Source organism: Rheinheimera muenzenbergensis (assembly GCF_036984005.1).
Lineage (GTDB): Bacteria > Pseudomonadota > Gammaproteobacteria > Enterobacterales > Alteromonadaceae > Alishewanella > Alishewanella muenzenbergensis.
Window position 1 is genome coordinate 346,029 of sequence record NZ_JALAAR010000001.1, and the last position, 57,101, is coordinate 403,129.

A 57,101-nucleotide genomic window follows, 5' to 3' on the forward strand; every position below is an offset into this window, starting at 1 on the left:
GCAACCGCTGCGACAGGCTGCGATCGACACTTGAGCGTGCGGTTTCAACCAGGCAGCCGCCCTGCGCGACGGTGGCATCGGCCTGTAACTGCCAGCCACGTTCAGCCAGCTGTGCTGTCGGGTAAAATTGCCCGATCACGGCCACATCATTCGGGTGTAACCTAATCCGGATCTGGGCGGCATCCAGCGGCAAGGCCGAGGTGGCCTCTGTTACTGCCTGCAATATAACTTTGGGGTTAGTTTGTACTTCTACCGCAATAACAGCCTGCGCCATTGCCAGGCTCAGTTGCAGCAATTGTTGTTCTACTTTGCGATCGACACTGGCCAGCGGCTTTTGCATTTGTTCAATCAGGCCGGTTAACTGCGCCAAACGCTCGGTCAGCTCTTGTTCGCCCTGGGCCAGTCCCTGCTTTTTGCCTTCAGCCTGCCCCTGTAATAACCCATCCTGCGTGCCTTGCTCACGGCCTTCGCTATAGCCTTTGCTAAAGCCTTCTTCTTTGCCTAGTGCAAAGCCTTCGTCGTAAGCGGCCTGGCGTATTTGTTCAATATCCTCAGCTGTCAAAGGTTTGACAACGACTTCCTCTTCCAGCTCTTGCCTGACTTTACGTGCTTGCGGCAACGTCAGGTTAAGCGCATTAGTACGGCCGGTGTCGGGGCGGCTTTCATTGGTCAGATCCGGCGTATGCCAGTGCTCTAGCTGCTGCTCAGTGGCATCATCCGGTGAAAACGGCCGCTTATACTTAAAGCCATCTGTTGTCATGGCTACCTCAGTCTAACTTACAGGAAGTCATCGCCACCGCCACTACCAAGCATAATCTCGCCGGCATCAGACAGACGGCGGGCAATCGACAGAATTTCTTTCTGCGCGGCCTCAACGTCGCTAACCCGCACCGGTCCCATCGCTTCCAGATCATCTGTTAATAGTTCAGCTGCCCGTTTCGACATGTTTCTCAGGATTTTCTCTTTCAGATTTTCGTCCGTGCCTTTCAGAGCTTTCATCAGCACATCCTGCTGAATTTCACGCAACAAGGTTTGAATACCGCGATCGTCCACATCGACCAGATTTTCGAATACGAACATCAGATCCTGAATTTGTTGTGCCATTTCTTCGTCATGCTCACGGATCGAATCCATCAGCTGGCCTTCAATATTGGTATCCATATAGTTGAGAATATCGGCCGCCGCTTTTAAGCCGCCCATTTTCGCGGTCTGGGTACCAGCCTGACCAGCAAACTGTTTCTCCATAATTTCGTTTAACTCCTGCAATGCGGCTGGCTGCACTTCTTCCAGATTGGCGATACGCATGGTTAAATCCAGCCGTACCTTTTCCGGGAATTGCGATAAAATCTCTGCCGATTGCTCCGGCTCCAGATAAGACAATACGATGGTCTGGATCTGCGGGTGCTCGTTGCGGATAATATTGGCAACCTGCTTAGAGTCCATCCATTTTAACGAGTCCAGACCTTTGGCCCCGCCACCCAGCACTATCTGGTCAATCAGATTTGCTGCTTTTTCTTCACCCAGCGCAGCGGTCAGTGCCCGTTTAATAAACTCTTCACTCTGGAAGCCGATGGTGCTGAAATTCTGGATCTGCTCTATAAACAAGCGATGCACAGCAGAGATTTTCGCCTGGTTCAGATCGGTCATCTGCGCCATTGCCAAACCAACTTTTTGCACCTGCTTTGGTTCTAAGTGCTTTAAAATCTGCGCAGCATCTTCTTCTGACAAACTTAGCAATAAGATCGCGGCCTTTTCAACACCGTCCAGTTTGCCTACATCAAACGCAGGCTTTGTTGCTTCTATGCTACTCATCTTCAGCCAACCAGTTTTTCACTACCAGGGAAGACAGTTCCGGCTCGTTCGCAACCAGAGCCCGCACTGCGCGTAATAAATCATCATCACCATGTAAATCCGGTAACATCAGTGTACCATCTGCAGCAAAACCTACGGCATTTTCATCAAAGCTGGAGCTAAGCATATCGATGGTATCGTCGCCTAAATCCAAGCCGCTGCTTAGGGCATTATCATCATAAGTATCTTTGGTATCTTCTGGGTAAATCAGTTTTTTCAGCATTGGCTTAATCACTGCCAGGATCAGCACTATGATTATCAGGCCGCCAATCGCCAGGCGCACAACCCGTAAAAACCATTCTTCTTCATAGAAATTAGGCGCTGGTGGCTCTACCACTTCGTCGCGCATAAAGGGGACTGAAATCACTTCAATCATGTCTCCACGCTGGGCATCAAAACCGACGCCACCTTGCAGCAAGCGGCGAATATTGGCCAGCTCGGCCTGGGTGCGGGCTTCTGGTTCGCCATTGGCATTGGCTTTGTAGTCGATTGCTACAGATACGCTTAAACGACGGATCACCCCGCTTTGCTGCGAAATATGGCTGATAGTGGTGTCCAGCTCGTAATTGCGGGTGGCTTCTTTGCTGTTGCGACCTGGTATTACCGGCTGCGCACCGGTGCCGGTGGCCTGCTCCGGAATAGTAGAATTTAACGGCGGCTGGTTAGACAGCGCTCCGGGAATGCCGCCACTTAAACCGCCCACGGTGTTTTCTTCAATGGTCATTTCACTGCGCACGGCTGGCAAATCCGGGTTAAAACGTTTTTGCGTCTGCTCTGTGGCGGTAAAATCCATATGTAAGTCGACTTGCGCGGTATAGTTTCCGTAACCGAGCACCGGCATTAAAATAGAATCCACTTTTTGCCGGTATTCTTCTTCACGGGTGCGCTGTAATTCGTACTCTTTGCGCGAACGTGCCGAGCTGGCATCTTGCGAGCCGCTGTTTAGCAGCCGGCCATTCTGATCGGTTACCGTTACCCGTGAAGGCGACAATCCCTGCACCGCAGAGGCAACGATATCAACTATGGCGTCGACTTCGCTGTCGCGGATCACAGTACCACCTCGCGCGGTCACCAGCACGGTAGCGCTGGGTAGCTTTTCTGCCCGGGCAAATACGTTTTCTTTAGGGATTGCCAGTAACACACGGGCGCGGGACACGCTTTGCAGCTCTTCAATGGTACGCGCCAGTTGCTGTTCGCGGCTGTGCTTTAAACGCTCCATTTCCAGGCGCTGGCTGACACCAAAGCCGCTATCCTGCAGCAAAAACTCGGTACCACTGGATGGTTCCTGGGTTAAACCGGCACGCGATAACGACAAGCGCACGGTCTGAAATTGGTCTTCAGCAATATAAATAACATTGCCTTCTAATGAATAGGGGATCTTTTGTGCATCCAGATGGTCCAGCGTTTGAATCAGTTCCTGCGTCTGAAAGGTACCCAGCGGACGCATTTCTGGCTGGCGTGCCCACATAATAATCAGTATCGCTATTGCCAGACAGATAGTCAGCGCGACGATCATGGTAATTTGCCGTACCAGATCTGTACCGCCTAAAGACCCGATAAAGCCGGATTTTTGCTCCTGCTGCTCGCTGCTGTTGCCGCTGTTAAAGTTGTCGCCGCTTAGCGTCAGCTCGGTGGATTGATTGTCAGCCACTGCTTAATCCTCCGTTATACCGGCATCGACATAATGTCTTTGTAGGCTTCTACCAGCTTGTTGCGTACCTGTACGGTCGCTTCAAATGCCAGTGATGATTTTTGGCTGGCTATCATTACCTGCGCCAGCGACATATTCGGATCACCCATTTCAAAGGCGGTGCGCATTTTGCCGGTTTGCTGCTGCAAGCCATTGACATGGCTTAGTGCGTCTTTAAACATGCTGCCAAAATCAGACTGACTAGGGTTAACTTCAGCATTGTTTTGCAGTTTCAGCTCATTACCCACGGCTCTGGCCTGGCCGGCCAGCGACTGCATTTCGGCGTAAAGAGCCTGACCTTTAATATTCATAGCGTCACCTGTCAAAATTTTGCTGTAGCAAATAGTAAACAGGATAAAGCAGGAGTTATGCCACTTTTAAAGTGATGATTTTAAATGAAAAAGCCCTTACTTTAACAAACTAAGGGCTTTTAATTGGCTGAAGTTGGCATCAGGCGGGAATATCGATACCCGATTCACGCATTCGTGCCAGTTTATACCGCAAAGTGCGATCACTAATACCAAGCTTACGTGCCACGTCGGCACGCCGGTACGCACATTCGCGCAGCGTTGCCAGAATAATGCGATGCTCTTGCTGGTGTACGCTTTGTTTAAAGCTGGCCTGATCGCACTCCTCTGTCTCAGGTTCCGCTACCGGCTCTGCTGTCTGCAGTGCCACCGCCTGCGGCACAGCGGCTACCTGACTTGCAACACTGCCCAGATCCAGTTGCTGCAACATGATATCGGCAGCACTGATGTCGTCGCTGCTGGCAATGATCAGCGCCCGCTGCATTACGTTGTCCAGCTCCCTTACATTGCCCGGCCAGTGATATTGCGCCAGACATTGCCCGGCTTCAGCCGTCAGGCGGGCACCGGGCCGGCCAGATGCTGCAGCATGACGCGCCAGTAAATGCCAGGCCAGCGGAATAATGTCTTCTGGCCGTTCACTCAGTGCCGGCCACGCCAGCGGAAATACATTCAGCCGGTAAAACAGATCCTCGCGAAAGCGGCCCTGGGCTACGGCCTGGCGTAGGTCCCGGTTGCTGGTTGCCAGAATGCGTACGTCCAGTTTAATGGTTTTGCGACCGCCTAAACGTTCAACTTCCCGCTCCTGCAATACCCGCAGCAATTTGGCTTGCAGGTTCAAATCCATTTCGGTAATTTCATCCAGCAGCAAAGTGCCCTGCTGGGCTTGCTCAAACTTACCCGGGCAGGCGTTTATAGCACCGGTAAAGGCGCCTTTTTCATAGCCAAACAAGGTAGACTCCAGCATATTTTCTGGTATCGCGGCGCAGTTAATGGCAACAAAAGGGCCACTGCTGCGGCCTGATAGCTGATGAATATAACGCGCCAGTACTTCTTTGCCTGAGCCACTGGGCCCGCTAATCATGACACTGGCATCGGTTTTCGCGACTCTGGCGCACAGGGCAAGCAACTGCTTGCTGGCCGGTGCGGCAACTACAGGTTCAACATTAGAGGCGGTATTTGCTACAACATAACGGCCCACCGTGCTTACCAGCACTTCAGGTGAAAATGGCTTGGCCAGATAGTCAACAGCCCCAAGCCGGATAGCTTCTACTGCCGCCTGCACTGTGGCATAAGCCGTCATCATTAATACCGGTAGATTGGGATAGTGCTCACGCAGGGTTTTCAGCAGCGTTAAACCCGATACACCGGCCATCTGCACATCACTGACAACCAACTGCACTTTATGCTGTTTAAGTAGCAACAATGCCTCTTCCGCACTGCAGGCACTTAACACCTGATATTGCGCCAGCTGCAGCGTATCCTGTAATGCTTCGCGTAAACCGGCATCGTCTTCAACCAACAGTATCTGCTGTGTCATAGCACGTCCCCCTGCGTCTGCTTTAACTGATGCTGCGGCAGTGTGAGCTGAAAACAGGCTCCACCGTCAGCAGCGGCACTATAACGCACCGAGCCCTGATGTGACGTTGCCACAGCCTGCACTACCGCCAGGCCAAGGCCATTGCCATCGGCGCGCCCGGTAACAAAGGGCTCGAACAAATCAGCTTGTAGCTGTGCAGGTACGCCCGGGCCATTGTCACTGACACTGATGCTGAGATAACCGGCTTTATCGCTATCTGCTGCCATACCCAATGCAATCTGCGCGGCTGCGCCTGCAGCCTGTAAGCTATTCTGGATCAGGTTCATCAACGCACCGCACAGCGCATTCTGGTTTCCCAAAATGTACAGAGGCTGCTCTGGCAGTTGTACCGTTAGCCGTGCCCCAGCAGCACTAATGCAGGCTTCTGCAGCCGCCTGCACCGCAGCCGCCAGCTCGGTTGTACTAACAACACTAACAGCCTGAGCACTGTCAGGCCGGGCAAACAGCAACATATCATTTAATTGCTGTTCTAAATCCTGTAAGCGGGATTGCAGCTTATGCTGGAACTGCTGCTGTTGTTGCAGTGTTATACGCGGGTTAGCCAGGTTTTGCGCATATAGCAAGGCAGCAGACAGCGGTGTACGAATTTGATGAGCCAGCGACGCCATCATCTTGCCCAGCGCAGACAACCGCTGCATATGGCTAAGCCGGCTTTGCAGTTGCCGGGTTTGGGTAAGATCCGTCAACATAATGAGCTGCCCCGGCTGGGTATAGGCCGTTTTACTTAGTAAAGCGCTGATTTCCAGCTTTACCCTGCGGCCATCTTGTAGTGACACTTCCAGGCCATCATCACTGCGCGGGCGAAAACAGCGTTTAATCAGATTGAACCACAATTGGCCCACTAGAGGTTCACCCAGCATGCTAAGTGCCGCCGGATTGGCCTGATACACCATACCACGCTGATCCAGCAGGATCACCGCCGCCGGCAGTGCATTAAGTACCGGATCTTGCAGTTCACTGTGAATTAAATGCAGTGTGCCGGCAGCGTCAGCCTGTATTGTCGTATAGTGTCGCTGACGGCTCTGGCCAGCTGGCGACAGCTCGTAAGCATTGGCCGTTGTCATACATACCCCCGGGGAAAACATCCTGGACGTACAATGCAGACTTTATGCCATTAAAAAGTTGTTTTATTTCAAACCATTAGATGTGTCAAATCACTGACAGAGGCAATTACTCTTCTTTACCCAGGTTATACTTACGCATTTTTTCCACCAGGGTTGTGCGGCGCAATCCCAATACTTCAGCAGCGCGGGCGACGACAAACTCGTGCCGTTCCAATGCCTGCGAAATAAAACGAATTTCAAGTTCAGCCAGATACTCTTTTAAATCCAGTCCCTGCTCCGGTAAGTGTTGTATACCAGCGTCGTCGCTATAGTCTGTGCTATAGCTAGCGTCGTCGGCATCATCATCCGCGCCCTGAAACATTTCATTGAGTAAATCGCGCTCTTGCAAACTTTCCGGGTACTGCGGCACATAGCTGTCGACATCCAGATGACGGTATTTTTGTGGCAACTCAGCCACATCTACCACCTGATCCGGATACATTATTACCATCCGTTCCAGCAAATTCGCCAGCTCGCGCACATTACCCGGCCAGCTGTGCAGTTGCATACTTTGCATTGCATGTTCGGTAAACTTCACCTGGGCTTCGTGGCTGCTGTTAAGCCGGCGCATCAGTTCATGCACCAGCAGCGGCAAGTCTTCCGGCCGCTGAGCCAGGGCCGGCGTATCGATTGGAAACACATTTAACCGGTAGTACAAATCTTCGCGAAAACTGTCCGCGGCTATCATTTGCTCTAAGTCACGGTGGGTGGCCGCTACTATGCGAACATCGGCCTTTATAGCACTGGTACCGCCAACACGTTCATAAGTCCGTTCCTGCAGTACCCTAAGCAACTTCACCTGCATGTTAAGCGGCATATCGCCTATTTCGTCCAAAAACAGGGTACCGCCCTGCGCCAGTTCAAACCGGCCTTTGCGGGTTGAAATAGCACCGGTAAAGGCGCCTTTTTCATGACCAAACAGCTCGCTTTCCAGCAGCTCTGCCGGTATGGCACCACAATTAATGGGTACAAACGGTCCGTTAGCACGATGCGATAATAAATGAATATTGCGGGCAACCACTTCTTTACCGGTACCGGAAGGCCCCAGCACTAATACGTTGGCATCGGTTTTTGCCACCTGAGTGATTAAAAAGCGCACTTGTTGCATGGCATCGGAATTACCCACCATGCCGTCAAATTTTGTGTTGTGGTCCTGGCGTTGCAATGGCAACAAACGATGGTACTGCTGGCTATCGCGCAACAACTGTGTCAAAGACGTATATGCAAAGGGTTCGGCCAGCAAACCAACGGCGTTAGCATATTGCAACAGTGGTTTTTGTGTTTCACCCAGCAGTAAAAACGCCGTGGCAGGATAAGCCTGGATCAAACTGTCAGCCTGATGCTGCGACAAAGCGCCCAACATGACCACCGCAGGTTCAGCTGCGGCTAAACGCTGCTGCAGCTGCGCAGCACTGATGCATTGGTGCGGCTCATTAATAAAGCCCAGTACCGTGCTTAAGCGGCTGCTGCGTTCTGACAGTTCATCAACAATATACAGTAACGGTGTTTGCGCCATGCCAATGCTTTTTATTATGTTTTACCAGCATTGTACTAACCGGGCGCGCTGTTGCAAGGAAAAACGCTATTTTTTTGACACTGCGTCAAAAAAATAGCGTACAACCCGCGCTAAGCCAGCAACTGCAGCGTCTGCTCCTGACTGATCCGTGCCTGGGCGCGCACAGCGATGGATGCATTTGCCAGCACATCGGCCGAGGCTTTTTTAGCGCTGGCATCAGCAAAATCGGCATCTTCTATGCGGCTTCTGGCCTGCGCCTGATTAATCTGCTGATTATTCAGATTGCGGGCCTGCGCCGCAAAGCTGTTAATGCTGGCACCGGCATCAGCTTGCAAGCCGCTGACATACTCTGTGGCCTGTGTCAGCGTTGTATTCGCGGCGGCAGCGCCGGCCTGCGTGGTGAGATCAATGCTAAACACATTTTGCGATGTCAGCGCTGCGCCAACATCTTCAACCTTCAGGTTTAGATTGCTCTGGCCGCTGTTAAAGGCAATATCTTTATCGTTAAACAGCGACACACCGCCGAAACTGGCGGTTTGCAGCGTATTTTGCGCGTTATCAAGATACCCCTGCGCCTGCTGCTGCAATGCCTGTCGATCGGCGTCAGTGTAAATGCCATTGCCAGCAGCTACTGCCAGCGTATTTACTTCGGTTAAATCATTATTTATGTTTTGCAGGCTTTGCTCGTATACCTGCGCCAGGCCTATGCCATCATACAAATTGCGTTGCCCTTGCACCGCTTCATTTACTGTACTGGTTAGCCGGTTGGCTATTTGCAGCCCGGCAGCATCGTCTGCTGCGCTGTTAATCCGTTTGGCACTGGCCAGCTTTTCGGCTTGCTTTTGTTGGGTTTGCAGTAAGTTATTCAGCCTTTCCTGCCCCTGGGGTTGATTGCCAATTTTCATCATCTGCTCCGCTACGTGAATTAATCTGCTACACGGCGGTTGATATGGCTAGGCCAGCCATACCTAATCGCGTTTCTGTATTATAGCTGTTAGCCCCCAGCCTTTCAGCCATAGCGGCAGATTTAAAGCAGAATGTTATTTAAATGCCTGATATAGTTGATATAGCATCTGAGTAAATCAGGGCAAAACAGTTAAGTTTTTGCCCGTAGCGCCGATACAACGGCTAAGCACACCGTTTTATCGCCTCGCGGAGACCCATAGGTGACAGATATTTTAGCGCTGATAGGCCGCAGCCAGCCTTTATTTACTGACGATATTGCCAGCCACGAAGCCAGACTGAGCCAAGCTGTGTCGCACAGCCGTTTTCTGGTATTAGGTGGCGCCGGCTCCATTGGTCAGGCCGTTTGCAAAGAAATCTTCCGCCGCCAGCCGGAAAAACTGCATGTCGTGGATATTAGTGAAAATAACCTGGTTGAACTGGTGCGGGATATCCGCTCAGGCCTGGGCTATATCAACGGCGATTTTCAGACCTTCGCACTGGACATCGGCTCGGTAGAATTTGATGCCTTTTATGCGGCAGACGGTCAGTACGATTATGTGCTAAACCTGTCTGCACTAAAGCATGTGCGTAGCGAAAAAGACCCCTACACCCTGATGCGGATGATAGAGGTCAATATACTCAATACCGATAAAACCATAAGGCTGGCTAAACAACACGGCTGTAAAAAGTATTTTTGCGTGTCTACCGACAAAGCAGCGAATCCGGTTAACATGATGGGTGCCTCCAAGCGCATCATGGAGTTGTTTTTGCAGCATCACAGCACAGAATTGTGTATCTCAACAGCACGATTTGCCAATGTGGCATTTTCTGATGGCTCTTTGCTGCATGGCTTTAATCAACGTTTGGAAAAACAACAACCTATAGCCGCTCCTAACGATATAAAACGGTATTTTGTTACGCCACAAGAATCCGGTGAACTGTGCCTGATGTCATGCATTTTCGGCGATAACGGCGATATTTTCTTTCCTAAACTGAGTGAAAAACTGCACCTGATCACTTTTGCAGACATAGCACTGAAATACCTGCAGCAACGTGGCTATAGTGCCGTGGTGTGTGACAACGAACAGCAGGCGCGTGAACAGGTGCAGCCGCTAAGCAAAGCAAACAAATGGCCTTGTGTATTTGGCAGCAGCGACACCACCGGCGAAAAAGACTTTGAAGAGTTTTTCACCGCCGACGAGCGCTTAGATATGCAACGTTTTGCTCAGTTAGGTATTGTTAAAAATCTGCCGCAGGCGCAGCCTGACATTCTGCAACACTTTGTACAACGTATTGCCGCGCTAAAGCAGGCAAAGCAATGGACAAAAGCGGATTTAGTCGAGTTATTTCAGCAGATGCTGCCACAGTTTGGCCACAAAGAAACCGGCCGTTATCTGGACAGCAAAATGTAACCGTGGAGCCTGAGCTGTTAATGAACGCTAAAATTATTCACTTTGTGCGCCAGCTTTATCAAACCAATGCCGCCATTCCGCTGCATGCGCCACGTTTTATTGGTAATGAACAACGCTATCTGGCCGACACCATTGCCAGCACCTTTGTCTCCAGTGTAGGCAAATACGTGGATCAATTTGAGCAGCAAATTGAACACTTTACCGGCTGCGGTAAAGCCGTGGCAACGGTGAATGGCACTGCAGCCCTGCATAGCGCGCTTTATATGGCTGGCGTGCAAGCCGGCGATTTGGTGATAACCCAGCCACTTACCTTTGTTGCTACCTGTAATGCTTTGTACCATATGGGCGCAGAACCGGTATTTGTTGATGTCAGCGCCACTACGCTGTCGCTATGCCCACAAGCATTACTGAACTTTCTGCAGCAACAGGCCGCCACTGATGCACAAGGCTGCTACCTGAAAAGCAACGGCCAGCGTATTAAGGCCGTCATGCCAATGCATACCTTTGGCCACCCGGCAGCACTGGATGAACTGCTGCAGATCTGTCAGCAATGGCAACTGATACTGGTCGAAGACGCCGCTGAAAGTCTGGGTTCCTTTTATAAAGGGCAGCATACCGGCACTTTGGGCCACTTTGGCGCGCTTAGCTTTAACGGCAATAAAATAATTACCACCGGCGGTGGCGGTATGCTGCTGTGTGCCAGCGCGACAGATGGCAGCCGCGCTAAACACCTTACCACCACGGCCAAAGTGGCTCATCGCTGGCAGTTTTATCATGATGAACCCGGCTTCAATTACCGCTTGCCAAACTTAAACGCAGCGCTTGGTTGTGCACAAATGGAGTCACTGGAGTACTTTTTACAACAAAAACGTGAACTTGCTATGCATTACAAAGCCTTTTTTGCCGGGTCCGACTACCAGTTTATAGATGAACCGGCACAGTGCAGCTCCAACTTCTGGTTAAACGCCGTGCTTTGTCCGGATCAACAACGTCGCGACGACTTACTGCAGCACAGTAATGACGCCGGTGTAATGACCCGGCCGGTATGGCAACTAATGCACCAGCTGCCAGCGTTTAAACATGCAGTGCGCGGCCCGCTGCAATGTGCTGAAGAGCTGGCACTGCGGCTGATTAATTTACCCAGCAGTGTACCGGAGGCCCAGTAATGGCGAAAAAAGTTGCCGTATTTACCGCCACCCGGGCCGAATACGGCCTGCTGTACTGGCTGCTGCACGACATAAAAGCCGATGCCGGATTACAGCTGCAACTTATCGTATCTGGCAGCCATTTATCGCCGGAGTTTGGAAACACCTATCAGCAAATCGATAAAGATGGTTTTGACATCACTGAGAAAATTGAAATGCTGCTGTCATCTGACAGCAGCGTTGGCACGGTAAAGAGTATGGGGCTGGCATTGATTGGTCTGGCGGACAGTTTGTCACGATTAAAGCCTGATGTATTGGTGCTGCTTGGCGATCGTTTTGAAACGTTGGCAGCGGCGCAGGCCGCTATGTTAATGAAAATTCCTGTGCTGCATATACACGGCGGCGAAATTACTGAAGGCGCAACCGATGACGCTATCCGCCATGCCATTACCAAGCTCAGTTATCTACATGCGACCTCCACTGAGACATATCGCCAGCGGGTGATTCAATTGGGCGAAGCGCCCGAGCGGGTGCATAACGTCGGAGCTATAGGTTTAGACCACCTGAGCCGCAGCAAATTGCTCAGTCTGCCACAGCTAGCCGAAGCGCTGAGCTTTAAGCTGCAGCAGCCCTATTTTGTCGTTACTTATCACCCGGTTACGCTGGCAGATGAACCGCCACTGGCCAGTTTCGATGCCCTGCTAAACGCGCTGGACCAGTTTAAAGATCACCAGATCATCCTGACCTACCCAAATGCCGATGAAGGAGGCAGGCAAATTATTCAGCGTCTGCAACATTATGCCGCCGCGCAGCCAACACGGGTGCTGGCGATAAAGTCACTGGGGCAACAACGCTACCTGAGTGCAGTGAAACACGCCGCTGCCGTTATTGGCAATTCGTCCAGCGGAATTATTGAAGTACCGGCGTTTAATGTGCCCACGGTAAACATTGGCAGCCGGCAACAAGGCCGGCTGGCGGCGGCGTCTGTGCTGCATTGCCGGGCTGATACTGAGGCTATTCAGCACGGTATTGCAACGGCTCTTAACAGCACTGCTGACAGTGCTACTAATCCGTATGGCCAGGGCAATACCAGCGGCAAAATTATACAGCTGATTAAACAACTGCAGTTTGATCCGGTAAAACCCTTTTATGATCTGCCCGGAGCCGCCTTATGACATTGATTATTGCCGAAGCCGGCGTTAACCATAATGGTGACGAAAAGCTGGCGTTTGCCTTAGTAGATGCGGCGGTAGCTGCCGGGGCCGACATTGTTAAGTTTCAAACCTTTAACGCTAATGCGTTAGCCACTGCCGGCGCACAGCAAGCCAGCTATCAGCGCAAAAATACCGGCCAGGCCGAGTCGCAATTGCAAATGTTGCGCCGGCTGGAGCTAAGTCACGATGCTCATATACGGCTGCAGGCATATTGCGCCAGCCGCGGTATCGGCTTTTTATCTACCGCCTTTGATGAGCAAAGCCTGCAGTTTTTACTCGGGCCACTTAAACTAAACCGGCTGAAACTGCCCTCAGGTGAAATTACCAACGCGCCTTTTGTGCTGCAACATGCCAAAGCCGGCTTGCCACTGATAGTATCAACCGGTATGGCTAATCTGGCAGAAATTGAAACAGCACTGGGTGTTATTGCGTTTGGTCTGACGGCAGCTGCCGATATCAAACCATCACAATTGGCTTTTAATCAGGCATACGCCAGCGAGCAAGGCCAACGAGCTTTGCGTCAGAAAGTCACTTTACTGCACTGCACGACAGAATACCCTGCACCAGCATCCGATATTAATTTAAAAGCGATGGATACAATGGCTGCAGCTTTTGGTCTGCCGGTAGGTTATTCAGATCATAGCGCGGGGATACATATTGCCATAGCCGCTGCTGCCCGCGGCGCTACAGTACTAGAAAAACATTTTACGCTGGATAAAACTCTGCCCGGCCCTGATCACAAGGCCTCACTGGAGCCTGAAGAGCTAACGGCTATGGTGAGTGCCATACGTGAGGTGAATATAGCATTGGGTGATGGCATTAAACGCCCGGCACCGTCAGAGCTTGCCAATAAAGCCGTTGCCCGCAAGAGCCTGGTGGCGGCTTGTGCCATCCGCGCAGGTGAAACCCTGACTACCACTCATATTGCCTGTAAAAGACCTGGCAGTGGAATCAGCCCACAGCGCTACTGGGAGCTGTTAGGCACTGTTGCCAAAAGTGACTTTAATGAAGGAGACTTGCTTGCAGACTAAGCATCTGATCCTGCTTGGCGCCGGAGGTCATGCCAAAGTGCTGCTGTCCATTCTTGTTAAGCAGCAAACTGTGCTCTCGGGTGTCTGTGCCTTGCAGCCACCACAATCTGCTATCTTTGCTTCTATCCCCTTTCTCGGCGATGACAGTGCGGTATTGCAGTATCCACCAGAGCAAACGCTGCTGATAAATGGTGTAGGCGCTTTGCCGGGCAACAGTGCCCGCAATGAAATATTTAACCGTTTCTCTGCCCTGGGTTACCGCTTTGCTTCGGTTATCTCCAGTGATGCGCTGATAGATCCTCATTGCACGCTGGGTCAGGGCGTACAAATTATGCCTGGCGTTATTATTAATGCTGACGCCAACATTGCCGATAACGTTATTATCAACACCGGTGCCCTGGTTGAACATGACTGTGTACTGGAGCGTCATACTATTGTCAGCCCCGGCGCTATCTTGTGTGGTGGCGTTTGTTGTGGTGAAAACAGTTACATTGGCGCCGGGGCTACCGTGATACAAGGGCTTAAACTTGGTAACAATACCACTGTTGCTGCAGGCAGTACCGTGGTACGTAACTTGCTAGATAATCAGAAAATTTATGGCGCTAAGTCGGTCATTAAAATTGAATGAGGCTGCATGATGAGTACCAGCTGGAAAAACACTGCCATTGCTCCTGACAGTAGCATCCGCGATGCGCTGTTATTGCTGGATAAAGAAGCGCTGCGTATCGCGTTGGTGGTAGACACCACTGACACCTTACTCGGTGTTCTTACCGACGGTGATATCCGCCGCGGCTTATTACGTAACTGTACTTTGCAAAGCACAGTAAGCGAAGTGATGAACCCCTCGCCGCTGACGGCTGAGTATGGTACGCCCCGTCGTGAGTTGGTAAAGCTGATGACGCGGAAAAAACTGCTGTCAATTCCGCTGATTAAAGCCGGTAAAGTCGTTGGTCTGGAGACACTGCAAACCGCTGAAGATGCTGTCTTGTATGACAACCCGGTATTTTTAATGGCGGGAGGTTTTGGCAGCCGGTTAAAACCCCTTACCGATGCCTGCCCTAAACCCATGCTAAAAGTAGGCGATAAACCGATCCTCGAGATCGCTTTAAACAGCTTTATCCGTGCCGGCTTTCACAATTTCTATATCTCTTTACACTATATGCCAGAGCAAATTCAGGCGTATTTTGGTGATGGTTCACGTTGGAATGTCAGCATTACCTACATTTACGAGCAGGAACCGCTCGGCACCGGTGGTGCTTTGGGGCTACTACCGGATTCAGTACCGGATTTACCGCTGATCCTGATGAATGGTGATTTGCTCACCACGATAGACTTTGAGCAATTGCTGCAGTTTCACAATAAACAGCAGGCCGATGCCACCATGTGTGTGCGCGATTACGAATACCAAATCCCCTTCGGTGTCATCAACGGTGAAGGCAACAAGGTTACCGGCATGGTGGAAAAACCGATACAACGGTTGTTTGTTAATGCCGGTATCTATGTTGTATCACCAGCCGTACGCAAACAGGTGAAAGCCAATCAGCGTATTGATATGCCTACTTTACTTGAGCAAAATATCGGCAACGATAAGAATGTGCTGATGTTCCCTATTCACGAATACTGGCTGGATATCGGCCGGATGGACGATTACCAGCGGGCACAAATTGATGTGATCAATCTGGGGCTGCATTAATGCAACTTGGGGTAATTGGTTTAGGCAACATTGGCCTGCGCCATCTGGCAAACCTGCATCTGTTGTTTCCAGATGCCGCTTTGCTGGCTGTTAGTGCCAGCGCTGCAGCCAATGCAACCGCCAGTAACACGTTGCCTGATTATGTCACTGCCTGCAGTATGCTGCAGTTATTAAGTGCACAGCCTGAGTTTGTAATAGTTGCATCACCGGCCAGTCTGCATCAACAGCATACCGAGCAGCTGTTAGCGGCCGGCATCGCCGTCTTGGTTGAAAAGCCGCTCACGGCTACAGCAGAGCAAACCCAACAGTTGCTTGCCATAGCACAAAACTTCCCTGACAGTATTATTGAAGTTGGTTACTGCCTGCGTTATTTACCGGCTGCACAGCAGCTTAAAACCATACTGGAAAACGGCCACCTTGGCAGGATATTTAGTGTCATCGCTCAGGTTGGCCAGTACCTGCCACACTGGCGCCCGGGTAAAGATTACCGTCAATCAGTGTCTGCCAGGCAAGCGCTAGGTGGCGGAGCCCTGCTGGAGCTAAGCCATGAGCTGGATTACCTGCAATGGTTATTTGGCTCTCTTACGCTTCGTTCTGCCCGCAACCGTAAAAGTGGTTTACTTGAGCTCGATGTTGAAGATATCAGCGAACTGTTCTTAACTACGGCCGACAATGTCAGCGCATTTGTCCATCTGGATTTTTTGCAGCAACATGCATTTCGCCGTTGCAGTATTATTGCCCAGCACGGCCGCTTAGAGTGGGATCTTGTCTCTAACACGGTGCACTTATATCAACACGACAAACAGCAAGTCTTGTATCAGGACGACAGTTACGACAAAAACAGCATGTACCTCGATATGCTTAGAGCCTTTTGGCAAAAAGTGCAGCAAAAAAATCGCTGCAAAGCGGCCCTGAATAGCGCCGCATCGCTGATTAAGCTTATTGAGCAGGTAAAAACCATCGCACCAGTGGAGACACTATGACCTGTGTTGCCTTTATCTTTGCCAGGGGTGGTTCAAAAGGTTTACCCGGCAAAAATATAAAACCGCTACTTGGCAAACCGCTACTGCACTACTCCATTGACGTAGCAAAGCAGGTTGCTGACATTACGCGGATTTTTGTCTCAACGGATTGTGATGAAATTGCTAATAGCGCTTTAGCGGCCGGTGCCACAGTAATAGCGCGCCCGGCGGAGCTTGCCAGCGACACGGCCCCCGAGTGGGCAGCCTGGCAGCATGCAATTACTTATGTGCAGCAACACTATGGCAATTTTGATAGCTTTGTCAGCCTGCCGGCAACCAGCCCGCTTAGAAGCGCTGAGGATGTTAGCAACGCTATTTACCAACTGCGGCAAAGCAATGCAGATTTATGCCTGGCGGTAACACCGGCCAACCGCAACCCCTATTTTAATATGGTGACACGCACCGATGATGGCATGGTGCAACTGGTCAGCCAGCTACCCAATGGCGTACACCGCCGGCAGGATGCGCCGGCTGTTTACGATATAACCACAGTGGTTTACGCCGCCAGGCCAGACTTTATTCTGCAGCACAATGCGCTGTTTAGCGGCCGCATCACCAGTATTGAGGTGCCAAAGCAGCGCGCGGTAGACATAGACGATATTTACGATTTTATGCTGGCAGAGGCCATTCTGAAGGTTGAACAAGATGCTGAATAATAAAACGGTGCTAATAGCCGGAGCTGGCGGGCTGATTGGCCGCTCAGTAGTAAAAACCTGCCTGGCACAGGGTGCCGCAGTAATAGCCAGTGATTTAGACACTGCAAACCTGCAAAAGCGCCTGCAAGATGATGGCGTTGTGACTGATATCCCAAAGCTCACGCTGGCAACACTGAATATACAAGACGCCGATGCCATTCAGGCATTACTGCTGAAATATCAGCCGGATGGCGCAGTCAATTGCAGCTATCCGCGTAACAAAAGCTACGGCAAGCACTTTTTCGATGTCAGCCTGCAAAGCTTTAATGACAATTTATCGCTTAACCTTGGCAGTGCCTTTTTGTTTATGCAGCAATGTGCCGCTTACTTTAGACAACAGCCGCGTGAGTTTTCACTGGTGAATCTGGCATCGGTATATGGTGTCGTTGCGCCAAGATTTGACGTCTATGCCAACACCAGCATGACAATGCCGGTTGAATATGCGGCAATTAAATCGGCGCTAATCCACTTGAGCAAATACGCAGCGGCCTATGTTGCCGACAGCCGCTTTCGCGTTAATCTGGTCAGCCCCGGCGGTATATTGGATAGTCAGCCCGAGCCGTTTTTGCAAAAGTATCAAGCCAAAACACTGGGTAAAGGCATGCTAGATGCAGCAGATGTAACCGGCGCTATAGCTTTCTTACTGTCAGATCATGCCCGTTTTACCAACGGGCAAAATATTGTGGTGGATGATGGTTTTACGCTGTGTGGCTAAAAGTCATTCAATAGTCACCATGACAAAACTAGCACGGCATTAACCATTAGAACTTAAAGGTAAAAGATGAAAACGATTTATAATATTGCTTTCGCCGAAACATTAAATTAAACATCAACGCAAAAGAGCAAATAAAAAACAAAAATATAGAATTAGGTTCAGAAACGGAAGCCGGAGCAAACTCTACATCTAAAATTAAAAAACTCGAACTATCAAAAGCACTATCAAAATTCAAGTTAATGAAATCATCACCAAAATCAAGATCAAACAATGAAACATTGAAAATATCAGACACTTTTACATTTTTTATTGTTTCACTAAAACCAGTAAATCTATACCCATCAAAAACATTTACGCTACCTAGAAAATAACTGCTACTTATCCATTGAATAGTGACGCTAGTGTCTTCAGGATCAATCAGCTCGTGTAAAAAAGCGTTGATTGCATCCGAGTTTCCTGCAGCCACGGTAGTTTCAACCGAAGGTTGATAATGCGAGTTTAAATTTGGGTAGAGCCTGTCAATAGTCAAAGTATCACCGATCATGCCAGCTTTCACATAAAAACTACAGCAAGTCACCAATAACATAAATAAGCTTTGGAAAAACAGGACTAACTTATTCATACAAAACCCTCCATTAACTAATAATAAAATACTCATCAAAAAGAAACGATATAATATTAGAACGGAATTTAAAAAATGCTAGTGAAATAACAAAATAAATTAAATAAAATTTAAAACCAAGCCTCAACCACTCTTATCTAAAATATTTTAAGTATCAATGAATACTCATTGAAAACCAACTTAAATCGATTCATTGTAATTTATTTTTATTAGCAAAGACGATATCCATACCCCAGTCACATTTTTTGTTCCAGCTTTGCCGGTAGTCCACTTTCATTGCGCTGACATAGTCTTTCCACAACGCCAACAAAGCAGTGAAGCAATCTAATGACACCTGCTCATCCTCATACTGGTATAACAGTGTCAGCATAGGGCAATGGTAATACAGTAAAGAGCCTTTTAGCATATGGAACAAATGAGCAAAACGGGTATTTCGGAACGCATAAACATAGCGCGCCTGCCGCTTTAATATGTCAGAGGCTTGTTGCCTGTTACTAAATGACTCACTGGCAATATCATTCAGATGATCACAAATCTCATCAAATAAATCGAAAGCCAGACGTGTATCATCTACTTTAAAATCAAGCTTTTTAAAGAAACGGCTTTTAATTGATTCTACAACTTCCGCTTTGGGCCCCCGTGCTGTGCGAACAAACACATCTTCCTCAATTAGCGGTATTGCCCCTTCGATATAGGCACCTTCGCCAACGTTATAAACGGAAATCTTTTTATCTGTTTTAACCAAGCCTTCCATAAATTTATGCGCTAACATCAACAAATTGGTCGCCATGACATCCTGGGTTAGATTACCCTTCAGCTTAATACGCGCGCCTTTATCTACAATTTTTTTGTAGTTTTCGTTATTAGCATAAATACTGTTGGCGGAGTGTGTCTTACCATCCAGGTAACCGTTATCAACACCAACCAGATAAACTTCACCAAAGCCCAACGTAAAAGCGTAGGATAATCCGGTGTTGGCTACTAAAGGGCCGGGAAAGGCTAAAGAAGGAAGTAACGTTTTATGGTCTTCCAGTGTTATTATCTGGCTAAAGACTGTCGCGGCTTCAGGACCTTTTAATCCCAGCCCAGCCCATTTGTATAACTCCACCGCATCAGGATAAATAACATCAACGGCTAACAAATTTAAATCGGCATAGAAAGAGGGATCAAAACTGTGTAACAGGGCGTCATAAGTGGTTCTTGGCCGCTCAACTAACACATGAAAGTCAGCCTTAATGCCCATCCGTGCCAAGGACCCCAGAGCCGTACCACACGCAAAGATAATGACGTTATCCTGGATCTGCTTTAACACTTCAGCAGCACTATCCAGTGAAGGGCCGTTGCCTACCACTACAGCCGGCATATCAAGATATTTACGCGGCACGACCGGCACATAAAAATGGGATTTATTTTTATAGTTCATCAAACAATGTGCTAAGCCGGTAATAGCATCATTGTAAAATCCGTAGCCAGATTGAATTTCGTAGTAGCCATTAAAAAAAGCAGATATTTGTTTGTTTACTTCAGCAGATGGATAATGTTGATAACAAAATGCACGGATAATTGAATAAGCGCCGATATCAGAGGCAATCTTTTTTACAGAATCGAAAAACTGTTCAACGCTTAAACCAATCTGTAAAAATAAGGTACCACCTTCGGCGTCTACACTTTCAATAATCGACGCCCAATCAGTACAAAACAAACTGGCGTAAAATATCTCAAGATCAGGCTCACTGATATAAATATAATCAAAACTGTGTTTGTTTAACAATTCAGTGACGATAAAACCCAAACCAACGCCAAATAAGATAGCAGTAGGAAAATGCTCCGGTAAGGCGGTTAGATTCGCCGGATTCGATTCTCGAAAAGACTTAATAGTATTACTCAGCTTTGCCATAAAGCGACTATGAATTCGCTGATCATTATCTGCGATATCAAAGCCGTACTGCGTTAAACTGTAGTAGCCTTTTTGCTCATTTTTTTCAAGCTGATCACGGGTTTGCTGTATCGGATCATCAGAGTAAATCGGCACCGGAACAGACGCCGGAATAAAATTACCAACGCCGGTTGAGGTAACAATAATGCTAAAATCTTCCCGTGGCTGATATTCTTTTATTGTCTTAGCAATATTAGGGAAGTATTTTTCAAGAGCCTGAATGTTACGTTCAAAGCGCTTTTGCGACTCTTTGGCAAATCGCTGCTCCCGCTCGTTCTGCTGCATCAATGCCGACAGGGCATGTTCCGCCTGTTGCAATAACTGCTCTAACTCAGTCATAACTTAGCCAATCTGGTAGGTTTTTTTTATCTTATTGGCAGACTTTACCGCAGCAATCTGGCCTAAGCTATCTTTTATTTGCTGCTGTTGCGCAGACAATAACGATAGTTGCGCATCGATCTGCTCAGACAGCAGTTGCAACCTGGCAGCCTGTGCAGCATCAAGCTGATCTGAGTTAACGAATATTTGCTGAAGGGAGGTCATCAGATTGGCGAGTTGCTCAGTTGCCTGCTCATAATCTGCTTTATCTACAGCAGCAGAAACAACAATAAGCTGTTGTTCTGCCGCGTTAATTTTATCCGACGTTTGCATGCGCCACCGTACGCTGTGCTTCGGCATCTTGTTGCGCACTTAGCGGTATTTCATCCCAGGCTGACTTTATTTCACGAAATAAATTGGACACTTCATCAATAGCGGTGGTAGTGTCCTTTTCAACACTGGCGTCAATCAAGCGTTCGATCATGTAGCTGTACAAGGCGTACAAGTTAGCTGCTAACTCAGGTGCTACCGTTTCGTCAAGGCAAGAGCGTAGCGATTCCAAAATTGCAGAAGCTTTAGATAAACATATAGCTTTTTGCTCATAATCTTTACGCTGCAATGCACCTTTGGCTAAAGCCAGATTATCCATCACTCCTGCCATCAGCATCTTGATTATCTGATAGGGAGACGCATCAGCCAAGCGAGTTTTGGTAGCCTCTTTTTGATAAAACTTAAGTTTTGCACCGCTCATGCGCTTGCTCTCCTATTTATTTTTTAGAACTGGTAAAACCAGGTAAACTAGCTAATTGTTGGGTAATATAACTGCCTGAACTTTTCATCGATGCAATTAACACATCTAAACTGGCGTATTTTGCCCGCAAACCAGCCTCAAGTTGCGTCATTCTGTAGTCATGTGAAGCTTTATCGTCTTCAATTTGCCGCAAAGATTTGTTTAGCGATTCTTCACGAAATTTAAAGCTACCTTCGGTTTCGAGGTGACTTTCTAAAAAGCTTTCAAAGGTTTTTGCCAAGCCTGTTTCGCCGGAAAACAACTTACCGACATCAGCATAGTCAGACGTTAGCGCTTCATTAACACTGCGCACCAAAGTAGACTTTTCCAACTTACCTGCTTTGGTTAAACCAATACCAACATCAAACAGTGTTTCAAAACCACCGGCACCTGAGACAGAGGTTGATAAGGTATTGATCAATTGGTTTTTCAGACCACGCATCGCCGAGTCACCATATAAAGCGGCACCGGCTTTGGTGTGGTATTCGATAGTACCAACCGCATTGTTAAAAGCGGCGATAAATTCATCAATAAGTTTTTCAACACCGGTTTTATCATAATCAACCGTCAGTTTGGCAGTTTCAGTACCTTCGCTGACTTTTTTCGCGGTGATAGTTAAATCCTGTACTGCGTCTTTAAATATATTGGTTTCGCTACTGACTGCTATACCGTCGACTTCAATAATGGCATCCCGGGCCTGATCGGCAACAGCAATGGTTAAGCCACCTGCTCCGCCACCAAAAGCCGTGGTAGAAATATTATCCAGCTCTGCATTGTCGTTAGTGATGGTTAAATCGTTACCTGTACCACTCACATTTGAGCTGATAACTAGCTTAGCTTCTGGTGTGGCACCGCCGGTATTAATGATATTGACCGACACACCAAAGTTGTCTGCTGAATCATTAATCGCGGCCCTAACTTCTTCCAGGGTTGCACCTGCTGCAACATCCACCTCAAAGCTTTTAGTACCGGCCGCTATGGTCAGTTTGCCACCAGCGGCGCTAACCACATCGGTAGGTGCGGTAAAAGCGGCATTAGTCGTTGCCCGGCTTCCTTGGGCAAGCTGGTTTACTTTAATATTGAAATTACCAGGTGTGGCGCTGCTGTTAGAGGCCACGGAGATTAAATCACCGGAAGCTGGTTGCGTAATGGTATTACTGCGTTTGCTGAAGTTTGCCGGATCAGCCAGCTTTTTGATGATGTCCTGAAATGCAGACAACGTTGATTTTACTGCCCCTAAACCAGATAGCTGCACGGAAAAACGGGTTTTGCTCTCTTCAAACCGTTTCATCCGCGGCAAATCTTCAGCATTAACCGTTGCCTGAATGATGCTTTCCAGATCTAAACCTGAACCTACACCAGCTGAAGTGATAGTTGCCATAACAGCATGCTCCTGAGTTTCGTGTCAGGCCTGAAAATTAATCAATGCGCCTGCCTTAGTTAAGTTATCGGCCATTTCACTGAAAGCTTTAGCCACTTTGACTAAATCTTGCGATGGTATTTCGCGGATCAGCTCATTGCTGGTTTTATCTATCACTTTAATGACTGGCGGGTCGCCTAGTTCATCAAATTCAAACACCAGCCTGGTGTTAGCTATCGGTATAACTTTGTTAATTTGCTCCAGCGTTTGCCGGATCTGATTATTATCGAATGATACCGCAGGTTCCGGTTGATTTTCTTGACCTTCTTGTCTTGTTTGTTCAACTTTTACTAGCGCCGCTTTTTCAGCTTGCGCAGCAAGTGTTAATTTATCAGCAAGAATAGCGTCCTGTTGCTGCAGTGCCGGCTCAGATTGCACAGTTTTCGCTGTGGCTGTTCTTTCTACCATGTCTGCAATGCGGCTGTCTTTGGCAAATAATGACTCCACAGACATAAAAACCTCCAAAGTAAAGCTGTTGGCCAGCAAGATACTGGCCAACTAACTATAGCTTATCCTAACAGCGACAGAGCAACCTGCGGACGCTGGTTGGCCTGTGACAGGATAGTGGTACTGGCCTGTTGCAAGATCTGGTTACGTGTTAATGCCGCTGTTTCAGCAGCAAAATCCGCATCCTGGATCCGGCTACGGGCGCCAGACAGGTTTTCAGCAATATTCGACTGGTTACGAATAGTTGACTGGAACCGGTTTTGTACCGCACCCAGCTCAGCACGCTTTTTATCTACTACGGCAATCAGCGAGTCCATACTAGCCATAACCAGCTGAGCATTTACCTGCGTTGATACTGAGATGGCTGATGCATTAAGGTTGGCAGCACTGAACGCCGCTCCCGCTAACGCAAAAGCAGTATCCATAGCTGATAAGCCAGACAAGCCAGCCGCACCTAATACATCGGTCAGAGCCTTGCCGGTTACTTCTGATGCAATAGCCGCCATACCTGACAGTGTAAAACCACCGTTTGCTGTCAAACTATGATCGCTGTCGCCAGCCGTACCACCAACTTGCTTCATTGAGAAGCTGATAGTTTGTACTGCATCCGCACCCACCTGGAAACTGGCTGAGTAACTGCCGTCCAGCAGATTTTGACCACCAAAGGTCGTATCTTTTGCAACGCGGTTAACTTCGCCCATTAATGAACGGATTTCTTCCTGAATTGCCAGGCGGTCTTCGTCAGTGTTAGAACCGTTTGATGCCTGTTGCGCCAGAGTACGTACACGCTGGAACATCGCGGTCACTTCTTCCATCGCACCTTCTGCAGTTTGCGCTAAAGAAATACCGTCGTTGGCGTTACGGATACCCTGGTTCAGACCATTGATCTGGCCGGATAAACGGTTGCTGATTTGTAAACCTGCAGAGTCATCTGCGGCACTGTTAATCCGTAAACCGGATGATAAGCGTTTAAACGATGTATCCAGCGCAGTACCGCTGTTCATCAGCTGACGCTGGCCGTTTAACGAGCTTACGTTAGTATTGACATATAAAGCCATATGTAGCCTCCAAATTTAACAGAACTGCTTTGACTGCAGTGGTTACCCCACCCCTGCGGTTAAACAGCATACGTATCGTGATTTTAACCATCCGGTCCCCACCATCCGGTTAAAACAAGGTCACTAATACAGTTCCCCTGTAACCTGTATCGGCGTGACTAACTAAAGCTTTAGGATTTTTTTTAATTTTTTTGCAGTTTATTTTAAGAGGGAAATTATTTGTTTTGAATCAACTAGTTGGGCAAGATGGAAGAGGTGAGATTTATCGTTGCATTTTTGAAAGGCCGGCAGCATTACCCCATGCTGCCGACACTTTTTTACTTTCAAACTATTGGGCTCCGCGCATTACGCTCTGCCTATTAACCCTGCAGTAAGCTCAGCGCTGCCTGTGGCCGCTGGTTAGCCTGCGACAGTATGGTCGTTGTTGCCTGTTGCAATATCTGGTTACGGGTCAGCATCGCGGTTTCTGCTGCAAAGTCGGCATCTTTTATCCGTGATTTTGCACCTGATAAATTCTCGCCGATATTGGTCTGGTTGCGGATAGTCGCCTGAAACCGGTTTTGTACCGCACCCAGCTCTGCCCGTTTCTTATCTACTACGGCAATCATCGCATCCATACTGGCTAACACTAACTGCGCATTAACCTGAGTGGATACTGAAATACCTGACGCATTTAAATTCGCTGCACTAAACGCCGCACCTGCAAGTGCAAAAGTGGTGTCTAACGCCGACAACCCGGATAAACCCGCAGCGCCCAGTACATCTGACATTGGTTTACCCGTTACAGCAGATGCAATTGCAGCTATGCCCGATAACGTAAAACCACCATTTGCTGTTAAGCTGTTAGCTCCATTTGCGGTTGAACCTACCGTTTTCATGCTAAAGCCGATGGTCTGTACTGCATCAGCACCGACCTGAAAGCTCGCAGCATAGGTGCCATCCAGCAAGTTCTGACCACCAAAGGTGGTATCTTTCGCTACCCGGTTTACTTCGCTCATTAACGAGCGGATTTCTTCCTGAATCGCCAGACGGTCAGTATCTGTGTTCGAGCCGTTTGCGGCTTGTTGTGCCAGGGTACGTACACGCTGGAACATCGCCGTCACTTCTTCCATCGCACCTTCTGCTGTCTGCGCTAAAGAAATGCCGTCGTTGGCGTTACGGTTACCCTGGTTTAAGCCCTGAATTTGTGATTCTAACCGGTCGGAAATCTGCAAACCCGCCGCATCGTCAGCAGCACTGTTGATACGTAAACCAGAAGATAAACGTTTGAATGAGGTGTCCAGGGCATTACCGCTGTTCATTAACTGACGCTGAGCATTTAATGCGCTGATGTTACTGTTGACGTATAAAGCCATGGTGTTTCTCCCGATTACCTTATCTGATTTCGAATCACGCTGATGCTGTTTTCGCGTTGTGATTCGTCTGATACTTAGTTATCGGAGTTTGGCTAGGAAACTTTAGTGAAAACTGTAAAAAGAATATTTTTCTGTTTAGTGCTGCGAGAATAAAATACTGACGCCAAAAAACTGACGTAAATTATTGGCACAAAATATGAATGCATAAATGCAGCTGGTGGCAACGCCGGCTAACAGATAAATGTATGTAGCCTCCGCGCATTGCGTTTATCAAATCCGCGCCCGGGCATTACCCCATCGCCCGGGCGCATTGCAACAAAAAGCCGGCAGCATTACCCCATGCTGCCGGCACCTTATTTTTTCCCATTCAAACTCATGGGCTCCGCGCATTGCGCATTAGCTTATTAACCTTGCAGTAAGCTCAGCGCTGCCTGTGGCCGCTGGTTAGCCTGCGACAGTATGGTCGTCGTCGCTTGCTGTAAAATCTGGTTACGGGTCAGCATCGCAGTTTCTGCTGCAAAGTCGGCATCTTTTATCCGTGATTTTGCACCTGATAAATTCTCGCCGATATTGGTCTGGTTGCGGATAGTCGCCTGAAACCGGTTTTGTACCGCACCCAGCTCTGCCCGTTTCTTATCTACTACGGCAATCATCGCATCCATACTGGCTAACACTAACTGCGCATTAACCTGAGTGGATACTGAAATACCTGACGCATTTAAATTCGCTGCACTAAACGCCGCACCTGCAAGTGCAAAAGTGGTGTCTAACGCCGACAACCCGGATAAACCCGCAGCGCCCAGTACATCTGACATTGGTTTACCCGTTACAGCAGATGCAATTGCAGCTATGCCCGATAACGTAAAACCACCATTTGCTGTTAAGCTGTTAGCTCCATTTGCGGTTGAACCTACCGTTTTCATGCTAAAGCCGATGGTCTGTACTGCATCAGCACCGACCTGAAAGCTCGCAGCATAGGTGCCATCCAGCAAGTTCTGACCACCAAAGGTGGTATCTTTCGCTACCCGGTTTACTTCGCTCATTAACGAGCGGATTTCTTCCTGAATCGCCAGACGGTCAGTATCTGTGTTCGAGCCGTTTGCGGCTTGTTGTGCCAGGGTACGTACACGCTGGAACATCGCCGTCACTTCTTCCATCGCACCTTCTGCTGTCTGCGCTAAAGAAATGCCGTCGTTGGCGTTACGGTTACCCTGGTTTAAGCCCTGAATTTGTGATTCTAACCGGTCGGAAATCTGCAAACCCGCCGCATCGTCAGCAGCACTGTTGATACGTAAACCAGAAGATAAACGTTTGAATGAGGTGTCCAGGGCATTACCGCTGTTCATTAACTGACGCTGAGCATTTAATGCGCTGATGTTACTGTTGACGTATAAAGCCATGCTGTTTCTCCCGATTACCTTATCTGATTTCGAATCACGCTGATGCTGTTTTCGCGTTGTGATTCGCCTGATACTTAGTTATCGGATGCGCAATACTATTCTTTAGAAAATTTACTTAATTTTTTTTAATTGTCTGTTTTTAATCTGATTTATATAGAAAACTGAGGCAAACAATAGGCCGGCAATTTTTTGCCGGCTTAAAGGTTATTAGCGGATATAATCAAAAAGCGAGGTGTTAGTAACAGTATTAAAAGTAGCTTGCACTGCCTGCAGCGCAGTTTCTTCCTTGGTCAGATCAGCAATAACTTTAGAAAAATCCACTTCGGCAATATCGGCCTGATACTGGGTAGCCAGTATTTCCAGATCAGCGTTCGAGCCATTGATACTATCCAACACATTAATACGCCCGCCTATGGCTGAGCGTGCCGAGGCGACACTGGTAGAGGCATCATCAATTTCACCGACCGCTTTGGCGACACTGGCCTGAAAGGCTGCATCGACCGGTCCGGGTGTTCTAAGTGCCGTCATTAGCTCTGTCAGCGTATTTAAGATATTGGTTTTCTCCGGCGCCGGCAGGTCAAAGTCTACCCGACCAGCCCCAGCCGGGCCGTTAACCACAATTTCCAGACCATTAAAGTTTATCGGCTGGCCTGAGGTGTAGGCGCCGGTTACCGGAGGTACCAAAGCTGCACCACCGCGCAGTATCTGATAGTTACTCGGTGCTGTCAGCTCAACGCTGATAGTGTTATTAGCCGGCGTAACTTTGTCATAATTATTGATATAAAAACTGTTAAACACGTCCGGGTTAATGACATTGACCGCTGCGCTGGTGGGCCCGGGTACTGCGATGACAGGAGCGGTCGGCTGCGGTTTCACCTGAATGCTGTCGAACACCTTTTTGCCACTGTCGTTCACCGGCAACGTCACCCCTGGCGATATCTGTAAGGCTTTTTGGCCATCGTCGCCGTTAAAAACGTACTGGCCTGTCGATGCGTCTAAACTAAAAGCCTGCAAGCCATCCTGAAAGCCAGAAAATAAATAGCCCCCTTCAACATTGCGGCTATTCATCAGGTCAAACAACTGCTGCTGAATGCCTTCAAGCTCTGATGCGACGGCTTCGCGCTCAGACTCCGCATAAGAGCCGTTACCTGCAGCAATAGCCAACACCCTGGCTCGGTCCATTGCAGTGCGGACAGATGCCAACACGGTTTCTTCTACGCCGAGGTTATTTTTTACCGCTATGCCATTTTGCTCAAACTGAGATAACTGTGACAGGTTTTGACCTACACCAAGCACTTTGGCGCTGCCGGAAGGATCGTCAGCCGGTGTCAGGATTTTGGTCTTTTTAATCATCTGATCCTGGGCGCGCAACAAGCGTTTTTGCGTATTGAGTATGCCATCCAGACTCTGATTAAATTTACTGTTAAACGTAATACGCATACATTACCTCACCGCTTGTATCAAGGTGTCAAAAATGGTTTGTGACGTCGAAATAATTTTCGCCGCTGCCGCATAAGACTGCTGAAACCTTACCAGATTGGCGGCTTCTTCATCCAGGCTGACACCAGACAAGGATTCTTTTAATTGCAGTGTCTGTGAGTATAGCGCTTCGGCTGCAGCCTGGCTGTTTCTGGCCTGCGCGGTCTTGTCGCCAACAAAACTTACCATAGTGCCGTATGCTTCGTTAAAGCTGACGCTGTTATCGGCAGACGGTGTCGCTACCGCGTAACGGCGCATTGTCTCTTCGGTTTGTTGTTTGGCCAGCTCCAGACCATTGCGGTTATCATTAAAACCACCGGTATTATACTCGATCGTAAAACTGTCGCCGGTTTGCGGAATGCCGGTAATATTAAAATCAAAGCCATAAGCGCCTAAACCCGCCTCTGCCATAATGTTATTAAACTGGCCATTGGGTAGCGCTGCAGTCGTACCTAACAAGGCGTTTGTGTTATCGCGTACTTCAAACTGATTGCCACCAATATGCGTCACGGTAAAAGGCGCACCATTAATAGACGATGGTGCAACAAACTGCGATGTTGCCGGATTGGTATTTGACACTATTAACTTATCGACCTGGCCGTTGCCCAGATTATCCTGTGCGACCAGACTACGTACCGGCGAAGCCAGTGCAATATCTTCCGGGCGGGTTGTTGCCAGATTAATATTGCGAGCGGCGCTGGAGAGCGGCTTTAACGCAAACTGATCGCCGTCATTCATCGGGCCTGTCACGACAAGTGATAAACCATACATATCCGGAAAACCGGCGCCCAGCGTTTCTCTGTTAAGGGTTGCCGGAAACGCCACGCCTGGAATGGTTATCGCCGAGCCCGGTACCACATTGCCCGAGGTGTCAGTGGCTTCCAGCGTCAGCGTATTTGGTGCAGTAAAGGTTAACAGAAAGTCATTTGGCGGCAACTGTGAGGCCCGGCCCGGTTCAATACTTACTGCAACAGTACCGGCACCGGTATTGCCCTGAAATGCAAAGCCGTTGCTTTGTGGCAGCACAAATAAATCCCCACCCAACTCGCCGTTAGCATTCATGCCCAGCCTGTTTTGCGTGTTTAATTTATCTGACATTGCCAGTGCCAACTGGCCAAGTTGCATTTGAGTAGGAATTAACAAATCGTCACGAAATTTCAGCAAGCCGCCAAGCTGACCGCCCATTTCTTCAATGCCTAAATTACGAATAACCGAAGGTTTGGAATTAAGGCTCAGCTGTACATTACGTACATTCGGGTCCGGGTCACCGTTCAGACTTAAAATACTAAACTCGCCGTTTTCAACCACCAATGACTGGCCAGTTGCCATAAACACCAGTTTTTCACCATTGTCAGAATCGAGTACTTTAATGTCGAGCTTTTCTGACAACAGGCGCATCGCCTCATCGCGCCTGTCAAGTAAATCCAGCGGCGGCTGGTTATTATCGCCCCGGCCAAAGCCGGCAATACTGCGATTAAGCTCAGATATATTACGGATTAACGAATTGGTTTGGGTTAAGTCTAAATCCAGTTGCTGGTTAACATAGGTTGCCTGATCCAATACCAGATTCGATAAGGTAGCAAAGCGGTCGGTTAATGATTCACTGCTGCTGATAATTAATTGCCGGGTCGAGATGGCACTGGGATCGTTATTGGCCGTTTGAAATTTTTGAAACAGGTCATTCATTGCCGATGAAATGCTGTTGGCCGGATTAGAAAACAAGCCATCAATCCGGTTTGCTTCAGCCGTATACTGACTGGCAAATGCCAGCTGCGAGGTATCGCGACGAAGCTGGGCCGAGGTAAATTCGCTTACCAGCCGCTCTGTCGTGCCCTTGCCTACACCCAAACCTAACGTCTGCGCTTCAAACTCAGTGCGTTGCCTTGAATAGCCCTGCGTATTGACGTTGGCAATGTTATTACTGGTGGTGCTAAGTAAAGTGCTGTTAGATAACACAGCGGATGTACCTATGCGCAGTAAATTATCAGACATTGCTCTCTCCGGCGACACCGCTGTCGGGTGTCAGTTGACTATTAATCGGCGTTAGGTGCATTTTCTTGAGCCTCATTAAGCTCAGATCGCACCTGTTGCATGGCAGGGCTTTGATACACCGCCATAATTTTTTTTGCATAAGCCGGATCTGTGGCATATCCGGCGACCTGCAATTGTTCAAAATAAGCTTTTGGATCATCGCTGGCTGTAACTGCCTGCTGATAACGCGGGTTTTCGCGGATAAAAGCGACATAGTCAGACAGGCTGTGTTCTAACGAGCCATAAGAGCGGAATTTCGCCTGTTCTTTTTGCGCTATGCCCTGGCGGTATTCCAGGGTGTTTACTACCGCAGTATCTCCTTGCCAGCCGTTGTTTGCTTTTATACCAAATAAGTTAAAGCTGTTGCCGCCCTTGGCTGTTTTAATCATCCTCTGTCCCCAACCGGTTTCCAGCGCGGCCTGAGCAACCAGCGCCAGCGGATCTAACCCCAGCAGTTTGGCACTTTGCTGCGCCGCAGGCAGCAGTTGTTTCACAAAATCCAGCGGGCTGGCAACCTGCCAGCTGGTCTCTGCAGACAGATTATCAGCTTGCGTCTGTTCAGACTTCATCTTTGAGCCATCAGTTGGCTTAACAGCTACTTTGATAGCAGGTTGGCGATAAGCCGGCATAATTAAATCTGTATTGATTTTATTCGCTGAGGCTTTATCACTTTTGTCTGCCGCTGGGCGGCCAGATAAAGCCGGGCTTAACTGCTGCACCAGTATATCGGCTAGGCCTAAAGCGCCATTTTTGGCTAATTCTGTCGACATCTGACTGTCATGCATGTCACGGTAAAATTTGGTGGTCTGGCTATTCATCATGCCGTCCACCTCAAAAGCTTCGTTGGCTTTGCGCATGCTGCTAAGCAACATACCGAAAAAGATCGATTCAAATTGCTCGGCAGCCTGACGCAACGCCGCCTTTTCATCTTTACCGGCCTGGCTGCGAATGTTTTGCAGGCTGGTTAAGTCATGATAAGACATCTGGTTGCTGCCCGGGCCCATTTCAGATCACCACCAATTCGCCGTGAATAGCACCGGCTTCTTTTAATGCTTCCAGAATTGCCATTAAATCGCCTGGCGCAGCACCAACAGCATTAACCGTGCGCACCAAATCATCCAGTGTTACGCCAGGGTCAAATTTAAACATCCGCGACTGATCCGGACGCACATCGATAATAGTATTTTCCTCAATAGCCGTTTGCCCCTGAGCCAAAGGGTTTGGCTGCACCACGCGTGGGTTTTCCGCTATGGTTACCGTTAAGCCACCATGGGTCACCGCAGCCGGAAACAAGCGTACTTCTTTACCTATCACGATAGTACCGGTACGGGAGTTGATAATAATTTTAGCGGCGTTATCGCCTGGTTCAAACGTCAGATTTTCCAGTGTCGACAAATAAGATACGCGCTGGCTGATATCACGCGGTGCCCGTACCTGTACTGACGTCGCATCCATTGAATAGGCGGTATCAGCGCCCATAAAAGCATTTATCGCCTCTGCCAGCCGTTTTGAGGTCGTAAAATCGGATTGCTTCAGGTTAAAGGTAATAAAATCACCCTGCGCAAAAGGCGATACCACTTCGCGCTCTACCATAGCACCATTAGGAATACTGCCCACAGTTGGGGTGTTGACCAAAATACGCGAACCGTCCAGGCCTTCGGCTCCCAAACCACTAACAATTAAACTACCCTGCGCAACCGCGTAGACATTACCGTCCAGACCTTTTAAAAAGGTTTGCATTAAGGTACCGCCACGCAGTCCTTTGGCACTGCCAACCGATGAAACAGTAACGTTTAGCGTCTGGCCTGGTTTGGCAAAAGCCGGCAGTTCAGCATGCACCACTACCGCGGCCACATTTTTGGTTTGCGCTTTCAGATTCGCCGGCAAAGTGATACCAAAATTGGTCAACATAGTGCGAAAACTTTGCTCGGTAAAAGCGCCCTGCTCACCGGTACCTGGCAAGCCCACTACCAGGCCATAGCCAACCAGTTGGTTACTGCGTACGCCTTCAATATCGGCTACATCTTTAATTCTTGCTGCCTGCACCGGTAACATCATCAACGCCAGCGGCAACAATACTGCTAATATTTGCTTCATTTGCGCGCTCCTAAAATGGCCACAGTGGGCTATTAAAAAACCGGCTTAACCAGCCAGGAGACTGGCCATTGTGATGCGAGCCAGTGCCACTGTACTCGATGCGGGCATTGGCAATTTTGGTCGATTCAACCGTATTATTGACATCGACATCCTGCGAGCGGATAACGCCGGTTAAGCGGATATATTCTTTACCGGTATTTAACGTCAGCCATTTTTCACCGCGGATCACCAGATTGCCGTTTGCCAGTACCTGCAATACATTTACCGAGATATCCCCGACCAGCGAGTTACTCTGATCGGCTTTTGCATCCCCTTTATAATTTGACGCTGAATTAGCACCAAACTGCAGCACATTGCCGGCCACTGAAATATCGCGCCCACCCAGGCCCACCATGGGGTCAAATGACGCTGAACTGTCTTTCTTTGTTTCCGTTTTAGCATTTTTACTGGCCTGAGTACGCTCTTTCAGTACAACAGTAATAATATCGCCTTCATGTCGCGCTTTATTATCGGAATACAGGCTATTGGAGTACTGCTGCGCAAACAGGGAGCCATTTTGTACCAGTTGCCGGCTTGGCACTTCTGGTTGCAACGGGGCAAAATAAGGATCGTTTGCCTGTGGCTCCTGCAAAGCAGCACAGCCAGACAACGCCACCGCTAAACCAACACCAATAATAATGCGTAACATAACGCCTCCGATTACAACTGCTGAATGGCAAAGCCCAACATCTGATCGACAGATGAAATGACTTTTGAATTCATTTCATAAACCCGCTGGCTTTCAATTAAGCTAACCAGTTCTTCGGTAACATTGACGTTGGACGTTTCCAAAGCGCCCTGCACAATAATGCCAAGGCCTTCCAGCCCGGGAATACCCTGCACAGGGTCGCCACTGGCACCGGTTTCCCGAAACAGGTTTTGCCCGACAGGCTCAAGCCCGGCCGGATTGATAAAATTAGTTACCGTAAGTTGGCCCAGCACGGCTGGCTCGCCCTGCCCCGGCAGCTGCACGGAGACCTGACCATCTTGCGCAACGGTTAAGCTTTGTGCATCCGGCGGCAGCACTATATTGGGTTGCAACTGGTATCCGGCACCTGAGGTGACCAGGTTGCCCTCGTCATCAACAGTAAACTGGCCGTTGCGGGTGTAAGAGATAGTGCCGTCCGGCATCAGAATTTCAAAAAAACCGTGGCCCTGGATCATGATGTCCATACTGTTATCAGTAGTAATCATATTGCCCTGAGTGAAGTTTTTTTGCGTTGCCACGACCTTGGTACCGGCACCAATCATTAAGCCATTGGGTAGCTCCGTATTTTGTGACGACGCACCACCTGGCTGATTCACATTTTGGTACAGCAAATCTTCAAAGATGGCACGGCTTTTCTTAAAACCGACAGTACTGGCGTTAGCCAGGTTGTTGGAAATGACCGATATGTCACGCTGCTTGGCGTCTAAACCGGTTTTACTGATCCATAAAGCTGGATGCATAGCTGCCTCCCGGGCCTTAACCCGTTATCTGGTTATTAACCTACGATCCGAAGTAACTGAACTTGCTGCCGATCCATATCTTCAGCGCTCTTCATCATTTTTACCTGCAATTCAAACTGACGCTGCAAGCTGATCATGTATGTCATTTCGCCCACTGCATTAACATTACTGCCTTCAATGGCGCCATTGAGTAAATTCACATCTGGCGCCGCTTCGGCAAGTTGTCCGTCTTTGCGGCGGAATAAACCATCGTTGCCTTTTTCCATCTCGCTGTTTAGCGGCTTTACCAGCTTAATGCGGCCAACTGCTGCGATTGCGTCTGCAGGTGCACCTTGTGGTAAAGCGCTGATGGTGCCGTCATTACCAATTTCCAGCTTTGCCAGCGGAACCGGTAGTTGAATTGGGCCATCGTCTCCCATTACGGCTAACCCGGAAGATGTTTCCAGCATTCCCAGTGCATTAAGTTGCAAATTGCCACCGCGGGTATAGGCTTCAGTACCATCCGGAGCTTGCACCGCCAGCCAGCCATCGCCCTGAATGGCAACGTCCAGATCACGCTCGGTCATGATGATAGCGCCGGCGTCAAAGTTTTGACCTGGCTGCTCTGTTAGCGAAAATACCCGGCTGGGTAAGCCATCACCAAACGCCTGCATAGAGCGCGCTTGTTCAAAATCTGCTTTAAAGCCCACAGTACCGGTATTAGCAAGGTTATTTGCCCTTACTGCTAAACCATTCATATTTTCTTTAGCACCGCTCATGGCGATATATAGCAGACGGTCCATTTGGCTCTCCGTGATCTGTTGCTACGGCTTATACAGATAGTTAAAGCAAAATTGATGCCACAAAAAGGTGTAAGGGGTAAACAGAGGACAAAAAAACACCACCCGCAGGTGGTGTTTAATACAGCTGAGGTGTATTTACCGAATTTGCAGCACGGTTTGTTGTAAGGTGCTGTTTACTTCCAACGCCCTGGAGTTAGCCTGGAAATTACGCTGCGCGCTGATTAAATCAACCAGCTCAGTTGTCAGGTTAACGTTTGATTGCTCTAACGCCGACGCATTTACGGCACCAAAGGTACCTATATTGGCCTGACCGCCAATAGGCTCACCGGAAGTAATGCTTTGCTTCCAGGACGTATTACCGACCTGTTTTAAGCCTTGTACATTGGCAAAACGCACTAAGGTTACCTGCGCCAGATAAGACGAGTCGCCATTGCTGTAGCTGGCCAGTACCCGGCCAAATGAATCAATATCGACACCGGTCAAACTGCCCACTGTCGTACCATCCTGGCTCAGGTTTGACACATCAAAGTTTGAGGCATATTGGGTTGGTAACCGCACACCAGACGCATCACGGTAATTTACCGTAACATCCTGGGCGTACTGGGCACCATTGGTCAGATAATTAGCTGTAGGAGCGCTGAGTGCTTCTGCCGGCAGAGTTAAATTCGGTGTGGTTAACACCGGCACCACCGGCGGTACCGCAGGTAAAATCAGATTACCATTGGGATCAAAAAACAGTGAATCACCTATAAAGACACCGCCATTACCGTCATAAGGCAGAGCGCCGGTACCATTACCCCACTCACTCAAATCCAGGCCAGGATAACCCGGAGCCGTTGGATCCGAAACATAAGCCGGCGCAGCTGGCATGGCGGTATTATCGTCAAACACAACAAAGGTTTGCCATTCATTCCACGCTGGCGGGTTTAACGGATCGTCCGGCTCAACTTTACGGAAGTAGGTTGTTACCGTGTGCGCCTCACCCAAGCTGTCATAAACAGTTACTGAGGTTGAATGGGTGTAGGTTGAGCGGTCACCTGGGTTAAAGTTACCCGGGTTTCTCGGAAGTTCAACCGCGCGTGAATCTACGTTCATACTCAGGAAAATATTGTTGGTTGCCCTTGGCGCCCCGGCCGATGTAGGAATGGCAATTGGTTGCGTGGTGCTTAAGCTAACCGACTGGTTTTCACCGGTTACGGCATCAACAGCGAAACCCTGTAAATAATTGCCATTATTATCAACAATAAAATTGTCTTTATTCAGCTTAAAAGCGCCCGAGCGGGTATAGGTAAGATCCTGCGATTGCCTATCCGGTGTCAGGGCAAAAAAGCCTTCACCGGTAATGGCTAAATCCAGCGAGTTATTGGTAAATTGCAAAGCGCCCTGGCTAAACTGTTGCGCTACCGTTGAGGTTGTTACACCATCACCCACTTTGGTGCGGCCTGATGCAAAAATTGATGTGGCGTACACATCAGCAAACTCTGCCCGCGATTCTTTAAAACCTGTAGTATTTACGTTAGCGATATTATTCGCAGTAACATCCAAATCTTTTTGCGCCGCGGCCAGGCCGCTCAATGCAATATTAAAACTCATAATTCACCTCAGCTCGCTTAACTATATGAAACTTCTAATACATCACTTAATTTAACCTGCCCTAAACCCAGCAGGTTAAGCATAATGCTGCCACCCTGGCCATTAAGGCTGACGCTACCGACCGGGGTATAAACGTTTACCGGTAAACTGGCGTTGGTCCCATCGGCGTAACTCACATCAACTTTGACTTTATACACACCAGCTTTCACCCGGTCGGACACCTCACCATCTACTTCAGCAGCACTACCTGCGCCTGAAGGCATATAGGTACCATCCCAAATAAACTCGTTTTTACCCACTTGCGGGTTTTCCACGCTGAATGACTGCACCAGCTCGCCTTTTTCGTTTTCTATCCGCACTTTCATCAGCGTCGCGGCTTTGTCCAGTTCAATATTGCCGCGCGATAAAGTTTCGCCGGTAAACACGATTTCATCCGATTGCGTCAGCACAGTGCGCCCCACCAAAGAAGACGCCTGCAACGCCTGATTTGACGTCATGCTTTGGGCTAACCCCTTGAAGCTTTCATTGAGCGAGCCTATTCCATCTGCCATAGTGAAATTGGTCATTTGCGCAATCATTTGATCATTCTCGACCGGTTTGGTCGGATCCTGATACGCCAACTGCTGGGTTAGCAAAGCAAAAAAGTCGGCCTGGGTCAGCGCACCATTGTTTTTATCCGGTGTTTTTTTGCCGTTGTCCCAGTACATGCCATCCAGAGCAGAGTTGTTATTTACACCCGTAGTCATGTGCTACTCCTTATCCCTGTTGTCCAAGCCGCAGTGTCCGCATCACCATCTGCTTGGCAGCATCGGCAGTTTGCACATTGGTTTCGTAGGAGCGTGACGCCGAAATCATATTCGCCATCTCTTCCATAATGTTGATATTGGGCTTATAGATATAGCCATTGTCATCCGCCAGCGGATGGTTTGGCGCATACTCGACATTTAGCGGCGCGTCGGATTCGACAATGCCCAGCACTTTGACCCCGACGCTGGCATCGCCTTGCATACGTTTAGCCTGCGACAGTTCAGCGGCAAATACCGGATGTCTGCCACGATAGGTTTGCTCAACACTACTACTGACACTGTTGGCATTAGCTATGTTACTGGCGGTGGTGTTCATACGCAGTGACTGCGCCGTCATACCGCTGCCGGTAATATCAAAAATATTAAAAGCACCCATGGTTATTGTCCTCCACCGGTGATGGCTTTTTTCAGGCCGCCAATACGGGAATTAAGAAAACCTAAGCTGGCCTGATATTCCAGGCTGTTTTGCATAAAGGCATTACGTTCGCGATGAATATCAACGCTATTGCCGTCGCCGGTATCAGGCTGATCAGGGTTGCGAAATTTGGTTTCATGCCGGCTGGCTGTAGATATGTGGAAATGTTGTTCATGGGTGCGCTGCATGGCACCGGCTTGTCTGGCCTGAGCATTATTCAGTGCTTGCTGAAAATCCAGATCCTTGGCTTTATAGCCCGGAGTATCTGCATTGGCGATATTTTCTGCCAATACCTGAGCCCGCCGATCCCGCACCAGCATGGCTTCAGGGTGCATACCAAATGCTTTTTCAAAACTGATTGCCATTTTTTTGCCACCTGTCTGTTACCGATGGCAATTCAAATGCAAATCTCAGGCCAAATTTTCAGCGCGATATTATTCAGATTTTTTTGCGGTAGATAATACCCGGATTACAGCGGATCATTTCAAAATCACTGTTCAGGCTGGACAACGACTCAGACGCACCAAGAAACAAGTAGCCGCGAGAGTTAAGCGATTGGGAAAACTGATGAATTATTTTCGCTTTTACATCAGCAGAGAAATAAATCAGTACGTTGCGGCAAAATATAATGTCAAACTTACCCAGCAAGGTGTAGCTATCCAGTAAATTGAGATGACGAAAATTGACATTTTTACGTACGTTATCTTTTATACGCATCATGCCTTTGCCGCTGTCTTCAAAAAACTTAGTCCGCCGCTCGGGCGATAAACCGCGCGATAGTGCCAAACCATCATATTCAGCGCGCTGGCAATGTTCCAGCATAGTGTTTGAAATATCTGTGCCGAGTATGTTGACGCCCAGACTAAAAGCGCCGGGCCTGCTTTGCTGGTACTCCAGGGCGGTCATAGCAATAGAGTATGGTTCCTGTCCGCTTGAACTGGCAGCCGACCATATTTTGACGGTGCGGCAAGTTTTTTCCAGCTCCGGCAAAATCTGCTTTTTTAGTAGCTCATAAGGATAAGTATCGCGAAACCATAAGGTTTCATTGGTTGTCATGGCGTCAATAACTGCAGAACGTAATTGGCGCTCAAAGGGGCTTAGTGTTTTGCTTACCAATTCAGACAAAGTTGCCACACTAAAGCGCTGCATCAGCGGCGCCAGCCGGCTTTTTACCAGATATTGTTTGTTGTCACCCAATACAATACCGCATTGCTGCTCGAGAAAATCCCGGAACAACACATATTCTTTGTCTTGTAGATCTTTATTTGCCACCGTTCATCCTTAAAGGTTATTCCGCATGCAGCCACTTCTGAACAGACTCAGCCAGTTCATCCGGGTTAAACTTAGCAATAAAATCATCTGCGCCGACTTTTTGAACCATCTGCTGATTAAAGACGCCACTTAATGAGGTATGCAGAATAACATGTAATTTCTTAAGTTTAGGATCCAGCTTGGTCTCAGCCGTCAGGGTATATCCATCCATTTCCGGCATTTCAATATCCGAAATCAGTAAACCCACTTTTTCCGTTACCGATTCCTGACATTCCTCAGCAATCTGCTTTAAAAAGTGCAGCGCCTCTTTACCATTGTTCACCAGATGCATCTTTACACCCAGACTTTCCAGTGCCCGTTTCACCTGGTTACGGGCTACTACCGAGTCATCAGCGATCAGAATTAACCTGTCACCTAAATCTGCGGTAATGCTTTGTGTATCCAGTGCTCTGGTTATCGCTGTAGGTGAAGGTGAAATCTCTTCAAGGATCTTTTCTACATCGAGAATTTCTACCAGCTCTTTATCAATTTCAGTGACAGCGGTCAGATAACTTTGCTTGCCACTGGTACCTTGAGGCGGAGCCATAATGGCTTCCCAGTTGATATTTATAATCCGTTCTACCGAGTTGACTAAAAAGCCCTGCACCGAACGATTATATTCAGCAATGATAATGAAACTGTCTGTGGTATTGTCAATGGCACGGCCACCGGTTGCCAGGCTTAAATCAATCACTGAAATAGTCTGGCCACGAATATGGGCTATGCCTCTTACGTATTTATTGCGCTTAGGGATAGCGGTAAGTGGAGGGCATTGCAGAACTTCACGAACTTTAAACACGTTAATGCCATAGCGTTGGCGGCCTGCCAACTTAAACAACAACAGCTCAAGCCGATTTTGTCCGACTAACTGTGTGCGCTGATTCACCGCGTCTAAAATACCGGCCATCTGCCGCTCCTCTGCTACGTATCGGATCGATTCTTGCTAAATTGCTTAAATCCGATGTGGAATAGCAATTAGCGTCAAATTATCGCCGTATGTTATAACCACCAGCAACTAAAGCATAGCCGAAACTATATGAAAAAGTACGAAAATTTAATCAGACATAGTCTTATCTGGCTTTGCCTTTGCAGTAGTCTACCGCTTTATAGTCAACCGGAAAGTTATAGCCCTGAGCAGCTCACCACGTTGGCGCAGCAATGGCTTGATGCACAATTGGCAAGCGACACGACAACAGTGTATCAAACAGATATCAGCAGCTTAGACCCACGTATTGGTTCAAAACACTGTGAGCAGGCATTAGATTTTAGCTTATCGCAGCTACTAACACAGCGGCAAAACACTATAGTGATCCGCTGCAGCGACACCACCGCCTGGCAGTTATATGCCCCGGTCAGAATAGATGAAATTGTTGCAACTCTGGTGCTTAGACAAAACATTTCTACAGGAAGCATGATAACAGCCGATATGCTGGAAACAACAAGCCGGGCACGCCGGTTTGTTCGGGGCAATCTGGTGGCGGATGCCAATGCTGTTATTGGCGCTAAAACTAAAAGATCCTTGTCGATGGGACAAATTTTAACCTTCCAGGATCTATGCCTTGTGTGCAAAGGAGATGTTGTTACAATAGCCATCAGGGATAATGGCCTGGACGTTTCAGCGTCAGGAATTGCAATGTCTGATGGTAGCCTGGGAGATGTGATCCCGATACAAAACAGACAGTCTAAACGCACCGTAAAAGCTGAAGTCGTCGCCGTTAACCGCGTCAGTATTACTTTTTAAAAATTATGCTAAAGTTTTGCTGTCTGCTGCCGCTAACCTGAGCATAGGGAACTGTAATAAGGTAATGAGGTCATATTATGGCTATTAATGTCAACAACCTGCAAAATACAGGGCAGGTTAAAACTGACAAGGTTGAACAAAACCAGCAACGTCAGCAAACCACTGTACAGCAAAATGCGACTCAGACCGCGAATCAAAAACAGGATTCAGTGTCTATTACACCGCAAGCGCAACAATTTGCTAAGTTAACAGACAAAGCAAGCAACAGCAGCGGCGTCGATCAGGAAAAGGTCGACAAAATTAAGCAAGCTATTGCTGAAGGCAAATACAAGATCAATGTTGAGCAACTGGCACGGCGTATCGTGCAGTTTGAAAGCGAAATATTTGGCAAAAAATGACGCTAATCCCTGACAGCATTGCCTCTTTGTTACAACTGCAACAACAGCACCTGGATGTGCTGTTGTCGTTATTACGGCAAGAACTTGCCGCCCTCGCCAACCGCGATATAGACAGCCTCGAACAGCTAACAGTAGAAAAAGTGAAGCTGCTTGAGCTGATCCAGCAAACAGACAACCAACTGGCTAACACCGCCGAACTGGCGCAAAGTAAAGAGCAAGACGACTTTAAGCAACAGGTAGCGGTACTCGACGCCTTACTGGCGCAATGCAAACAACAAAATGACGTGAATCAGTTAACGATGGAACAAAGCCAGTTAAGACTGGCTCAGTTTAAACACGAATTGTTATCCAGCCGGGGTAAATCCGGTCTTACTTATACCAGCAAGGGCCAGCCCGCCGTCGATAGTAAAGGTAAAGGCATTAAAGCCTGAGTGATCAGCGCTTAGAAATAGCGAACCCGGTTAATTGTCTGTCTTGGCTGTACATTCTGATACAAATGTTGCACCTGTTTAAAATCCAACTCTAACTCTGTAATGTAAGTGCCGTTAACGGCATAAGTCTTGACCACTCTGGCACCACGTATCACGCCTTGCACCTGTACTGTCAGTTCGTCATCACGCAACAACATGGCGCCCAGTCTGTTGCTTGCGTCAATTCTTTGACCATACACCATTTCAGTAAGCTCACGATAGGCTTCAAGTTTGGATGCCTTCATCGCCTGCAGCATTTTGTGTTGCTCAGTGTCACCTGATTGCAACGCTATAGGTGCATAGCCCAACGCCCTTAGCACCGGGTAGTTATCCGGTTTAACATCAGCATATTCGACATGACGGTCATAAAACTGGCTGCAACTCACGGCTGACAAAGCCAACATAGATGCAATAAGGCTACGCAACAGGATAATTTTACGCATGGCGGTTCTCTTTTAACGGTTGTATCTTTTAATCAAAAAGCAAAAATTGCGCCACTATTCCGTCAAGCTGATAATAGGCACGTAATTTGCTTTCATAAAGAGTAATAAACAACAGCCACGTACAACAAAATAGAGCCGTTAATGTATGAAGAAATATTCACTCAGCATGATACTGCTATTAGTATTCAGCCAAACCGGCTTCGCTACCTGGTATGAGGTAAGCGGCCAGGCTGCAGTGGAGCGCGGCAATCTGGTGCAGGCCCGTGAAGCTGCCATTAACGATGCATTAAAACGCGCAGCCCTGTTTTCAGGCGCCAGTTTCAGCGCCTCACAGCAATTGGTTAATGGTATTTTACAAAATGAACAGTACCAGCTGGACAGCCATTCAGAAATACAACAAGTGCAGTTGCTGTCAGAAACTAAAAGTCAGAACATGCTGACGGTGACATTGCGAGCTGAAATCCTGCCTCTGCAACGTCACTGCCAAAGCAATAATTATCGTAAAACGTTGCTGTTAAGCCCGTTTAAGTTACTGCCCCGTCAGGATGCTATTCATGGCAATTTATTTAACCTGCCGCGCGATGCAACTCAGCAATTGGATAAGCAGCTGCGAGATTACAGCCCGGTTGCCATGGTCAGTGCAATAGCAACCCATATCAGTTTGGCGCAATTAAACCATCAGCTGACACAGCAACTGTTTAGTGAAGGCAGTCAATACTTACTTACCGCGCAAATCACTGATTTATCTATGGGCAACACTACCAATAGCTTTTGGCAAGATGCCAGTAAAGAGCGCTTTTTTGCGCTGGATGTAACCTTGTATGATTTATTTGAACAACAGATAGTATTTCAGCAGGAATATCGCACAGCAGCGCCCTGGCCTTATAAAGAGCCAAACACACCAGACAGCCACAGCCAGGCATTCTGGAATATGCCATATGGCAGTAAAATCGCCACCATATTGCATGCTGTTGCCGAAGATGTGCAACAGCACTTGCGCTGTCAGCCATTACTAAGCCAGGTTAGTCAGGTACAGCAACAGCAACTAACACTAAACATGGGGGCCGCTCAGGGTCTGAAAGTGGGTGACACTCTGGAAATTATACAAATACAGCGTCACCCTAGCCAACCGGAAATCAGGCAGTTACTACACAGTCCAATCCGCCTGACAGTGCAAAATGTAAACCAGCACCGTAGTTGGGCCATACCGCAACAACAGCAGTTAGTCAGTCATATTCAGGCAGGGGATTTAGTCACTATAGCGCCGCGCTAACAGATATGGCTGCCCCAGCAGGAATCGAACCTGCAACTGCCCCTTAGGAGGGGGCCGTTATATCCATTTAACTATAGGGCAACAGCGGCGTAAGTTAGCATAGCCGGCTGGATGAATAAAGCGTTTACTATCATTGGCTTTTGCTTAAATTTTCAGTTGCCGAAAAAATCGGCAGCCCGTGAATCAGCGTTAGCTAGCCTTCAGTTATTGGGTACAAGGCGCTGATAACAAAATGCGGGATCAGCTGCTGCGCACTGGCCGCCACCACTTTGCTGTTAAAATGAATCACTCTGGCATTCACCATTATACCCTTTGGCGTATACAGCATAGTGCCGGCCAGTACATAATCAATTTTTTGTGATGTCTGCAGCCGGCTATGCTCACGGCTGAATATAAAATCGCCATGCTTTGTTACCCTGATATTGTTAGTAGTTTTAAAATCGGCCACCGCTAAACCATACTGCTGCATTTGATGAATAAAACTTTCAGCTAACTGGTTACCCAGGCTGTTGCTAACATCCAGTTCAGGGCCAAGTTCAACAAAGGACGCTATGGCTATTTTTGCCCCTACAGGGAAAGCATGCAGGGTTTCAACCAACTGCATAGACATCTGGCTGGCATAATCAGACAACTGCTTATGTGAATGCTGATTGCCGGTATAAGGAAAGAATACCGTAGCACCGTATTGGGGCTCAGGCTGTTGCTGGCTGGATGTTGCCGCTTGCACTGATGACTGTTTCACCTCAGCCGGCAGGCCTGGCGTGTCGCTATTGCAGCTGGCTTTATTGTTACATTCGATGTAACTATTACTGCTTCCATTAAGGCTGTGGCAGGCTGTCAACAAGCTGGCTACGGCTATTGTCAGTAAGATGTTTTTCATGCAGCGCTCTCCGATAAATTCAACAGCAAAAGCAGCTAGCCTGATGTTGCTGCTATTACCGTATCTTATCGGTGCAAAACGCCGATTCTTGAATGCAAACGCTTAAAATTGCCCGCTTATTTATGCCGCGCTGGCCTATTAGCCCTGTTTCAGCCGTAACGTTTGCTGTTGTTGCCATTGCTGCAACGCCCGAACTATATGATTCGGCACAAAAGTTCTGGCGGCAGATATTACTCTTTTAGTGTCTATTTGGATCAAGCGGGCGTTGACCAGTAAACCTTGCTGATGCATGGTCATAGTGCCGGTAATTACATACTTTATCGGCAATTCAGCTTTTAATTCTTCAAAGTTACGGCTGAGCACAAAGTCACCATCGGGCGTGACACGGATATAATCTGTCGCTTTGTAATCCAGTACCGGCACACCGAAGCGATGCAGATCATAGATCATTGCCTCACTAAAGTGATGACCAAACAATGAGCCCTGATCCAATGTAGAGTCGGTGTAACTAAGGTCAGTAACCGCCACCATCGCATTATCATCCAACGCCTGATGCTGCTGCATTAGCTCATGCACTATATTACGTGAGTACTCGTTTACCGTTGTAATAGGTTGTTGCCGGTAAAACTGATCTGGCGCGCTGTGCCCAAGCCCCTGCTGCTGTTCGACGCGCTGGCTGCGTTCTGCCGGCGGTTCACCCGTTAGCCGGACATTATTTGCCGGGCCTTGCTGCACACAGCCACACAGCAGTAGTACCAAAGTAGGAATCAGTTGTTTCATTATTTTTCTCCCCTGCTGCTGCGATACAGATAGTCGCCGCGTTGCTTAACCTGCTGCTCACTCCAAAATACATTGCCGGGAATGTAATCGGTTACCGCTGCCAACACTTGTTTAGTGCTAACGTCGATTATCCGCGCATTAATCACATAGCCGTCTTCCTGCATTACATAGCTACCAGACAAAATAGCATTGGCCAGCTGCACAGTGGACAACTCTGATGCCTGGCGCGACAAGGCTTGCTCATGACCGGACAACAGCAGCAACTCACTGCGTAACCTGTAGTCGTAGGCAGTATAGCCCTTGGCCAGAGCATGGCTTAGCATGCTGTCAGCAAGTTGATTGGCCAAAGCCCGCTCATCGGCATCTGCCGCACTTAACTCCAGCGAGTTTAATGGCAAAAAGCTGGCAACAGACAATTGCGGAGCTGCAACACGCGGTAATAGCTCGGTAGTTAATTGGCGAAATAAATTGTCGGCTAAGCGATTAGTGTAATAATCCAACGCATAGCGGCTGAGTTCCGGTTGCGACTTTTGGCTGCTGTCATGCCTGGCAGCGGCTAAAGCCGGCTGCCACCATTGCAGTAGCAGCAATACACTGCATAAAATTAACTGTTTCATACCCACCTCAGATACTGGCCTGGAACTAACAAAGCAAATTTCAGGCCAGCATTTGACGGCGAAGTTTTGACAATAGTAGTTAAACCGAGAACGGGTATTGAATTGCCGGATGGCACTGATAGCCACGCACTTCAAAATCATCAAGCGTGACCCAGGTTTCCAGATCATTCAATGATTTAATGTCCGGATTAATTACTAATTCAGGAGATGGAAATGGCTCACGTTTTAGCTGCACATCGCGCATCAGCGATAGCTGATCTTCATAGATGTGGGCATTAACGATTTTATGATAAGCAATACCCGGTTTATGTCCGGTAATTTGCGCTACCAGTGCCAATAAGGTAAACACTTGAATTTGATTAAAATTAAGCCCTAAAGGCACATCGCAAGAACGTTGAAAGCTGGTCAGGTATAAGGTATCGCCCAGTAACGAGAAGTTGTGCGTGTGCATACAAGGCCGCAAACAGCCCATGTCAAACTCGCCGGGGTTGTAAAATGTCACTATCTCGCCACGATCATCTATACCACGGCTTAGGTTGTCGACAACCTTTTTCAGCTGATCAAGTGTGCTACCATCTGGTTTAGCCCAGGCCCGGCCCTGCACGCCATAAACCCGCCCCATATCATCAGCACCTTTGCGATGCGGGTTTGCTAACCAATCAGCGTTGTCATTAGCATTGGCATCCCAGGTCTTAGTGCCCAGCGCCCTGAACTCAGCGGCACTGCTGTAACCTCGAATGTAGCCGAGTAATTCTGCTATTGCCGCTTTCCAATAACTTTTGCGGGTGGTTATCAGTGGGAAGGCATTCTGGTCAACCCGGTATTCCAAATCGGCATTGATAACGGTCAGGCAGCGCTTACCTGTACGCTGGTTTTCGACCCAGCTACCGTGTTCGATAATACGCTGACACAGCTGCAAATATTGTTTCATGTTTCTGATACCCGTTTGTTTACTTTGCTGCCAGTGCTATAAGCGTAAATAATAAGACCTATACCCGCGATTATCATTGGCAAGGATAACCACTGCCCCATCGACATCCCCGCCGATAACACGCCCAGGTGCGCATCCGGCTCACGATAAAACTCAACATAAAACCGCGCGCTGCCATAGCCCGCTAAAAACAAGCCGCCCAGACTACCTGTTGGCGGGTTGACACGCCGATACAGCATTATCAATGCAAACAGCACTAAACCTTCCAGGGCAAATTCGTATAACTGAGAAGGATGACGCGGCGATCCGCCGGCGTTTGGAAACAACACAGCCCAGGGCACATCTGTAGTGCGGCCCCATAGCTCAGCGTTTATAAAGTTGCCCAGTCGGCCGGCGGCCAGGCCAAGTGGAATAAGCGGTGCGACAAAGTCTCCTAATTGCAGAAAGCCTTTATTATTGCGTTTGGCAAACCAGGCCATTGCCAGCAAAACTCCGAGCAAACCGCCATGAAATGACATGCCACCGGTCCAGATTTTAACCAGATACAAGGGCTCGGCTAAAAACAAATCAAACTGATAAAACAATACGTAGCCAACCCGACCGCCGAGTATTACCCCAAGAAAGCCGATAAACAACAGATCACTGACCTGTTGCTCAGTCCACCCCGAGCCCGGCTTTTTTGCTGCACGGTTTGCCAGCCACCAGGCCAGGCCAAAAGCGACCAGATACATTAAGCCATACCAACGCAGGCTGACTGGACCCAGGCTATATATCACCGGGTCAATTTGTGGAAACGTAAAATAACTTGCCGACATAACTCCCCTTAACTGAGTATCATTTTTAGCGATACCAGCAATAAAAATACGCCAAATACCCGCTTAACGGTCAAAAGCGGTAAACGTTGTGTCATACGCGCCCCAAGCGGAGCCGTAAATACAGAAGTGGACACTATACCTAACAAAGCCGGTATGTAGATATAACCAATAAACCCATGTTCAAACTGGTAGTGCCGCCAGCCGGCAATTACGTAGCCCAGAGTACCAAAAATAGCTATTGCTATGCCACTGGCTGCAGCACAGCCAATAGCCCGGCGCATATCAACAGAATAATAATTTAATACCGGTACAAACAACGCGCCACCACCAATACCCAATAAACTGGCTAGCCCGCCAAGCACTACAGAAATTGCGCCGGTAGCGCACCGGCCAGGTAAAAGTCTACTGCCTAAAACGGAGCGTGAGCCAAGCATTCTGGCCGCCAGCAATAGTACGGCTATGCCAAAAAACATCTGCAATAGCTGGCCACCAACTAAATGGGCAAGGTATCCGACAAACCAGGCACCACAGGCCGCACCTACCACAACTGGCGTGGCGATAGCCCAGGGTACATTGTCCATCTTATGGTGTGCCCTTACAGAAGAGGTCGCGGTAACGATAATCGACGCCAGAGATGTCGCCACAGCGACTAAAATTGCATCTGATTGGCTGACAACATCAAAGGCTGGTAGCAACATCACTAATACCGGCACGATCAAAAGCCCGCCGCCAATCCCAAGTAAGCCAGCCATAAAACCAACAGCGGCACCGAGGAACAAGGTGATAATAAAAATACTAAACACTATAAACTCAACCTGAAATTGGCCGTTTAAACGCACAGCAACCTAACGGAGCCTTATGCCCGAAGCTGAGTAAGCAACTGCTTTTGTTCAAGAAAGCGATGAATATGTAGCCTTACATGCTTGGCAGAGGTACATGCTAGCACTTCGGGCAATAGTAATGCCAGTTCAGACATTTCAACCCGGCGTAGCAACCATTTTATTTTTGCTAAATTACTGCTGTTCATACTGAAGCTGCTATAGCCCATAGCGGCTAACAATAGCACCCCTGCCGGCTCACCGGCCAATTCACCACACACACTGATGGCAAACTGCAAGCCTTGCGCTTGTTGCACCAATTGGTATAAAGCTCTAAGCACTGCAGGATGCATGGCATCATACAAGCTGGCAACTCTGGGGTTATTGCGATCTACCGCTAACAAATATTGGGTTAAGTCATTAGTACCTATGGAGCAGAAATCTACCTTGCGGGCAAGTTCCGGTAACTGATACATAATAGACGGTACTTCAATCATTACGCCAACCTGCGGTTTGGGCAATTCTATCGCCAGCTCGTCACTGACTTCAAAACAAGCTTGTTTAATCAGCCGTAATGATTCATCTACTTCTGCCAGATCAGAAATCATCGGCAGCAAAATATACAAATTATCCAATGCCAGATTGGCTTTCAACATTGCGCGTATTTGTACCAGGAAGATTTCCGGATGATCCAGTGTCAGGCGGATACCCCGCCAGCCCAAAAACGGATTTTCCTCGACAATACTAAAATATGGCAGGGCTTTATCGCCGCCAACATCCAATGTCCGCATAATAACCGGACGGCCAGGATACATTTCCAGTACCTTGCGGTATAACTCTACCTGCTCTTGCTCGGTCGGAAAGCGGCTACGCATAATAAACGGGAATTCCGTGCGGTACAGACCCACGCCATCAGTATACTGCGGCGCTGTCGTTTCCAGCTCAATCGCCAGGCCAGAGTTCACCATCAGGCTAAATCGCTTACCGCAGGCAGACTGCGACGGTAAGCCAATTTCCTGCTGATAAGCTGCACTGAGCACTGCATCTTCAGTGATTAGCTGTTGGTACTCATTACAAATGGCTTCTGCCGGTGATAAAAGTATATGGCCATGATAACCATCGACAATCAACCGCTGACCCTGCCAGTGTAACAGGGGTAATTCATCCACCGCCATTACGGCTGGTATGCCTAAAGCACGTGCCATAATAGCAGCATGGGAGTTTACCGAGCCTTTTAGTGACACTATCGCTACCAGCTGCTCACGCGGTACTTCTGCCAGCATAGTCGCGGTAACGTTGTCGGCTACCAGCACCACTTTATCTGGCAATTTTATTTTGCGCTGTTCGGTATCCAGCAAATTGTTTAACACCCGCTGGCCAAGATCGCGGATATCAGTACCACGCTCGCGCAGGTAACTGTCGTCCATATCATCAAACTGGCGGGCGAATTTCTCTACTACCCTTTTTAAAGCACTTTTGGCGCACCAACCTTCTGCGATTTGCTGTTCAATTTCACGGCCCAAACTGGCAGCATCCAGCAACTGGTGATACACATCAAATATTGCCAGTGCATCGGGCGGCAAATGGCCGCTCATTCGCTCTGCCAGCCGGTTAAATTCAGCTTTGGTAATTTTTACTGCCCGATAAAAATGTGCCAGTTCCTTGTCCGGCTCATCAGAGCGTTTCAATGATATGGCATTAAAGTCGTTAGCTGGTTCAAGAATATGGGCCTGGCCAATCGCAATTCCCGGCGCACCGGGTAAGCCTTTAAGTTGGCCATTTTGTGTTTGATTTTTATTGCTTTCACTTGCTGCCTGACGCATTTCGGCATTGGCCAGCACTGAGGCTAGTTGTGCCGCCAGAGTAACAAGAAAGGATTCTTCGTCTTCGTTAAATACCCGATCTACTGCCTGCTGAATCGTCAGCACGCCTAAGACCTTACGATGATGGATGATCGGACAACCAAGAAAAGCGGAAAAACGGTCTTCGCTGACCTCAGGTGTCACTTTAAATCGGGGATGTAACTGGGCTTTAGCCAGATTAATAGGCTCTTCGCGTTGGCCAACCCAACCTATCAGGCCTTCCGAAAAGCCAATAGCAATTTTACCGATGGCATCAGGGTTCAGGCCGTCAGTCGCCATTAACATAAAATGCTGTTGTTCATAGTCAGCAAGGTAAACCGAACAACACTCGGTTGTCAGTGCCTGTTTCACGCTGCTTACCAGGCCAGTTAGCGCATTCTGCAAAACTGGTTCCTGGGCAACATCCTGAACTATGCGCCTTAACTGGCCTAACATAAGAGCCCCATTTTCAGTTTATTGAATGGACTGAACGGTTTAGCTAACTCTTTTTCCTGACATCACGACGGATAAATGGCAAAGCAACCGGGGCAAATTCTTTCATCACTTTACGGTAAACTTCGCGTTTAAACGCTACCACCTGTCGCACCGGATACCAGTAGCTAACCCAGCGCCAACTATCAAACTCCGGGTGAGTAGTCTTTAACAAGTTTACATCTTCGTCAGCACAAGTCAGTCGCAACAAAAACCATTTTTGTTTCTGGCCAATACAAACCGGGTTGCTGTCTTTACGAATGAGCCGCTTGGGTAATTTATACCTCAACCAATGTTTGGTTGTAGCAATAATTTCCACATCTTTAGCGGTAAGCCCCACTTCTTCGTGCAACTCTCGGTACATGGCTTGCTCGGGCGTTTCACCGTCATCAATGCCACCTTGTGGGTATTGCCAGGAGTGCTGACCATACCGTTTTGCCCAAAACACCTGTCCATGGTGATTACAAATTACTATGCCGACGTTGGCGCGAAACCCTTCGGCATCGATCACACAAACCTCTGGCGGATCATAAAATACTATGTAAAGGATTCTTTCATAAAGTCACCAGTTCGGCAAACGGAATTTACACCGGCAGTTTTACATAGTTATCCACAACTATGCCTTATCTCGAATAGGCCATGTGCACTTTTTCACAGACTCTGTTGATAAAATCGTGCATAACCACATTATAGTCACTGCATAACTTCGTTTGCCTAGTAAACACCCAACAAAAAATATCTACATTTTAGATATAAATCATATAGTTAGATAAACAAGCATGGCTTAAACAGACAAAACTGACTGTGCACAAGTTAGTTTGCTGCGTTTTTAAGCAGCGTTGCAGACAAAAAAATGCTAGCGTATTCAAATCTGTAATCAGTGATCCCTATATGCCCACCGCACCGCAATCAAGCACCGAGTTATTGCAACGTTGTCAAGCGTTGGCCGGCTTAACGCTGGGACAAATTGCTGCCACAGCAGGTGTTACTGTGCCAGCCAATCTGCAACGCGATAAAGGCTGGGTGGGCCAGTTACTGGAGCATACGCTGGGCGCAACTGCCGGCTCAAAAGCAGAGCCTGATTTCCCTACTTTGGGTATTGAATTAAAAACCCTGCCGATTGATCAGTCCGGTAAACCTTTAGAAAGCACCTATGTATGTGTGGCCCCGCTAACAGGTGTCGCCGGTTTGCAATGGCAAGATTCCTGGGTTTGTCAGAAACTGCAACATGTCCTTTGGTTGCCTATACTGGCAGAGCGGCAGATCCCCTTAGCACAACGTATGGTAGGAACCGGCTTTTTATGGCAGCCCAGCCCAACCCAGCTGCAATTGCTGCAACAAGACTGGGAAGAGCTAATGGAGCAAATCACACTGGGTGGCATAGCCAATATTCGCGGCGCTCAGGGCAAGGTGTTACAACTACGACCCAAAGCCGCTAACAGCAAAGCCCTGACACAAGCGGTAGGCGCATCGGGCGAGCCCATTCTCACCCTACCACGGGGCTTTTACCTTAAAGCTGGTTTCACTGCCGCTATTTTGCAACAACACTTTAATAGCGTTTAATTGCTGTATTTTTCCAGCAACCGGTTGTAAGCACCGTCGTTGCGCAACTGCTGCAAGGCCTGATTAAACTGCTGCACCTGCTGTTCTTCCACCGATGCCTTAGAAAACATTACAAACACATCGGAACTGCCCATGCTGATACTGTGCGGCTCGATATATTTGTCCAGTCCTTTACGGCGCAAAATAGAAGCGCCAACAAAACTGTCTTCCAGCAAACCATCTATTTCTTCATCCAGCAAGCGCGCCATATTCAGTTCGCTGATAATAGCACCGACAAACTTACTGCGTAGTGCTTCATCGGCATACAGGCTGGCCACTTCATCGCCATAGTAATACTCATTGACGATACCAACTTTATGGCCTGCGGCTAAAAAGCTTTTTAAATCAGAGAACGGTTGCTCAGCATCATTTTTACGCACGTAGAGCTGAAAGCGCTCTTGCCGGTATGGCTCTGAAAAATAAGCAAACTCTTTACGTTCTTCCGTCTGTGAGGCTCCCAGCACAAAATCTATTTCACCGTCTTTCAGCAGTTTCAACAGCTCCAGCCAACTGCCTTGCACCACATTAAGGTTACAACCCATTTTATCGGCTACCGCTTTTACCAGTTCGACATCTAAACCTGTAGGTGAATTGCCAACAGTCATATATTGATAGGGCTCCCAGGCATCCATCCCAAGAGTCATCACACAGGATGGGGCGGCGGGGGCAGCGGGCTCTGTAACCGTAACAGCGTCAGTTTGGATAACAGGCTTACAACCGGATAATAAAACAATAACGACAACCAGCAGCTTGTACATTTTCATATTACACCTCAAGGCGTTATAAGCTTGCTACAAGCGTAGTGCATAAAATTCTGCCTTGCCGCTTTCCTGCGATAAAGTGCGCAAAGATATATTTACACTGTCGCATTGGGCCTTTAGTTGTCGTCGTTACCTGCCTTTTTGGGTGCACCAAACAGCACCGCAGGCAACTGCCTTACAGAGCTCAGTTTCAAGGCGTCAGACAACATTTTACGCCATTCGTAAAAGGTAATGGTAAGAGGGTTATCAGAATTAAAATCCTCAGTGATACCATAACGGCAGGGTTCATCGGCGCGCTCCGCAACAAAGGTACCAAATAAGCGATCCCAGATGACCAACACGCCGGCAAAGTTTTTATCAATATAAATGGCGTTACAAGCATGGTGTACCCGGTGATGTGACGGTGTATTAAATAGCCACTCCAGCCAACCCAGCCGTTTTACTGCCTGGGTATGGACAAAAAACTGAAACGCAAGATTAAGCGCTACAACCGCAAATACTAATGCCGGAGTAAAGCCCAGCAGGATCATCGGAGTCCAGAATAACCACATGCCAGACAGCGGATAGGTCAGGCTTTGCCGTAATGCCGTGCTAAAGTTCATCTGGCGCGAACTATGGTGAGCAACATGCGAAGCCCACAGCCAACGGATATGGTGCGATGCACGATGAAACCAGTAATACAAAAAATCCTGCAGCAAAAACGCCAACGCAACAGTAGCCGCCGTTAAGTCTATCTCAAACAGTCTAAACTGATGTAACCAGAGAAAAAATGGCATCAATAACAGCAAGGCCAGCATGTCACTGCCCTGGTGCAGCAACGCCAGTACAGCGTTGGCTAAGCTGTCCTGCCAGCGATAGATGCCGTTGGCTGCCTGATGTGAGCGGTACCACTCCCAGGCGATAAATCCGATAAAAACCGGGCTTAACGCCAGTAAGATCAGTTCTACCGGTATCATTGTGCACTTCCAGATTACGACTTAGATAAAATGATAGTACTGCAAACTAACTGGCTGTACCAGTGCTGCTAGGTTAAGTTAAATTTCTGAAAAAGGCTGGAGTAACAGCAGGCGTTACAGCAATTAAAAAAGGCGCCTGCAGGCGCCTAAAAAATACTATCAGTTAGTAGCGGGCAAGAAACTCAGCCCGGGTACGGGCATCATCTTTAAAAATGCCGCCCAACGCCGTAGTTTGGGTTTTCGAGTTAACATCCATGACACCGCGTGATTTAACGCAATAATGCACGGCTTCCATGGTTACGGCTACATTACTGGTTTGCAGCAAGGTTTGTAGGGCAATCAGGATCTGTTGCGTCAAGCGCTCCTGTACTTGTGGCCGCTGGGCAAAAAACCGCACGATACGGTTTATTTTTGACAAACCGATAATGCGTTTTTCCGGAATATAGGCCACCATCGCACTGCCATCTATCGTAACAAAGTGATGCTCGCAGGTGCTGGTAAAGCTAATATCCTTTACCTTAACCATCTCTTTTACCTGCATTTTATTGTCAATCAGTGCAATTTTTGGAAAGTTGGCGTAGTTTAAACCACCAAATATTTCATCGACATACATTTTAGCAATACGATGTGGTGTTTCGCTTAAACTGTCATCAGTTAAATCCAGCCCCAGTGTGCTCACTACCTGAGTCATCAAGGCGTTGATTTTTTCGTACTTCTGATCACGCGATAAGCCATTGTCGCGCATAGGCGTTTCCAGCCCCTGCGCTTCCAACGCACTGCGTACCAACATTGCTTCTTCTGCTAACATAACTCAATCCAGACCGGCGTGAAAAACCATTATACGAAGTGTCAAAGCCGATAGTTTACGGGGAAAGTCTTATTTTTGCCATTTTTGTGTAACCTTGCCGGCCAGCGACAAAGTTACACGGCTGAATTATTGCACCAAAGACAGCGCTTCAAGTAGTTCACGCGGTTCTACTTCCGGGCCGTTTAAACTTTCATCCCAGTTAGTACCAATTAACACGCCATCGTCATACATTTCTTTTAACCAGCCCTCGCAGAATACATCCAGTGGAATGGCTTCAGGTTTGTAAACTGCCCACTCGTCAGAACAATGCGCTTTTGCAGAAGCTTCGTCAGACCAGAATGGCATAACATCGGTGTCTTCAAATTCTACTGATTCCACCACCAGCAAATCTTCACCGTCGGCCAGCACGTATACCACACCATGGGTTTTAGCTTCTTCGACAAAACGCTGAAAACTTGGATCTTGCGCAAACTGACTCATATTAATTTCCACCTGGCTAAAATATTGCCTGCTATTAGACCAGAAAGCAGGACGCAAAAGCGAGTTTTATCTTGTCAAAGCCGCTGCGCCTTTCCCTGCGGCAAAAAAATAACGTACAATTTGCCGCACAGTTTCAGCTAACGAGACCAGACAACATCATGGCGCAATATATTTATTCAATGTACCGCGTGTCTAAGGTGGTTCCACCTAAGCGCACAATTTTAAAAGACATTTCTCTGTCGTTTTTCCCGGGCGCCAAAATTGGTGTACTCGGTTTGAACGGTTCCGGTAAATCAACCCTACTGCGTATAATGGCCGGTGTTGATAAAGAGTTTGAAGGGGAAGCTCGGGCCCTGGCGGGAACCAAAATTGGTTACCTGCCTCAGGAGCCTCAGCTGGATACCAATAAAACTGTTAAAGAAGTCGTGGAAGAGGCCGTTGCCGATGTTAAACAAGCTTTTGCCCGTTTAGATGAAGTGTATGCTGCCTATGCTGAAGAAAATGCTGACTTTGACGCCTTAGCACGTGAACAAGGCGAACTCGAAGCTCTGATCCAGGCGAAAGACGGTCATAACCTGGAAAATACGCTGGAGCGCGCCGCCGACTCGCTGCGCCTGCCGCCCTGGGATGCCAAAATTGAACACTTATCCGGTGGTGAACGTCGTCGTGTGGCAATTTGCCGACTGGTATTAGAACGCCCGGATATGTTACTACTTGATGAACCAACCAACCACCTGGATGCAGAATCTGTTGCCTGGTTGGAGCGCTTTCTGCACGACTACCCGGGCACGGTAGTAGCGATTACACACGACCGTTACTTCCTCGATAATGTTGCAGGTTGGATCCTCGAGCTGGACCGTGGCGAAGGTATTCCATGGGAAGGCAACTACTCGTCCTGGCTGGAACAAAAGGATGCCCGTTTGCAGCAGGAAGAGAAAACTGAAAATGCCCGGCAGCGCTCTATCAAGCAGGAATTGGAGTGGGTGCGCACTAACCCCAAAGGCCGTCATGCCAAGAGCAAAGCACGGATGGCACGCTTTGAAGAGCTGCAAAGTCAGGAATTCCAAAAACGTAACGAGACTAACGAGCTGTTTATTCCGCCTGGACCACGCCTGGGTGATAAAGTGCTGGAAGTTAGTCATTTGCGCAAAACTTTTGGCGACCGTTTATTAATTGACGATCTGAGCTTTAGCATTCCTAAAGGTGCTATCGTCGGCATTATCGGCCCCAACGGTGCCGGTAAATCAACCCTGTTTAAAATGATCAGCGGTAGTGAACAAGCCGACTCCGGTGAAATCAGTGTTGGCGATACCGTACAACTGGCCAGTGTCGATCAGTTCCGCGACAGCATGAATCCAAAAAATACCGTGTGGCAGGAAATTTCCAACGGTCAGGATATGCTGCAAATCGGCAACTTCCAGATCCCAAGCCGCGCTTACGTTGGCCGCTTTAACTTTAAAGGCAACGATCAACAGAAATTTATCGGCGAGTTATCCGGCGGTGAGCGCAACCGTGTGCATTTAGCTGCACTGCTCAAAGCGGGCGGCAATATGCTGTTACTGGATGAACCAACCAATGATTTGGACGTTGAAACTCTGCGGGCACTGGAAAACGCTATATTAGATTTCCCGGGCTGCGCTATGGTGATATCGCATGACCGCTGGTTTCTTGACCGCATAGCCACCCATATTCTGGATTACCGCGACGAAG

General features: G+C 48.3%; 58 protein-coding genes and 1 tRNA gene (2 of these 59 cut by a window edge). 15 read left to right on the top strand and 44 right to left on the bottom strand.

Going from position 1 to position 57,101, the window contains the following annotated elements; genetic code table 11:
• The 8 genes from fliH to MN202_RS01590 form a co-directional block, all read right to left on the bottom strand.
• A protein-coding gene (gene fliH / locus MN202_RS01555) for a flagellar assembly protein FliH (protein WP_335734323.1) crosses the window boundary here: on the bottom strand, positions 1 to 760 show its 5' portion. Its footprint begins 116 nt before the window's first position; only the first 760 of its 876 coding nucleotides appear in the window; it begins with the start codon at positions 758 to 760; its stop codon lies beyond the left edge, outside the window.
• 17 nt (positions 761 to 777) lie between these two features.
• The gene (gene fliG, locus MN202_RS01560; RefSeq protein ID WP_335734324.1) at positions 778 to 1,812 is read right to left on the bottom strand and encodes a flagellar motor switch protein FliG; all 1,035 of its coding nucleotides are present in this window, start codon (positions 1,810 to 1,812) and stop codon (positions 778 to 780) included.
• A complete protein-coding gene (gene fliF, locus MN202_RS01565) occupies positions 1,805 to 3,502 on the bottom strand; it encodes a flagellar basal-body MS-ring/collar protein FliF (protein ID WP_335734325.1) in 1,698 nt (565 codons plus the stop codon). The genes fliG and fliF overlap by 8 nt, the downstream gene beginning before the upstream one ends.
• A 14-nt stretch (positions 3,503 to 3,516) precedes the next feature.
• Positions 3,517 to 3,852 carry a flagellar hook-basal body complex protein FliE gene (fliE, locus tag MN202_RS01570; RefSeq protein ID WP_335734326.1) on the bottom strand — a complete coding sequence of 112 codons (336 nt, stop codon included), beginning with the start codon at positions 3,850 to 3,852 and terminating at the stop codon, positions 3,517 to 3,519.
• A gap of 139 nt (positions 3,853 to 3,991) precedes the next feature.
• Positions 3,992 to 5,386, bottom strand: coding sequence for a sigma-54-dependent transcriptional regulator (locus MN202_RS01575; protein ID WP_335734327.1), 1,395 nt, complete (start codon positions 5,384 to 5,386; stop codon positions 3,992 to 3,994).
• Positions 5,383 to 6,510: a sensor histidine kinase gene (locus MN202_RS01580; RefSeq protein WP_335734328.1), complete on the bottom strand. Its 1,128-nt coding sequence runs from the start codon at positions 6,508 to 6,510 to the stop codon at positions 5,383 to 5,385. Before MN202_RS01580 ends, MN202_RS01575 begins: the two co-directional genes overlap by 4 nt.
• Positions 6,511 to 6,616: 106 nt before the next feature.
• Complete coding sequence (locus tag MN202_RS01585) at positions 6,617 to 8,065, bottom strand: sigma-54 dependent transcriptional regulator (protein ID WP_335734329.1); 1,449 nt, start codon at positions 8,063 to 8,065, stop codon at positions 6,617 to 6,619.
• Positions 8,066 to 8,175: 110 nt separating this feature from the next.
• Positions 8,176 to 8,970 (bottom strand): flagellin, encoded by a 795-nt coding sequence (locus MN202_RS01590; RefSeq protein WP_335734330.1) that lies wholly within the window; start codon positions 8,968 to 8,970, stop codon positions 8,176 to 8,178.
• Between the two features lie 261 nt (positions 8,971 to 9,231).
• Between MN202_RS01590 and MN202_RS01595 the strand changes: the two genes are divergently transcribed.
• From MN202_RS01595 to MN202_RS01635, 9 genes are read left to right on the top strand one after another with little or no spacing between them, the layout of a single operon-like run.
• The gene (locus MN202_RS01595) at positions 9,232 to 10,422 is read left to right on the top strand and encodes a UDP-N-acetylglucosamine 4,6-dehydratase (protein ID WP_335734331.1); all 1,191 of its coding nucleotides are present in this window, start codon (positions 9,232 to 9,234) and stop codon (positions 10,420 to 10,422) included.
• Positions 10,423 to 10,442: 20 nt separating this feature from the next.
• The gene (locus tag MN202_RS01600; protein WP_335734332.1) at positions 10,443 to 11,588 is read left to right on the top strand and encodes a LegC family aminotransferase; all 1,146 of its coding nucleotides are present in this window, start codon (positions 10,443 to 10,445) and stop codon (positions 11,586 to 11,588) included.
• Positions 11,588 to 12,742, top strand: coding sequence for a UDP-N-acetylglucosamine 2-epimerase (neuC, locus tag MN202_RS01605; protein WP_335734333.1), 1,155 nt, complete (start codon positions 11,588 to 11,590; stop codon positions 12,740 to 12,742). The genes MN202_RS01600 and neuC overlap by 1 nt, the downstream gene beginning before the upstream one ends.
• Entirely contained in the window at positions 12,739 to 13,812 is a 1,074-nt protein-coding gene (gene neuB, locus MN202_RS01610; RefSeq protein ID WP_335734334.1) for an N-acetylneuraminate synthase, read from the top strand. The genes neuC and neuB overlap by 4 nt, the downstream gene beginning before the upstream one ends.
• Positions 13,802 to 14,440 carry an acetyltransferase gene (locus tag MN202_RS01615; protein ID WP_335734335.1) on the top strand — a complete coding sequence of 213 codons (639 nt, stop codon included), beginning with the start codon at positions 13,802 to 13,804 and terminating at the stop codon, positions 14,438 to 14,440. Before neuB ends, MN202_RS01615 begins: the two co-directional genes overlap by 11 nt.
• A gap of 6 nt (positions 14,441 to 14,446) precedes the next feature.
• Positions 14,447 to 15,505: a nucleotidyltransferase family protein gene (locus MN202_RS01620; protein WP_335734336.1), complete on the top strand. Its 1,059-nt coding sequence runs from the start codon at positions 14,447 to 14,449 to the stop codon at positions 15,503 to 15,505.
• Complete coding sequence (locus tag MN202_RS01625; protein WP_335734337.1) at positions 15,505 to 16,488, top strand: Gfo/Idh/MocA family protein; 984 nt, start codon at positions 15,505 to 15,507, stop codon at positions 16,486 to 16,488. The genes MN202_RS01620 and MN202_RS01625 overlap by 1 nt, the downstream gene beginning before the upstream one ends.
• Positions 16,485 to 17,183 carry an acylneuraminate cytidylyltransferase family protein gene (locus MN202_RS01630; RefSeq protein ID WP_335734338.1) on the top strand — a complete coding sequence of 233 codons (699 nt, stop codon included), beginning with the start codon at positions 16,485 to 16,487 and terminating at the stop codon, positions 17,181 to 17,183. Before MN202_RS01625 ends, MN202_RS01630 begins: the two co-directional genes overlap by 4 nt.
• Entirely contained in the window at positions 17,173 to 17,937 is a 765-nt protein-coding gene (locus MN202_RS01635) for an oxidoreductase (RefSeq protein ID WP_335734339.1), read from the top strand. Before MN202_RS01630 ends, MN202_RS01635 begins: the two co-directional genes overlap by 11 nt.
• Before the next feature lie 46 nt (positions 17,938 to 17,983).
• Here MN202_RS01635 and MN202_RS01640 read toward each other — a convergent pair whose 3' ends face one another.
• The 22 genes from MN202_RS01640 to MN202_RS01745 form a co-directional block, all read right to left on the bottom strand.
• Positions 17,984 to 18,559 (bottom strand): hypothetical protein, encoded by a 576-nt coding sequence (locus tag MN202_RS01640; protein ID WP_335734340.1) that lies wholly within the window; start codon positions 18,557 to 18,559, stop codon positions 17,984 to 17,986.
• A 190-nt stretch (positions 18,560 to 18,749) separates the two neighbouring features.
• A complete protein-coding gene (locus MN202_RS01645) occupies positions 18,750 to 20,834 on the bottom strand; it encodes a motility associated factor glycosyltransferase family protein (protein WP_335734341.1) in 2,085 nt (694 codons plus the stop codon).
• A 3-nt stretch (positions 20,835 to 20,837) separates the two neighbouring features.
• Positions 20,838 to 21,146 (bottom strand): hypothetical protein, encoded by a 309-nt coding sequence (locus MN202_RS01650; RefSeq protein WP_335734342.1) that lies wholly within the window; start codon positions 21,144 to 21,146, stop codon positions 20,838 to 20,840.
• A complete protein-coding gene (gene fliS / locus MN202_RS01655; protein WP_335734343.1) occupies positions 21,130 to 21,564 on the bottom strand; it encodes a flagellar export chaperone FliS in 435 nt (144 codons plus the stop codon). Before fliS ends, MN202_RS01650 begins: the two co-directional genes overlap by 17 nt.
• Positions 21,565 to 21,580: 16 nt before the next feature.
• Positions 21,581 to 22,984, bottom strand: a complete 1,404-nt coding sequence (gene fliD, locus MN202_RS01660) for a flagellar filament capping protein FliD (protein ID WP_335734344.1) — start codon at positions 22,982 to 22,984, stop codon at positions 21,581 to 21,583.
• A gap of 24 nt (positions 22,985 to 23,008) precedes the next feature.
• Positions 23,009 to 23,476 (bottom strand): flagellar protein FlaG, encoded by a 468-nt coding sequence (locus tag MN202_RS01665; protein ID WP_335734345.1) that lies wholly within the window; start codon positions 23,474 to 23,476, stop codon positions 23,009 to 23,011.
• A gap of 56 nt (positions 23,477 to 23,532) precedes the next feature.
• Positions 23,533 to 24,528, bottom strand: a complete 996-nt coding sequence (locus MN202_RS01670) for a flagellin N-terminal helical domain-containing protein (protein WP_335734346.1) — start codon at positions 24,526 to 24,528, stop codon at positions 23,533 to 23,535.
• A gap of 359 nt (positions 24,529 to 24,887) precedes the next feature.
• Positions 24,888 to 25,883, bottom strand: a complete 996-nt coding sequence (locus MN202_RS01675; RefSeq protein ID WP_335734347.1) for a flagellin N-terminal helical domain-containing protein — start codon at positions 25,881 to 25,883, stop codon at positions 24,888 to 24,890.
• A gap of 404 nt (positions 25,884 to 26,287) precedes the next feature.
• A complete protein-coding gene (locus tag MN202_RS01680; RefSeq protein WP_335734347.1) occupies positions 26,288 to 27,283 on the bottom strand; it encodes a flagellin N-terminal helical domain-containing protein in 996 nt (331 codons plus the stop codon).
• A gap of 207 nt (positions 27,284 to 27,490) precedes the next feature.
• Positions 27,491 to 28,723 carry a flagellar hook-associated protein FlgL gene (flgL, locus tag MN202_RS01685; RefSeq protein ID WP_335734348.1) on the bottom strand — a complete coding sequence of 411 codons (1,233 nt, stop codon included), beginning with the start codon at positions 28,721 to 28,723 and terminating at the stop codon, positions 27,491 to 27,493.
• Between the two features lie 3 nt (positions 28,724 to 28,726).
• Positions 28,727 to 30,754, bottom strand: coding sequence for a flagellar hook-associated protein FlgK (gene flgK, locus MN202_RS01690; RefSeq protein WP_335734349.1), 2,028 nt, complete (start codon positions 30,752 to 30,754; stop codon positions 28,727 to 28,729).
• 41 nt (positions 30,755 to 30,795) lie between these two features.
• Positions 30,796 to 31,776 (bottom strand): flagellar assembly peptidoglycan hydrolase FlgJ, encoded by a 981-nt coding sequence (gene flgJ, locus MN202_RS01695; protein ID WP_335734350.1) that lies wholly within the window; start codon positions 31,774 to 31,776, stop codon positions 30,796 to 30,798.
• 22 nt (positions 31,777 to 31,798) lie between these two features.
• Positions 31,799 to 32,890: a flagellar basal body P-ring protein FlgI gene (locus tag MN202_RS01700; protein WP_335734351.1), complete on the bottom strand. Its 1,092-nt coding sequence runs from the start codon at positions 32,888 to 32,890 to the stop codon at positions 31,799 to 31,801.
• 10 nt (positions 32,891 to 32,900) lie between these two features.
• Positions 32,901 to 33,578: a flagellar basal body L-ring protein FlgH gene (flgH, locus tag MN202_RS01705; protein WP_335734352.1), complete on the bottom strand. Its 678-nt coding sequence runs from the start codon at positions 33,576 to 33,578 to the stop codon at positions 32,901 to 32,903.
• Between the two features lie 11 nt (positions 33,579 to 33,589).
• Positions 33,590 to 34,378: a flagellar basal-body rod protein FlgG gene (flgG, locus tag MN202_RS01710; RefSeq protein ID WP_335734353.1), complete on the bottom strand. Its 789-nt coding sequence runs from the start codon at positions 34,376 to 34,378 to the stop codon at positions 33,590 to 33,592.
• A gap of 35 nt (positions 34,379 to 34,413) precedes the next feature.
• Positions 34,414 to 35,160, bottom strand: a complete 747-nt coding sequence (gene flgF / locus MN202_RS01715) for a flagellar basal-body rod protein FlgF (RefSeq protein ID WP_335734354.1) — start codon at positions 35,158 to 35,160, stop codon at positions 34,414 to 34,416.
• A 135-nt stretch (positions 35,161 to 35,295) separates the two neighbouring features.
• The gene (flgE, locus tag MN202_RS01720; protein WP_335734355.1) at positions 35,296 to 36,753 is read right to left on the bottom strand and encodes a flagellar hook protein FlgE; all 1,458 of its coding nucleotides are present in this window, start codon (positions 36,751 to 36,753) and stop codon (positions 35,296 to 35,298) included.
• Positions 36,754 to 36,770: 17 nt separating this feature from the next.
• Positions 36,771 to 37,499, bottom strand: coding sequence for a flagellar hook assembly protein FlgD (locus MN202_RS01725; protein WP_335734357.1), 729 nt, complete (start codon positions 37,497 to 37,499; stop codon positions 36,771 to 36,773).
• A 10-nt stretch (positions 37,500 to 37,509) separates the two neighbouring features.
• Positions 37,510 to 37,935: a flagellar basal body rod protein FlgC gene (flgC, locus tag MN202_RS01730; protein ID WP_335734358.1), complete on the bottom strand. Its 426-nt coding sequence runs from the start codon at positions 37,933 to 37,935 to the stop codon at positions 37,510 to 37,512.
• A 2-nt stretch (positions 37,936 to 37,937) separates the two neighbouring features.
• Complete coding sequence (gene flgB, locus MN202_RS01735; protein ID WP_335734359.1) at positions 37,938 to 38,339, bottom strand: flagellar basal body rod protein FlgB; 402 nt, start codon at positions 38,337 to 38,339, stop codon at positions 37,938 to 37,940.
• A gap of 73 nt (positions 38,340 to 38,412) precedes the next feature.
• Positions 38,413 to 39,246, bottom strand: coding sequence for a CheR family methyltransferase (locus MN202_RS01740; RefSeq protein ID WP_335734360.1), 834 nt, complete (start codon positions 39,244 to 39,246; stop codon positions 38,413 to 38,415).
• A 16-nt stretch (positions 39,247 to 39,262) separates the two neighbouring features.
• Positions 39,263 to 40,192: a chemotaxis protein CheV gene (locus MN202_RS01745; RefSeq protein WP_335734361.1), complete on the bottom strand. Its 930-nt coding sequence runs from the start codon at positions 40,190 to 40,192 to the stop codon at positions 39,263 to 39,265.
• Between the two features lie 129 nt (positions 40,193 to 40,321).
• Here MN202_RS01745 and flgA point away from each other — a divergent pair, with 129 nt between their 5' ends.
• The 3 genes from flgA (at position 40,322) to MN202_RS01760 (ending at position 41,855) form a co-directional block, all read left to right on the top strand.
• A complete protein-coding gene (gene flgA / locus MN202_RS01750) occupies positions 40,322 to 41,026 on the top strand; it encodes a flagellar basal body P-ring formation chaperone FlgA (RefSeq protein ID WP_335734362.1) in 705 nt (234 codons plus the stop codon).
• Positions 41,027 to 41,103: 77 nt separating this feature from the next.
• Positions 41,104 to 41,424, top strand: coding sequence for a flagellar biosynthesis anti-sigma factor FlgM (flgM, locus tag MN202_RS01755; protein WP_335734363.1), 321 nt, complete (start codon positions 41,104 to 41,106; stop codon positions 41,422 to 41,424).
• On the top strand, positions 41,421 to 41,855 hold the full coding sequence (locus MN202_RS01760) for a flagellar protein FlgN (RefSeq protein ID WP_335734364.1): 435 nt from the start codon (positions 41,421 to 41,423) through the stop codon (positions 41,853 to 41,855). The genes flgM and MN202_RS01760 overlap by 4 nt, the downstream gene beginning before the upstream one ends.
• 11 nt (positions 41,856 to 41,866) lie before the next feature.
• On the opposite strand, the gene MN202_RS01765 is transcribed toward MN202_RS01760, so the two are convergent.
• Positions 41,867 to 42,337 (bottom strand): LPP20 family lipoprotein, encoded by a 471-nt coding sequence (locus tag MN202_RS01765; RefSeq protein WP_335734365.1) that lies wholly within the window; start codon positions 42,335 to 42,337, stop codon positions 41,867 to 41,869.
• A gap of 145 nt (positions 42,338 to 42,482) precedes the next feature.
• Here MN202_RS01765 and MN202_RS01770 point away from each other — a divergent pair, with 145 nt between their 5' ends.
• Positions 42,483 to 43,610, top strand: a complete 1,128-nt coding sequence (locus MN202_RS01770; RefSeq protein ID WP_335734366.1) for a flagellar assembly protein T N-terminal domain-containing protein — start codon at positions 42,483 to 42,485, stop codon at positions 43,608 to 43,610.
• 6 nt (positions 43,611 to 43,616) lie between these two features.
• Here MN202_RS01770 and MN202_RS01775 read toward each other — a convergent pair.
• The 9 genes from MN202_RS01775 to rppH form a co-directional block, all read right to left on the bottom strand.
• Positions 43,617 to 43,691, bottom strand: a tRNA-Arg gene (locus MN202_RS01775).
• A gap of 112 nt (positions 43,692 to 43,803) precedes the next feature.
• On the bottom strand, positions 43,804 to 44,490 hold the full coding sequence (locus tag MN202_RS01780; protein WP_335734367.1) for a FlgO family outer membrane protein: 687 nt from the start codon (positions 44,488 to 44,490) through the stop codon (positions 43,804 to 43,806).
• A gap of 138 nt (positions 44,491 to 44,628) precedes the next feature.
• Entirely contained in the window at positions 44,629 to 45,270 is a 642-nt protein-coding gene (locus tag MN202_RS01785) for a FlgO family outer membrane protein (protein ID WP_335734368.1), read from the bottom strand.
• Complete coding sequence (locus MN202_RS01790) at positions 45,270 to 45,887, bottom strand: FlgO family outer membrane protein (protein ID WP_335734369.1); 618 nt, start codon at positions 45,885 to 45,887, stop codon at positions 45,270 to 45,272. The genes MN202_RS01785 and MN202_RS01790 overlap by 1 nt, the downstream gene beginning before the upstream one ends.
• Before the next feature lie 79 nt (positions 45,888 to 45,966).
• Positions 45,967 to 46,818, bottom strand: coding sequence for a thymidylate synthase (locus tag MN202_RS01795; protein WP_335734370.1), 852 nt, complete (start codon positions 46,816 to 46,818; stop codon positions 45,967 to 45,969).
• Complete coding sequence (gene lgt / locus MN202_RS01800) at positions 46,815 to 47,633, bottom strand: prolipoprotein diacylglyceryl transferase (RefSeq protein ID WP_335734371.1); 819 nt, start codon at positions 47,631 to 47,633, stop codon at positions 46,815 to 46,817. Before lgt ends, MN202_RS01795 begins: the two co-directional genes overlap by 4 nt.
• Positions 47,634 to 47,641: 8 nt before the next feature.
• Positions 47,642 to 48,472 (bottom strand): sulfite exporter TauE/SafE family protein, encoded by an 831-nt coding sequence (locus MN202_RS01805; RefSeq protein WP_335734372.1) that lies wholly within the window; start codon positions 48,470 to 48,472, stop codon positions 47,642 to 47,644.
• Between the two features lie 17 nt (positions 48,473 to 48,489).
• Positions 48,490 to 50,748, bottom strand: coding sequence for a phosphoenolpyruvate--protein phosphotransferase (gene ptsP / locus MN202_RS01810; protein WP_335734373.1), 2,259 nt, complete (start codon positions 50,746 to 50,748; stop codon positions 48,490 to 48,492).
• Positions 50,749 to 50,791: 43 nt separating this feature from the next.
• Complete coding sequence (gene rppH, locus MN202_RS01815) at positions 50,792 to 51,295, bottom strand: RNA pyrophosphohydrolase (RefSeq protein WP_335734374.1); 504 nt, start codon at positions 51,293 to 51,295, stop codon at positions 50,792 to 50,794.
• A 380-nt stretch (positions 51,296 to 51,675) separates the two neighbouring features.
• On the opposite strand from rppH, the gene mutH reads away from it, so the two are divergent.
• Positions 51,676 to 52,347, top strand: a complete 672-nt coding sequence (gene mutH / locus MN202_RS01820; RefSeq protein WP_335734375.1) for a DNA mismatch repair endonuclease MutH — start codon at positions 51,676 to 51,678, stop codon at positions 52,345 to 52,347.
• On the opposite strand, the gene MN202_RS01825 is transcribed toward mutH, so the two are convergent.
• The 4 genes from MN202_RS01825 to MN202_RS01840 form a co-directional block, all read right to left on the bottom strand.
• On the bottom strand, positions 52,344 to 53,150 hold the full coding sequence (locus tag MN202_RS01825) for a substrate-binding periplasmic protein (RefSeq protein ID WP_335734376.1): 807 nt from the start codon (positions 53,148 to 53,150) through the stop codon (positions 52,344 to 52,346). The two genes, mutH and MN202_RS01825, sit on opposite strands and share 4 nt — an antisense overlap.
• Before the next feature lie 113 nt (positions 53,151 to 53,263).
• On the bottom strand, positions 53,264 to 54,103 hold the full coding sequence (locus MN202_RS01830) for a sterol desaturase family protein (protein WP_335734377.1): 840 nt from the start codon (positions 54,101 to 54,103) through the stop codon (positions 53,264 to 53,266).
• 163 nt (positions 54,104 to 54,266) lie between these two features.
• Entirely contained in the window at positions 54,267 to 54,911 is a 645-nt protein-coding gene (gene folE / locus MN202_RS01835) for a GTP cyclohydrolase I FolE (protein ID WP_335734378.1), read from the bottom strand.
• A gap of 126 nt (positions 54,912 to 55,037) precedes the next feature.
• Complete coding sequence (locus MN202_RS01840) at positions 55,038 to 55,391, bottom strand: DUF2750 domain-containing protein (protein ID WP_008220211.1); 354 nt, start codon at positions 55,389 to 55,391, stop codon at positions 55,038 to 55,040.
• 158 nt (positions 55,392 to 55,549) lie between these two features.
• Between MN202_RS01840 and ettA the strand changes: the two genes are divergently transcribed.
• On the top strand, positions 55,550 to 57,101 hold the 5' portion of the coding sequence (ettA, locus tag MN202_RS01845) for an energy-dependent translational throttle protein EttA (protein WP_335734379.1). 110 nt of this gene lie beyond the right edge of the window; the window shows 1,552 of its 1,662 coding nt (coding positions 1-1,552); the start codon lies at positions 55,550 to 55,552; the stop codon falls past the right edge of the window.

What these genes read in the sequence shown, in the direction of transcription:
- fliE (WP_335734326.1), bottom strand. Translation starts at nt 3,852, where the DNA reads ATGAATATTAAAGGTCAGGCTCTTTACGCCGAAATGCAGTCGCTGGCC.
- MN202_RS01580 (WP_335734328.1), bottom strand. Translation starts at nt 6,510, where the DNA reads ATGACAACGGCCAATGCTTACGAGCTGTCGCCAGCTGGCCAGAGCCGT.
- lgt (WP_335734371.1), bottom strand. Translation starts at nt 47,633, where the DNA reads ATGTCGGCAAGTTATTTTACGTTTCCACAAATTGACCCGGTGATATAT.
- flgK (WP_335734349.1), bottom strand. Translation starts at nt 30,754, where the DNA reads ATGTCTGATAATTTACTGCGCATAGGTACATCCGCTGTGTTATCTAAC.
- fliD (WP_335734344.1), bottom strand. Translation starts at nt 22,984, where the DNA reads ATGGCAACTATCACTTCAGCTGGTGTAGGTTCAGGTTTAGATCTGGAA.
- flgF (WP_335734354.1), bottom strand. Translation starts at nt 35,160, where the DNA reads ATGGACCGTCTGCTATATATCGCCATGAGCGGTGCTAAAGAAAATATG.
- folE (WP_335734378.1), bottom strand. Translation starts at nt 54,911, where the DNA reads ATGTTAGCAGAAGAAGCAATGTTGGTACGCAGTGCGTTGGAAGCGCAG.
- MN202_RS01600 (WP_335734332.1), top strand. Translation starts at nt 10,443, where the DNA reads ATGAACGCTAAAATTATTCACTTTGTGCGCCAGCTTTATCAAACCAAT.
- MN202_RS01675 (WP_335734347.1), bottom strand. Translation starts at nt 25,883, where the DNA reads ATGGCTTTATACGTCAACAGTAACATCAGCGCATTAAATGCTCAGCGT.
- MN202_RS01745 (WP_335734361.1), bottom strand. Translation starts at nt 40,192, where the DNA reads ATGGCCGGTATTTTAGACGCGGTGAATCAGCGCACACAGTTAGTCGGA.
- MN202_RS01665 (WP_335734345.1), bottom strand. Translation starts at nt 23,476, where the DNA reads ATGTCTGTGGAGTCATTATTTGCCAAAGACAGCCGCATTGCAGACATG.
- MN202_RS01790 (WP_335734369.1), bottom strand. Translation starts at nt 45,887, where the DNA reads ATGAAACAGTTAATTTTATGCAGTGTATTGCTGCTACTGCAATGGTGG.
- MN202_RS01830 (WP_335734377.1), bottom strand. Translation starts at nt 54,103, where the DNA reads ATGATACCGGTAGAACTGATCTTACTGGCGTTAAGCCCGGTTTTTATC.
- flgB (WP_335734359.1), bottom strand. Translation starts at nt 38,339, where the DNA reads ATGGCAATCAGTTTTGAAAAAGCATTTGGTATGCACCCTGAAGCCATG.
- flgA (WP_335734362.1), top strand. Translation starts at nt 40,322, where the DNA reads ATGAAAAAGTACGAAAATTTAATCAGACATAGTCTTATCTGGCTTTGC.
- MN202_RS01575 (WP_335734327.1), bottom strand. Translation starts at nt 5,386, where the DNA reads ATGACACAGCAGATACTGTTGGTTGAAGACGATGCCGGTTTACGCGAA.
- flgH (WP_335734352.1), bottom strand. Translation starts at nt 33,578, where the DNA reads ATGTTACGCATTATTATTGGTGTTGGTTTAGCGGTGGCGTTGTCTGGC.
- flgG (WP_335734353.1), bottom strand. Translation starts at nt 34,378, where the DNA reads ATGCATCCAGCTTTATGGATCAGTAAAACCGGTTTAGACGCCAAGCAG.
- MN202_RS01825 (WP_335734376.1), bottom strand. Translation starts at nt 53,150, where the DNA reads ATGAAAATGTACAAGCTGCTGGTTGTCGTTATTGTTTTATTATCCGGT.
- mutH (WP_335734375.1), top strand. Translation starts at nt 51,676, where the DNA reads ATGCCCACCGCACCGCAATCAAGCACCGAGTTATTGCAACGTTGTCAA.
- MN202_RS01640 (WP_335734340.1), bottom strand. Translation starts at nt 18,559, where the DNA reads ATGAATAAGTTAGTCCTGTTTTTCCAAAGCTTATTTATGTTATTGGTG.
- MN202_RS01840 (WP_008220211.1), bottom strand. Translation starts at nt 55,391, where the DNA reads ATGAGTCAGTTTGCGCAAGATCCAAGTTTTCAGCGTTTTGTCGAAGAA.
- ptsP (WP_335734373.1), bottom strand. Translation starts at nt 50,748, where the DNA reads ATGTTAGGCCAGTTAAGGCGCATAGTTCAGGATGTTGCCCAGGAACCA.
- flgE (WP_335734355.1), bottom strand. Translation starts at nt 36,753, where the DNA reads ATGAGTTTTAATATTGCATTGAGCGGCCTGGCCGCGGCGCAAAAAGAT.
- MN202_RS01645 (WP_335734341.1), bottom strand. Translation starts at nt 20,834, where the DNA reads ATGACTGAGTTAGAGCAGTTATTGCAACAGGCGGAACATGCCCTGTCG.
- MN202_RS01625 (WP_335734337.1), top strand. Translation starts at nt 15,505, where the DNA reads ATGCAACTTGGGGTAATTGGTTTAGGCAACATTGGCCTGCGCCATCTG.
- flgJ (WP_335734350.1), bottom strand. Translation starts at nt 31,776, where the DNA reads ATGTCTTATCATGACTTAACCAGCCTGCAAAACATTCGCAGCCAGGCC.
- MN202_RS01670 (WP_335734346.1), bottom strand. Translation starts at nt 24,528, where the DNA reads ATGGCTTTATATGTCAATACTAACGTAAGCTCGTTAAACGGCCAGCGT.
- MN202_RS01630 (WP_335734338.1), top strand. Translation starts at nt 16,485, where the DNA reads ATGACCTGTGTTGCCTTTATCTTTGCCAGGGGTGGTTCAAAAGGTTTA.
- neuC (WP_335734333.1), top strand. Translation starts at nt 11,588, where the DNA reads ATGGCGAAAAAAGTTGCCGTATTTACCGCCACCCGGGCCGAATACGGC.
- neuB (WP_335734334.1), top strand. Translation starts at nt 12,739, where the DNA reads ATGACATTGATTATTGCCGAAGCCGGCGTTAACCATAATGGTGACGAA.
- MN202_RS01635 (WP_335734339.1), top strand. Translation starts at nt 17,173, where the DNA reads ATGCTGAATAATAAAACGGTGCTAATAGCCGGAGCTGGCGGGCTGATT.
- fliS (WP_335734343.1), bottom strand. Translation starts at nt 21,564, where the DNA reads ATGAGCGGTGCAAAACTTAAGTTTTATCAAAAAGAGGCTACCAAAACT.
- MN202_RS01650 (WP_335734342.1), bottom strand. Translation starts at nt 21,146, where the DNA reads ATGCAAACGTCGGATAAAATTAACGCGGCAGAACAACAGCTTATTGTT.
- flgL (WP_335734348.1), bottom strand. Translation starts at nt 28,723, where the DNA reads ATGCGTATTACGTTTAACAGTAAATTTAATCAGAGTCTGGATGGCATA.
- MN202_RS01680 (WP_335734347.1), bottom strand. Translation starts at nt 27,283, where the DNA reads ATGGCTTTATACGTCAACAGTAACATCAGCGCATTAAATGCTCAGCGT.
- MN202_RS01620 (WP_335734336.1), top strand. Translation starts at nt 14,447, where the DNA reads ATGATGAGTACCAGCTGGAAAAACACTGCCATTGCTCCTGACAGTAGC.
- MN202_RS01700 (WP_335734351.1), bottom strand. Translation starts at nt 32,890, where the DNA reads ATGAAGCAAATATTAGCAGTATTGTTGCCGCTGGCGTTGATGATGTTA.
- flgM (WP_335734363.1), top strand. Translation starts at nt 41,104, where the DNA reads ATGGCTATTAATGTCAACAACCTGCAAAATACAGGGCAGGTTAAAACT.
- MN202_RS01725 (WP_335734357.1), bottom strand. Translation starts at nt 37,499, where the DNA reads ATGACTACGGGTGTAAATAACAACTCTGCTCTGGATGGCATGTACTGG.
- MN202_RS01585 (WP_335734329.1), bottom strand. Translation starts at nt 8,065, where the DNA reads ATGGCGCAAACACCGTTACTGTATATTGTTGATGAACTGTCAGAACGC.
- flgC (WP_335734358.1), bottom strand. Translation starts at nt 37,935, where the DNA reads ATGGGTGCTTTTAATATTTTTGATATTACCGGCAGCGGTATGACGGCG.
- fliG (WP_335734324.1), bottom strand. Translation starts at nt 1,812, where the DNA reads ATGAGTAGCATAGAAGCAACAAAGCCTGCGTTTGATGTAGGCAAACTG.
- MN202_RS01795 (WP_335734370.1), bottom strand. Translation starts at nt 46,818, where the DNA reads ATGAAACAATATTTGCAGCTGTGTCAGCGTATTATCGAACACGGTAGC.
- MN202_RS01770 (WP_335734366.1), top strand. Translation starts at nt 42,483, where the DNA reads ATGAAGAAATATTCACTCAGCATGATACTGCTATTAGTATTCAGCCAA.
- MN202_RS01760 (WP_335734364.1), top strand. Translation starts at nt 41,421, where the DNA reads ATGACGCTAATCCCTGACAGCATTGCCTCTTTGTTACAACTGCAACAA.
- MN202_RS01765 (WP_335734365.1), bottom strand. Translation starts at nt 42,337, where the DNA reads ATGCGTAAAATTATCCTGTTGCGTAGCCTTATTGCATCTATGTTGGCT.
- MN202_RS01785 (WP_335734368.1), bottom strand. Translation starts at nt 45,270, where the DNA reads ATGAAACAACTGATTCCTACTTTGGTACTACTGCTGTGTGGCTGTGTG.
- MN202_RS01780 (WP_335734367.1), bottom strand. Translation starts at nt 44,490, where the DNA reads ATGAAAAACATCTTACTGACAATAGCCGTAGCCAGCTTGTTGACAGCC.
- MN202_RS01590 (WP_335734330.1), bottom strand. Translation starts at nt 8,970, where the DNA reads ATGAAAATTGGCAATCAACCCCAGGGGCAGGAAAGGCTGAATAACTTA.